The organism is Providencia sp. NPDC089933, assembly GCF_049545585.1.
GTDB lineage: Bacteria > Pseudomonadota > Gammaproteobacteria > Enterobacterales > Enterobacteriaceae > Providencia > Providencia huashanensis.
Genome location: NZ_JBMWDT010000012.1, coordinates 1 through 57671 on the forward strand (window position 1 = coordinate 1; position 57671 = coordinate 57671).

A 57671-nucleotide genomic window follows, 5' to 3' on the forward strand; every position below is an offset into this window, starting at 1 on the left:
TTGTTTCTTTTAGATGGTGGGTCGTGCAGGATTCGAACCTGCGACCAATTGATTAAAAGTCAACTGCTCTACCGACTGAGCTAACGACCCATCTAATTTCGTATTTTTAATGCGAGTAACAAATGAAGTGGTGGGCGATAGCGGGCTCGAACCACTGACCCCCTCCTTGTAAGGGAGGTGCTCTACCAACTGAGCTAATCGCCCACTTCATGACTTATTCCACATTTTCATAAATAATTGGTGGGCGATAGCGGGCTCGAACCACTGACCCCCTCCTTGTAAGGGAGGTGCTCTACCAACTGAGCTAATCGCCCAATTATTTATTTTCATCGTCAACGGTGGTGGGCGATAGCGGGCTCGAACCACTGACCCCCTCCTTGTAAGGGAGGTGCTCTACCAACTGAGCTAATCGCCCCGTCGTCGATGGAGGTGCATTATAGGGATACTGAGTTCTGAGTCAACGATTTTTCAATAGATTTTTTTCGTTCGTTGCAAAAATAATCAAGATGTTTCAATATTCGCCATAAAAGCTGCCTTTTTAATCAATTACCTATATATTTCACCCTTATTTTATCGCTCAAAAAAGTGAAAATTGTTTTCCTCCACATTTATTTTTATTTTTATCGGCAAAATAATCATTTTCTTTCCTTCTATTTTGATAACTTGATTGAGGAATCACTACAGGATGATAGAATAGAGTCACATTTTAGCAATGCTTATAAATATCACTAGCCAGAACGTCCTGCACAAACCCTATTTAATGATGTCTTGTTTCAGTTCTTCGATTGGCTAGCGAGCAAATAAGCAATTCAAAAACAATGTTTTGCAATTAAGGCAATCTCGATGAGTAAAATCAAAACCCGTTTTGCACCTAGCCCAACTGGCTATTTACACGTTGGTGGTGCTCGTACTGCTCTGTATTCCTGGTTATTTAGTCGCCACAATCAGGGCGAATTTGTCCTGCGTATTGAAGACACCGACTTAGAACGCTCAACTCAGGAAGCTATCGATGCCATTATGGACGGTATGAACTGGTTGAATTTAAATTGGGATGAGGGTCCTTATTATCAAACTAAGCGTTTCGACCGATACAATGCTGTCATTGACCAAATGTTAGATGCAGGTACTGCATATCGCTGTTACTGCTCAAAAGAGCGTTTAGAAGCGTTACGTGAACAGCAAATGGCAAACAATGAAAAACCTCGCTATGACGGTTGCTGCCGTGATCACGCTCATAACCACACTCCTGATGAACCTCACGTTGTTCGTTTCCGTAACCCACAAGAGGGTTCTGTAATTTTTGATGATAGGATTCGTGGGCCAATTGAATTTAGCAACCAAGAACTCGATGATTTAATCATTCGCCGTACAGATGGTTCACCAACTTATAACTTCTGTGTAGTTATTGATGACTGGGATATGGAAATCACTCACGTGATCCGCGGTGAAGACCATATCAATAACACGCCTCGCCAAATCAACATCCTAAAAGCATTAGGTGCACCAGTTCCAGAATATGCACACGTTTCAATGATTTTAGGTGATGACGGTAAAAAATTATCAAAACGCCATGGTGCAGTAAGTGTTATGCAATATCGTGATGATGGTTATTTACCTCAAGCACTATTAAATTACTTAGTTCGCCTAGGTTGGTCCCATGGGGATCAAGAAATTTTTACTGTTGATGAAATGAAAGAGTATTTTACTCTAGATGCGATCAGCAAATCAGCAAGTGCGTTTAATACAGATAAACTGCTGTGGTTAAACCATCACTATATCAACACACTACCTGCTGAAGAAGTAGCTACTTACCTTGCATGGCATATTGAACAACAAAATATCGACACGAGTACAGGTCCTCAGTTAGTTGATTTAATTAAGCTATTGGGTGAACGTTGCAAGACCCTAAAAGAAATGGCCGAATCTTGTCATTATTTCTATCAAGATTTTGAAGAGTTTGATGCTGATGCGGCGAAAAAACACCTACGCCCTGTCGCTCGTCAACCATTAGAAGTAGTTAAAGACAAACTGGCTGCAATCACCGACTGGAATGCTGAAAATGTCCATAAAGCGATTGAAGCTACCGCTGAGCAACTTGAAGTCGGTATGGGGAAAGTGGGAATGCCTTTACGTGTCGCTGTAACAGGTGCAGGCCAATCACCAGGCCTTGATGTTACTGTTCATGCAATTGGCCAAGCACGCTCTATCGCTCGTATTGACAAAGCACTCTCCTTTATTAGTGAACGCGAAGCAAGCGCACAATAATAAAAACTAAAGTTTAAAAGCTCCATGTTATTTATTAGGCATGGGGCTTTTATTTAGATATGTATTCATGTCATATAAAAAATGACTTAACCCACCCATACCAATCAATTTAATCTAGGTGCTCTACCATTACGCTCAAAGCTCTTAAATAAAAAATTAGCCTAGCGGAAATAAGGAAAAGCAGCCTATCTCATCAAGCGCTTTAAATCATAACTGCAACCTAACCGTGCCAATTAGCCACTTCAATCATTTGAATTAACTGATGTTTGCTTTATATTTAAGCAGTCAGTGTCAAAACACCATTATTTGATTGACACTCCCCCTAGCCTTGAATATCATCCCAACGTCCAAAAGAATTGTATTTGGGGCTATAGCTCAGCTGGGAGAGCGCTTGCATGGCATGCAAGAGGTCAGCGGTTCGATCCCGCTTAGCTCCACCATCTAATTCCCTGTTAGGTGGCATTAATACAACATCAAAATTATTCTATTGGGGCTATAGCTCAGCTGGGAGAGCGCTTGCATGGCATGCAAGAGGTCAGCGGTTCGATCCCGCTTAGCTCCACCAATAATTTCCTCTGATTACTCGTTTCTTCTTACTAACATCGCTTGTTTTTTCATTAATGTCGTAAAACATCAATTTACTTTTTACCTCATTTGCACTCCACTATATTTAATACTTACTACATTATTGTGCTGTATAACCGCCATCAATAGGAATAAATGCGCCTGTCATAAAGCTGCTTTCATCTGATAATAAAAAGGCGACCACATTAGCAATTTCTTCCCTTGTCGCCATCCTACCCATTGGGTGTGTTGAAGACATCCATTCCTGAGTTGCTTGCGGTAACCTCTCAATATTAGGCGTTTGTACATAACCTGGGCCAACAGCATTAATACGAATACCTTTTTGCGCATTCTCTAACGCCACAGAGCGCGTAAGCCCTAACACTGCATGTTTTGCCGCCGTATAAGGTGCAATCCCTGCGATCCCTGTCACCCCATTACAAGCAGATAAATTGACAATCGCTCCGCCTCCACTACGCAAAATACTAGGGATGCTATATTTTAAACCATGGAACGTCCCCGTGATATCTGTTGCAACCACATCATGCCAAGCCTTTAATGGGTAATCCTCTACATTGACACCATGTGGGCCAGTGATACCCGCATTATTCACCAGATAATGCAAAGCACCGTACTGCTGCTCAATTTTTTCAATCGTTGCTTTGAAATCTTGCGCATTTGCAACATCCATTTTGATAGTGCTGATGCGTTGACCCGTTGGATCTATTTCTTTCGCAGCTTGTGTTAATGTAAGCTGATTGCGCCCTGTTATAACAACAGTCGCTCCAAGGGAATGTAATTTCTGAGCAATACCAAAGCCAACGCCTGTTGATGCGCCCGTAATAAGCGCTATTCGGTCGTTAAATTTCCCCATGATGCACCTCAATTATGATTAACCAAAGTTAACTATAAACAATTAACTTTAGTTAATCAATGTATCGTTTTATCTAAAAAGTCAATGTATACTTGAGTGATTGAATATTAAGGAACATTTTTTATGTCAGATGCTCTTGAAGATGCGCTTTCATTATTACAATGTACATTAGTGGCTCGCAGAGCGAGTTTTACCCCCGAGCAAATAACTTGGGGCCAATATGATGTACTAGAAATATTAAGGCTTAAAGGTGATTTGACGCCGAGCCAATTAAGCCAATCCCTTGGACTTTCCCGCCAAAATTTATCGAAATTTCTTCGAGTCCTAAAATCCTATGATTTTGTTGAACAGTATCAATCTGAAGAAGATAAGCGGGAACTGATCACCCACTTAACAAGAAAAGGGCATGATTTCTTACAACGTGCAGCCACTGGCCGTGCTGAAAATGCCTTAAAGGTTAAAACAGTATTAACTCAACAAGAGCAAGAACTGTTTATTAATTTGAGTAAGAAAATTACTGATTCCCTAAGCCACAAATAGCCTTAGCTGCTTAACTGCGTTTAAGTGGCTTCACAAGGCCTTCAAGCCCTTCAATTTTTAACCCTAAGGTCATTTCCATTAATTGCCCTAAACGCCCCGCAGGGAACTCTCCTTTCTTATAGAACCAAAGTAAATATTCCTCTGGCAAATCTATTAGCACACGCCCCTTGTACTTACCAAACGGCATATAGGTATTTGCTATGTCGATGAGATCTTGTTTTTCCATTTGTTCTCTTACATTTTTAGTGTTGTGTCTTTGACTGCGTTTTATCTGTTCTTTTAACAGTTTTCTTTTTTATATGAAAGCAAAACGGCGCTCATTTGAACGCCGTTTTGCCAATTTAACACTTTTTTATTGATTACAAAACTAAGCCAACAACAGCTGCCGATAGGAAGCTCACTAATGTTGAACCGTATAATAGTTTCAAACCAAAGCGTGCTACTGTATTACCTTGTTTTTCATCTAACCCTTTAATTGCACCAGCAATAATACCGATAGATGAAAAGTTAGCAAAAGAGACTAAGAACACCGATAAGATACCGACAGAACGTTCTGATAAGCCACCAGCAATCGCTTGTAATCCATCCATTGCGACAAACTCATTCGTGACCATCTTAACTGCCATGATGCCGCCAACTTGTAAAGCTTCATCCGCAGGAATACCAAGAACCCAAGCAAATGGATAAAACACGTAACCTAACATCGTTTGGAAATCAACGCCGAATACTGCAGAGAAAATACCATTAACCATCGCAATTAGGGCAATAAAACCAATCAACATAGCTGATACTATAATTGCGACTTTAAACCCAGCAAGGATATATTCGCCTAACATTTCAAAAAAGCTTTGCCCTTCATGCAAATTGCTCATTTGGATGTCTTCTTCACCTTCTGGTGGGTACGGGTTAATTAATGATAAAACAACGAAAGTACCAAACATATTAAGCACTAATGCCGCGACCACAAAGCGAGGTTCCAACATGGTCATATAAGCACCAACGATAGACATTGATACAGTAGACATTGCGGTTGCCGCCATGGTGTACATTCTGCGCTCTGACATTCTATTGAGTTGGTCTTTATACGCGATAAAGTTCTCTGACTGCCCTAACAATAATGAGCTTACTGCGTTAAATGACTCTAATTTCCCCATACCGTTCACTTTCGATAATACAGTACCGATAATGCGGATCACGATAGGTAAAATTTTGACGTGTTGTAAAATACCAATTAATGCAGAAATAAAGATGATTGGACACAAGACTTGTAAGAAAAAGAACGCTAAATTGCCCTCAATCATGCCGCCAAAAATAAATTTCGTCCCTTCCGCTGCATAGCCTAGCAAGTGAGTAAACACCCCTGCTACACCCATTACAAAAGATTCGCCGATATTAGATTTTAAGAAAAGGTAAGCCAACGCAATTTGAATAACAAGGAGTTGAATAACATAGCGGGGGCGGATCGCGCTACGGTTACTACTTGCTAAAATTGCAAGAGCAGCAATTACTACTAAGGATAAAACGAAATGCAGGATCGAGGTCATATGCGACTCCAACAAATTTAAGAATCAGTCTATGTGCATATTCTATGTAATAGACAACATTTAAATGAGACGGTGGTCACATTAATATGAAAGCTTACTAGGTGTATTTTGCAAAAAGAAGAAGGCGGTCACGTTTCAACTATGACAAAACCCTGTAATCACTTTTTTTTGCACAGAAATCTTAATGAAAATTTAAGTTAAGGCTTACAACGACCTAAGTATTATTTTGTTGCTTACCACCTTGTAAGCAACAAAATTAGATTGAATATAGTTCACCATTAAATATTCAGCAAACGTATTAACTCATTTTCATCTATAACCTGAATACCCAATTCATTCGCTTTCACTAATTTAGAACCTGCCGCTTCCCCTGCAATCACCATATCCGTTTTCTTAGAAACACTTCCTGCCACCTTTGCACCTAAAGCGACCAGCTTGTCTTTTGCTTCATCGCGGGTTAATACACTCATTGACCCAGTTAATACCACTGTTTTGCCAGCAAATGGACTATCAATTTCAGCACTGTTCACGACCTTCACTTCTGGCCAGTGAATATTAGCCTTAGTAATCAGGTCGTTAATAACGGCTTGGTTATGTTCTTCGCGGAAGAAATTCACGACATGTTTCGCCACCACATGACCGATATCTTGAACAGTTTTCAGTGACTCTTCGTCTGCACACATTACCGCTTCTAATGTTGCATAATGCGCTGCAAGATTAGCCGCAGTAGCTTCTCCAACTTCGCGAATACCTAATGCATAAATAAAACGTGCCAGTGTTGTTTGTTTCGATTTTTCTAGTGCAGTGACTAAGTTTTGAGCTGATTTAGGCCCCATACGGTCTAAACCAGTTAAAATACCTGCACTCAATTGATAAAGGTCAGCTGGCGTTTTGACATATTCTTTTTCAACCAGTTGATCGATAATTTTATCCCCCATGCCATCAACATCCATGGCACGACGAGAAACAAAGTGTTTTAAAGCCTCTTTGCGCTGTGCGCCACAAATCAACCCCCCAGTACAACGCGCTACGGCTTCGCCTTCAATGCGTTCAATATCAGAGCCACAAACAGGGCAATGGGTTGGAAACACGATTTCACGGCTATTAACAGGACGTTTTTCAACCACGACACTGACAATTTGCGGGATCACATCCCCTGCACGGCGGATAATAACGGTATCACCAATGTGGACCCCAAGACGTTCAATTTCATCGGCATTATGTAGCGTCGCATTGCTCACGATCACCCCGGCAACTTGCACAGGTTCAAGACGCGCAACGGGCGTAATAGCCCCAGTACGCCCGACTTGGAACTCAACGTCTTTCAATTGAGTTATTTGTTCCTGAGCTGGAAATTTAAATGCCGTAGCCCAACGTGGCGCTCGTGAAACAAAGCCTAATTCCTCTTGAATAGCAATTGAGTTGACCTTGATAACGACGCCATCGATGTCAAAACCAAGACTTGGTCGAGCTTGTTCTATTTCGCGATAAAAATCTAATACAGCTTGCGAGCCAACACACAATTGAACATAGTCACTAACAGGCAAACCCCACGCTTTAAACTGCATCAAACGCCCATAATGGGTATCAGGTAATGTTTCTCCCTCAACAACCCCAACACCATAGCAATAGAAAGTTAATGGCCTTTTCGCTGTAATGCGTGGGTCAAGTTGACGTAAAGAGCCCGCTGCGGCATTACGCGGATTTGCGAATACTTTGCCATCTGTCCTACGCGCTTCTTCATTCAGTGCTTCAAACCCTTTTTGTGGCATAAAGACTTCACCACGGATCTCCACTCGATCTGGGATATTATCCCCAGTCAAACGCAAGGGGATAGCTCGGATGGTCCGTACGTTGGCAGTAATATTTTCACCAACCGTCCCATCTCCACGCGTCGCAGCCTGTACTAGCTCACCATTTTCATACAATAAACTAACTGCTAGCCCATCAAGCTTTAATTCGCAACAGAATGTAAGCTCTTCATGGTTTTTTAAGCGGTCTCTAACACGTTTATCAAAAGCTAAATAACTCGCTTCATCAAAAACATTATCTAATGACAGCATTGGAATTTCATGGCGAACCGTTTCAAACGCCGATAAAGGCGCAGCACCAACCCGCTGAGTTGGCGAATCACTCGTAATAAGCTCTGGATGCGCCTCTTCTATACTTTTCAGACGTTGCATAAGTTTATCGTATTCAACATCTGGAATTTCGGGTGCGTCTAATACATGGTACTGATATTCATGATGACGTAACTGTTTTTTTAATTGGTCTATTTCTTGCTTGGTAGTCATGATCACACTCATTAAAGATAAAAAACCCCCAGTTAAGGGGGCCTTTATAAAACGATTATTTAGTTTAACGTGCTTCTGATCCGCGCGTGGTACACCTCTATTTTTTGAGGTGTGAGCATCTTGCGCTCATCATCAAGCACAACACCACCCGCATCGGATGCGATACGCTGAGCGGCTTGTAACATCAATTTGAAATTCTGCCCTGCATCACCATAAGATGGCACCATCATAAACATGGAAACACCCGGAGTTGTGAAATCAGACATCGTTTCAGGATCAAAGGAACCTGGTTTAACCATATTGGCTAAACTAAATAATACAGGCCCAGTACCCGACGGGTTGACATGACGGTGGAATATTTTCATTTCACCAAACTGGAACCCTGCTTGAAGGATGCTTTGCAATAATACTTCACCTTGTAGCTCTTGCCCATGATGAGCTGCTACATGAAGTACCAAAACTGTCTCCTTGCTATTTGTTGTAGCAGAATCTTCCTGCGGCTCAGCTTTCGTTTCAGTGTTCGCCGTTGTTTGTTCATGTTGTATCGACTGTGGCTCTTCTTTCAGGTTATTTGAATCAATGTGTGGCTCAATCGCAGTAGGCCGCACAGGTTGGGTGCTAACTTGTGGCTCAGTAACTGACTCATCATTCATATTGATAGTCAATTGCTCTGGAGCATGAGAGGGTTCAGTGCGTACAGCCACCACAGGTTCTTCATTAGCCAGATGTTCAGAAGCCGCCGCCAATTTAGGTTCAGGCTCAACCGGAGCTACTGGCCGTATGTTTGGCTCAACTTGAGATTCATTTTTTGCTGAATCAAGTGGGTCTGCTACTGCGGGTTGAATCGCCCCCTGCTGAGTGGGTTTGTCCTCAGTAAATAATACAGAATCATCATACTCAGATGATTTATCCTGCGTTTCGCTTTTTCGACGTTTTACCGGTCTGTCGCGAAATAACGTTGACCGCTCTTTACGGCTGGTCCATAAACCATGCAGTAATAAAGCGACAATGGCTATCGCACCTACGACCACTAATATCAGACGCAAATCCTGCATCGCTGTTATCTCTAGTTGATGAATGATTATGCCAACACGGCGGAAACTACCTTAAGATTATTTCTCAATTGCTCTAAGTGCAACCCTCAGAACGATTTTCTTACAAGAAAGAGAATATTCCGCTTTCGTTTGCTGCTTTTTTAAGCAAATAATGGCTAGTCAGCCTAGTTTCATACCTATATGATACATAGTCAACCGAAAAGGAGAGAACAAGAAGTATGACCCAATCGACATTTTCGCCACAAAAAGACCATTCTGGCTTTTATTATTTTACACAAGGGTGGCGACTAGTTACACGTCCTGGTATTAAACGCTTTGTCATTTTGCCCTTATTAGCAAATATTATTTTCTTAGGAGGTGCTTTTTGGTGGTTATACACTAAGCTTGGCGGCTGGATAGACCAAGTGATGAGTTATATTCCGAGTTGGCTACAATGGCTTGATTATGTGTTTTTTCCATTAGCGGTGATTTCTATCTTATTAGTTTTTACCTATTTTTTCAGTACCATTGCAAATATTATTGCAGCCCCATTTAATGGTTGGTTATCTGAAAAACTAGAAGCCGAACTGACAGGGAAACCCGCTCCTGACACAGGAATGGCGGAACTACTAAAAGATGTTCCACGCATGATAAAACGTGAGTTTGTGCGTATTGGTTATTATTTACCCCGCGCACTTGGTTTATTGATTTTATTTTTTATTCCGGGTATTGGCCAAACCATAGCACCTGTTTTGTGGTTCCTATTTGGGGCTTGGATGATGTCAATTCAATATTGTGATTACCCATTTGATAACCATCGCGTTGGCTTTAGTGAAATGAAACAAGCGCTTGCGAAAGAACGCATGAGAAATATTCAATTTGGTGGCGTCATCAGTTTACTCATGATGCTACCTTTCGTAAATTTAGTCATCATGCCTGTTGCTGTCTGCGGCGCGACACTCATGTGGGTTGATAGGTATCGCGGACGTTACGCCCGTTACTAAGTATTTTCTAACCGATAAGCGCAGGCTTCATCGCCTGCGCATGCCAACACACACATTCACACCATCAATTTTTTGCTTTAATTTCATTCTTAGAACAATTAGATCTAAAATAGCATTTTGTTATAAGCTTATATTCAAATCATATTTGCATTAATTTGTTGTTCACGTATGTTGAATTCATATTATTTTTTGTCTTGACTGAGTGACACAGTTTTACTCGCTAACCGATTTTTAAGGATATCCCATGAGCAAAATCTATGAAGATAATTCGTTGACCATTGGACACACTCCTCTTGTGCGTTTAAAGCATTTTGGTAATGGTAATATTTTAGCAAAAGTGGAATCACGCAACCCAAGTTTCAGTGTAAAGTGCCGTATTGGCGCTAACATGATTTGGGATGCGGAGAAAAAAGGTATCCTAAATAAAGATAAAGAGTTAGTGGAACCAACGAGTGGTAATACTGGGATTGCTCTTGCTTATGTTGCCGCGGCTAGGGGGTATAAATTGACCCTTACAATGCCAGAAACCATGAGTATCGAGCGCCGTAAATTGCTCAAAGCCTTAGGGGCTAACCTTGTCCTTACTGAGGGTGCAAAAGGCATGAAAGGCGCCATTGCTAAAGCTGAAGAAATTGTCAATAGTAACCCTAAAAAGTACCTTTTACTTCAGCAATTTAACAACCCTGCCAACCCTGAAATTCACGAAAAAACAACCGGCCCTGAAATTTGGGAAGATACCGACGGTAATGTTGATGTCATCGTTGCGGGCGTCGGAACAGGCGGTACTATCACAGGGATTGCAAAGTATCTAAAAAATACCAAAGGCAAAGAAGTTACCATCGTTGCTGTTGAGCCTGAAACTTCCCCAGTTATCACCCAAGCATTGGCAGGTGAAGAAATTAAGCCAGGGCCTCATAAAATTCAAGGTATTGGTGCTGGTTTCATCCCCGGTAACTTAGACCTAAAACTACTCGATAAAGTCATTCAAATCAGTGATGATGAGGCAGTTAAAACAGCCCGTGAATTAATGGAAAAAGAAGGTATCCTTGCGGGTATTTCATCAGGCGCTGCCATCGCAGCCGCAACAAAAATTGCTGCAGACCCTGCATATAAAGGCAAAAATATAGTCGTAATTTTACCTTCATCAGGTGAGCGTTATTTATCAACTGTTCTGTTTGCTGACATTTCTGCTGACTAACATAATTTCGTTGCAAATTCGTTAAAAAAGCACCTTAAAGGTGCTTTTTTTGTGGTGCAGATCAAAGTTTAGCACGGAGGGAGATGATTTCTAATTCGGGGTTTAGTATTAAACATAGTAATTATTTTGCACCTCGAAATTAATCACTTTTTAGTCACCTCCACCGCAAACATCTGGTAGTTGCAAAGTGGCTAAAAAAACATAACTTCAGAGGCAAAAACTGAAAAAGGGTTGATACCGCACAAAGTAGGAAACCTTTTTGCAAGTTAATAATCTAACTATACGCAAACCTAGTCTATTTCATCTACAATAGGCTGGGTAATTAAAAAACTAAAGTTATTGAGGAAATACTATGTTCCAGCAAGAAGTCACTATTACGGCACCAAATGGTCTACATACTCGTCCTGCAGCTCAATTTGTGAAAGAAGCAAAAGCATTCTCTTCTGATATTTCTTTGATTTCTGGCGGCAAATCCGCTAGCGCAAAAAGCCTGTTCAAATTACAAACTTTGGGTTTAACTCAAGGTACAGTGGTCACCATTTCCGCTGAAGGTGAAGATGAGAAAGAAGCCGTTGAACATTTAGTTAAACTGATGGGCGAATTAGAATAATTTCGCACGCAAGAGAAACGCCTTACCGATCTCATTCGCTGTCCCTGAATGATATCATTCGGGGATATTTATATAATCGGTATAACCATAGCGGTCTCTGCAATATCAGAACTCCTAGCACTAGCAGCAGTAAGGTAATATTATGATTTCAGGAATTTTAGTATCCCCGGGTTTTGCTTTTGGTCAGGCTTTAATCCTCAAAGAAGATCCTATCGTTGTTAGCACAAAAAAGATTGCTGACGATCAGGCAGATAAAGAAATTGCACGCTTTATTGAGGGTCGTAACAAATCAGCCGAACAACTCACTTTAATTAAAGAGAAAGCCGAAAAAAATCTTGGAGCCGAAAAAGCTGAGATTTTTGAAGGTCATATTATGCTGCTAGAAGATGAAGAGCTTGAACAAGAAATAATCTCTTTGATTAAAGGCGACAAAAAAACGGCTGATGCTGCCGCCTATTCCGTTATTGAAGACCAAGCCCAAGCACTTGAGTCCCTAGATGATGAGTATCTGAAAGAACGTGCTGCCGATGTACGCGATATCGGTAAGCGCCTACTAAAAAATATTTTAAATATTCCAATTGTTGATTTAAGCGCTATCGACAAAGAAGTGATTTTGGTTGCTGCTGATTTAACGCCTTCCGAAACCGCACAACTGAACTTAGATAAAGTTCTGGGTTTTATCACCGATTTAGGTGGTCGTACATCACACACCTCAATTATGGCTCGTTCTCTTGAGTTGCCTGCTATTGTCGGCACGAGTGATGCAACCAGTAAAATTAAAAATGGTGATTTTATCGTATTAGATGGTGTAAATAACACTATCTACTTAAACCCATCAGAAGCTGAAGTTGATAAGTTAAAAGCTTTCCGTGATGAATATCTGCAAGAAAAAGAAGAGCTCGCAAAATTAAAAGATTTGCCAGCAATCACACTTGATGGACATCAAGTTGAAGTCTGTGCAAATATTGGTACTGTACGTGATGTCGCAGGGGCTGAACGTAATGGTGCAGAAGGTGTTGGCCTCTATCGTACCGAATTTTTATTTATGGATAGGGATTCATTCCCAAGCGAAGAAGAACAATTCCAAGCATATAAAGCCGTTGCAGAGTCAATGGGCAGCCAAGCTGTTATTGTTCGTACAATGGATATTGGTGGTGATAAAGACCTGCCGTATATGAATTTGCCAAAAGAAGAAAACCCTTTCCTTGGTTGGCGTGCAATTCGTATTTGTCTTGACCGCAAAGAAATTCTACACTCACAATTAAGAGCTATTTTAAGAGCGTCTAAATTTGGTAAACTGCGTATTATGTTCCCAATGGTCATTTCCGTTGAAGAAGTTCGTGAACTAAAAGCAGAACTTGAGATACTAAAAGCTCAATTACGCGAAGAAGGCAAAGCCTTTGATGAAGCAATTGAAGTTGGTGTTATGGTGGAAACACCAGCAGCAGCAGTTATTGCTCGTCATTTGGCAAAAGAAGTTGATTTCTTTAGTATTGGGACGAACGATCTAACTCAATACACTTTAGCGGTTGACCGTGGTAATGAACTGATTTCTCATCTTTACAACCCAATGTCACCAGCTGTCCTAAACTTAATTAAGCAAGTGATTGATGCATCACATGCAGAAGGTAAATGGACAGGGATGTGCGGGGAACTCGCAGGAGATGAGCGTGCAACCTTATTGCTACTTGGCATGGGGCTGGATGAATTTAGTATGAGCGCAATATCAATTCCACGTATCAAAAAATTAATTCGCAATGCGAACTTTGTTGATACTCAGGCTCTGGCTGAACAAGCACTTGCTCAACCAACAGCAGATGAATTGATGAAACTTGTAGATACCTTTATCCAAGAAAAAACGTTATGCTAGGAACAGCACATTAGTTCGGTCCCATATAAAACGATTAGGAGAAGGTCCATGGGTCTGTTTGACAAACTGAAATCACTCGTTTCGGAAGACAAAAGTAGCAGTGGTAGTATTGAAATTATCGCCCCTTTATCTGGTGAGATTGTCAATATTGAAGATGTTCCAGATGTTGTATTCGCAGAAAAGATTGTTGGTGATGGTATTGCGATTAAACCAGCAGGGAATAAAATTGTCGCTCCTGTAGATGGTACAATTGGTAAAATCTTTGAAACTAACCATGCATTTTCTATTGAATCAGATGATGGTATAGAGCTATTTGTTCACTTCGGAATTGATACAGTTGAACTCAAAGGCGAAGGTTTCAAACGTATCGCTGAAGAAGGCCAAACCGTCAAGAAAGGTGATTTAATCATCGAATTCGATTTAGCACTGCTAGAAGAAAAAGCCAAATCGGTTCTCACTCCTGTTGTTATTTCTAACATGGATGAAATTAAAGAACTGAATAAACTAACGGGTTCAGTGACCGTTGGTGAAACAGTTATCATGCGTATAAAGAAATAGCCTAGCTATCCGCTCTATTCGCTAGACAAAGCCGTCAGGCCCTTGCCTGATGGCTTTACTCGTTCTTAGCCTGAGTTAACCTTACTGGTTAAATACCCCAGTCGATAAATAACGGTCTCCTCGGTCACAAATTACCGCAACAATCACCGCACCTGGGTTCTCTTTTGCTACTTTTAAAGCCCCTGCTACTGCTCCACCAGAACTGACACCACAGAATATCCCCTCAATTTTTGCCAAAGCCCTCATGGTTTCTTCGGCTTCTTGTTGGTTGATATCTAATACACTGTCAACTAATGAATCATCAAAAATACCGGGAAGATACCCCGGCGACCAACGTCTGATCCCTGGGATTTGGCTTTTTTCTGCGGGCTGCAACCCAACAATCTGTACATCGGTTGATTGGGATTTTAAATAACGGCTGACCCCTGTGATAGTCCCTGTTGTTCCCATGCTAGAGACAAAATGGGTGACCCTCCCCTGTGTCTGCCGCCAAATTTCTGGGCCGGTTGTTTTAAAATGAGCTAATGGGTTATCTGGGTTATTAAATTGGTCTAATACAGTCCCTTCCCCCCTGAGCGCCATTTCTTTAGCGAGATCTCGAGCACCTTCCATTCCCACTGCGGTACTCACTAAAATAAGCTCCGCACCATACGCTTGCATAGATGCTTGGCGCTCTTTACTCATGTTATCTGGCATCAGTAATTTTAGTTTATAGCCTTTTAGTGCAGCTATCATCGCTAGTGCTATCCCTGTATTGCCGCTCGTCGCTTCAATAAGCGTATCCCCAGGTTTAATTTCCCCTCGTTCTTCAGCTTCTTTGATCATCGAATAGGCAGCCCTATCTTTCACTGAACCCGCAGGGTTATTACCTTCTAGCTTAACCCAAATTTCAGCATTAACCCCTTGAACCAAGCGCTGAAGTTTTACTAAAGGTGTATTACCGATAAACTGTTCCAGAGTTGACACTTTACCATCCTTATAATTTTTATTTATAGATAGGAGCAAATAGAAATAAGATATTACTCCAATATTAGCGCGTGAAAAATGAAATCTATTCACATTAATATTAGAAAAATAGATTATCTTTATTACCATTATTGATATAGCTAATTGATATAATATATTACTATAAGTTTATATGATTACCAGTTATATTTAACAGAAAAAATAAAATAATACACATAAATATCAATGAATTACAAGAAAAAACGACGTGATTGTTGGGCTAAATACTATTCATAAATAGCCCAACAACAGAAAAGAGAGATACTTAAGATGTCATAAAAATAAATAGCATTTATTATCTATTTATATAAATGCTATCAACAATAACAATTTATATTCATGCACTTTCCGCTAATTGAGGAAATAATAACTCCGTGTTTCCTTGGTAAATTTTAACCTGCTTGCTACCTAAAAAGTAACGTTCACCCCGTGTCGGTATTGTTGCTGCGGACTGCCAAACAACAGATATTGGGTCATTTCCCCACCCTAATGGTTGAACTGTTAATTGCCAAAAATGACCTCTTGGACCAGATTCTGTTACCCTAACAGGTAAACGGTGTTGTTCATCCACTTCAGGTTGTAATGATATTTCCCAAGGCCTAAGAAATACATCGACCTCTCCTTGATGAGCACTGCTATGATTAAGCGAAAATTCATAACCGCCGATATTGAGCATTGACCCCCTGATTTGTGCTGAGATTTGGTTAACTTCCCCCATAAACTCAAGAACAAAGCGAGTCTCAGGGCTCTGCCAAATAGCACTTGGCGTCCCAACCTGCTCAATATGCCCTTCACTCATAACGACGACCCTATCTGCCACTTCCATGGCTTCTTCCTGATCATGAGTGACAAACACACTAGTAAATTTTAACTCGTCATGTAATTGACGTAGCCAGCGGCGTAGCTCAACACGAACTTGCGCATCAAGAGCTCCAAAAGGCTCATCAAGCAATAAAATTTGCGGGTCAACCGCCAGTGCACGTGCTAAAGCTACACGTTGCTTTTGCCCACCAGAGAGCTGTGCAGGATAACGGGAAGCCAAGTGAGATAATTGCACCATCTCCAATAGTTGCATGGCTTTTTGTTTGATAGCTTGTGTGGATGGTCGCTGCTTACGCGGTAGAACTGTTAAGCCAAAAGCGACATTATCAAATACCGTCATATGACGAAATAATGCATAATGCTGAAAAACAAAACCTACATGCCTATCCTTTGCATGTATTTTACTGACATCTTGGCCGTGGAAACGCAAAGTACCGTAACTTTGTTGCTCAAGCCCTGCGATTATCCTTAATAGCGTTGTTTTACCTGAACCAGAAGGCCCCAATAGCGCCACCATCTCACCCGATGCAATATCCAGTGAAATACCGTTGAGTACTTGGGTTTTCCCAAATAACTTACCGATTTTTTCAATTTCAATACTCATGATCAATGGACTCCTGATTCAGACTGCTGACGATTTAAATGCCATTGCAATGCGCTTTTAAGGATTAATGTAATGATGGCCATTACAGCGAGGACCCCTGCGGCAGTAAATGCACCGACAGTATTATAATCCTGATGTAATAATTCAACTTGTAACGGTAAGGTATAGGTCTCACCACGAATAGCACCGGAAACCACGGATACCGCTCCAAATTCCCCAATCGCCCGAGCATTGGTCAGTACAACACCGTATAGCAACGCCCAACGGATATTCGGTAATGTCACCCGCCAAAACATTTTCCACCCTGAAGCCCCCAGCAATACCGCGGCTTCATCTTCTTGGCTGCCTTGGCTTAACATCAATGGTACCAATTCACGCACAACAAATGGGCAAGTCACAAAAATCGTCACTAAAGCCATTCCTGGCCATGAAAACATAACTTGAATATCAAACCCTTCAAGCCAACCACCAAACCAGCTATTAGAACCATAAAACAGCAAATACAATAAACCTGCGACGACGGGGGAAACCGCAAATGGGATATCAACTAATGTAAGCAGTAACTGCCGACCCGGAAAATGAAAACGCGTGACGAGCCATGCCATCATTGTGCCAAAAACCAAATTTACAGGTACGGTAATTAAGGCAATTAACACAGTTAGCCCAATCGCATGTAACATGTCAGGGTCTGCTAAATTCAGTAAAACGGTATCTAAGCCTTTTTGAAATGCTGTAATAAAAATCCAAATAATTGGGATAACCAATAGCAAAACTGAGAACAGAATACCAATGGCTATTAATAACCATTTCCCCCAGTTGATTTGGGAACGATTAGCAGCATGAATAGGTGTAACTTGTGCCATTACTTACCCCCTAATCGTTTACCAAAACGGCTTTGTACTAAGTTAACACTAAATAAAAGCAGCAATGAAACCGCCAAAATAACGGATGCGACAGCACTCGCCGCAGGGTAATCAAATTGCTGTAATTGACTGAAAATCATTAATGAAACTACTTCTGTTTGCCAAGCAATGTTACCTGCAATAAAGATAATGGCACCAAATTCCCCCAAACTACGAGTAAAAGACAACACTGTACCCGCTAAAAGAGCTGGGGAAAGTTCAGGTAATACGACTCGTCTAAATGTTTGCCAGCGGCTAGCACCGAGCGTTTGCGCCGCTTCTTCATATTCAGGCCCTAACTCTTCTAAAACAGGCTGCACGGTACGCACTACAAATGGGATACTGGTAAACGCCATTGCTACCGCAATTCCTAACCATGTATTCACAACTTTAATGTCGAACTGGTGAAGGTATTGACCATACCAACCAGAAGTTGCAAACAATGTCGCGAGTGTCAAACCAGCGACGGCGGTAGGTAATGCAAAAGGCAAATCAACTAAACCATCTAAAAACAGACGTCCAGGAAAGCGATAGCGAGTCAAAATCCAAGCTAATAATAGGCCAAAGACGGCATTAAATAGACTGGCAACCAGCGCTGACAACAAAGTTACTTTGTAGGCGGCAACCACTTGCGGGTAACTAATCACCGCCCAATATTGCTGCCATGTCATATCTGACAGTTGTATTACCAATGCACTCATGGGTAGCAGCAAAATCAAACAGGTATAAAATAAGCTGCTCCCTAATGTCAGCCCAAAGCCTGGTAGAAAGCGCTTTCCTGAACGGCTCATTAACGGCGCCCTTGAGCCATTAGTTCGTCAAACTCGCCACCTGTTGCAAAATGCACATCCATCACTTTTGGCCAGCTTTCAAATTGAGACTCAACTGTAAAAAGTTTTGTCTCTGGGAATTTAGCCTTATTCGCTTCCATTACGGCTTTATCATTCACGCGATAATTAAAGCTAGTAATAATTTCTTGGGCTTGAGGGCTATATAAATAATTCAAATAAGCTTTAGCGACATCTTCTGAACCATTTTTTTGTACATTTTTATCAACCCAAGTCACTGGAAATTCAGCCAAAATATCAACTGGTGGTACAATCACTTCATAATCAGACTCACCATATTGACTACGAATGTTGTTCACTTCTGATTCGAAGCTAATCAATACATCACCTAGCTCTCTTTCAATAAAAGAGGTAGTTGCACCACGGCCACCAGTGTCGAATACTTCGACATTTTTTAGGAATTGCTTCATTTGCTCACGTGTTTTTGCTTGGTCACCATTGTTTTCTTGGTTAAAAGCCCCCCATGCAGCAAGGTAGGTATAGCGGCCATTTCCAGATGTTTTTGGGTTTGGAAATATTAATTTTACGTCTTCACGTACCAAATCATCCCACGTCTTAATTCCCTTAGGGTTTCCTTTACGCACTAAAAACGCCATTGTGGAGTAATAAGGTGAACTATTATTTGGTAATCGAGCTTGCCAGTCAGCAGGGATCAATTTGCCTTTATCGTGCAAAATTTGCACATCTGTAACTTGATTATAAGTGACAACATCGGCTTTCAACCCCTGCAATATTGCTAGCGCTTGCTTCGATGAACCCGCGTGGGATTGTTTAATCGTTAATTTGTCGTCTGGATGTGCTTCATTCCACTGTTTTTCAAATGAAGGGTTTAATGCCACAAATAACTCACGGGCAATGTCATAAGAGCTATTAAGGAGTTCTGCGGCAATTAATGGCGTGCTGCCGAATAACGATGCCGTCGCTAAGCTTGCTAATGCTGTTTTTTTCAAAAATGATTTTTTCATTCCACACCCATTCATAACTAAACCAAAACGACTAAGATTAAAAACACTGTATCTGTTTTGGTTATAACTGTGTAGCTATCAATCACCTTTTGATATATCAAATTAGAATAACAAAGAAAATATCGACATAAGAGTAAAAATACTGTTTTATTTTAATGAGTTAAGAAATGAATAGTTTTCATGAATAAACCAAATCGACAAATCTATATACCGTATTTACGGTTGTTGATGGCTTAATTCGTTTGGGGTGAGAAAAGATTGATATTCACTTAGGCAGGGCATCAGCATATTCATGATAACAAAAGAGCGCCGCATCCATGCGGCAAACAGTCATTTATAATGCGAGTAGTTTCTCAAGAGAAGGCGCATAGTAATAACTACCTGAAACGGCTTTCGTCATACGCAGTAAATCATCGTATTTACCGTCTTTTTCACCAAACATACTAAGCAATTGTTGTTCAATATTGTGTAGCCTTGCACAATAGGCGACAAAGAATAAACCATGTTTACCACTTGCTGTGCCATACGGCAGGCTGTGACGCATGATGGATAGCTCTTCACCCTCTTCTTCTACCACGACTCGTGAAACATGCGAAGTCACATTACGCACATCTTCATCAAGCTCAACGCTATCATGTTTAGTACGGCCAATCATTTTTTCCTGTTCATGTTCAGTAAAACGATCCCATTTACTTAAGTCGTGTTCATAGCGTTGAACTAAAACATAACTACCACCCTTGTCATCGCCTTGTTCGACTAATGTCACTTCCGCAATTTCTTCACCTTGCGGATTTTCTGTACCATCAATAAAACCGCTTAAGTCCCTATCATCTACCCAGCGGAAACCATGAATTTCCTCAACAACATGAATAGATTTACCAAACACTTTTAGTGCCGCTTGCGCTAAAGAGAAATTAATATCGTGGCGAAGAGATTGAATATGAATAAACATATCTCTTTGTGTGGCAGGCGCAAGCCCCTTACCTAATGTATGGAATGGTTTCAATTCAGGTGCGCACTGAGCATGCCCCAATTGCTGCCAAATATCAGAGCCAAACGCAATTACTGCACCAAGACGGTCATCAGGATATTGCGCCTGTAATTTGGTCAAAGCATCGACAAAGCCTTTACATCCAGATTTAACTTCATCCAGAGATCCTTCTTGCACTTGTGCTTCAATAAAAATACCAAAACGGCTATGTTCTTTCAAAATACCACTTTGAGAATGAGACATACGGTAAACCTCGTAAAATGAGTATGTTATATAACCTATTTTTTATATAAAACGATATGATTATCCTATCTTATCGTGATGTTTTTCACCTTGTTTTAACGCAAGGGTTTATAGGTTTCGATGCCTATTATAGGAAAGAAAATTTAAGAAAGGGGAAATTTATTTGTGTACAATAACGAGGTTCGATAAAAGAGGGGATCGCCAGTATAACTAAACCTGACGATATACCTTAAAATCAGCTTACTTATGCCAAATTATCTGCGATATTGTCCATGATTGAAGGTCATCATCCGAAGGCATCATCCCTTCTGGCCCTTGCCATTTACCCGTAAAACGGTAAATAACTTTTGTTGATTGTGGCGAATTACATTCAATGCTTGGTACATCATTGATTCGCTCACCAAGGCTACATACACCAAATGCTTTTTGGTATATTTCACTAAATTCAGTGCCAACTTTTGGCCCCCACTCGGTAACAATATCAGGGTCATTGACTGTAATGCGCGACACATAGCCATGCTCAGGCCCCATTATCTCTAATTTTACCTCGTCATCATTAATGCCTTGGAAAATAGCGACCACATTACCATTGTCCATTTGCATTCCGCTACGGATGTTATAACGGTCATTAAGCTGCGTTTTAATAGTATCAGCTTGCATCGGGGTAAAATTGGTTACTTGACCAACCCCTGAGCTAGAGATCACTAGTGGGCTACTAAACCAAGTCGATGGCGAAAAAATTTTCGTGCCAGCACAACCTGACAATAGTGTTATTCCGCATAGCAGAGTAATTTTCAACAATGGCGTTAAGCCGCTATTGTTATTAAAAGTTGCATGTTGGGACATATCATCCTCTTTAATCCGTCGCATAATGCATATTGTGACAACCTATTTGCCAAAACATTCACATGAATGATTAAACAAATAGTCAATTAACCTAAAAATCCGTTTCGTGAGTTAATTTTTTCGAATAAATCAAACGTTCAGACTGTTCTTCTTCATAAAGCATTTTTTCAAACATACAAATAGCGGCATCTGATTCTTCGCTCACTAAAAGTTCAATTCTTCCACACCCTCTGGCAATTAGTTTTTTCTCTAGCCGGCTGACTAAAGCATTTGCTATACCGCGCGCACGATATTCAGGATGTACAGCAAGGTAAACGGCTGTGCCGCGGATACCATCGTACCCGCCCATAATGGTACCAACAACCTCACCTGCGACCTCAGCGACTAAGAATAAGTCTGCACCGCATTGTAATTTACGTTCGATGTCGAGTTCAGGGTCCCCCGAAAACTCATTGAGAGAACAACGTTCCCATAACGTCAGTACATCTTCATAATCACTTTGGCGAAAGATGCGTATTTCCATAACATTTGCCCGTTTAAACTAATCTTTCTGTCATTATCACTGCTTTTGCCACACAATCAATATTCAATATGCCTTTTTTACGACAAAAGGGTATACTTTGGTTATTATTTTTCATCTATGGTTCTATTAGAAAACAATGAATTACCCAGATATCGGTCGTGTAAAAGCTTTCTTGCAAAGCTTACAAGATACTATTTGTCAAAAAATCACTGAGCTAGATGGTAAGGAAACTTTTCTAGAACAAACATGGGAACGTTCTGAAGGTGGTGGGGGCCGTAGCCGAGTATTAACTAATGGGGCTATATTCGAACAAGCAGGGGTCAACTTCTCCCATATTCAGGGGGAAAAATTACCTGCATCTGCCACAGCACACCGCCCTGAACTCGCAGGTCGTAGCTACCAAGCAATGGGCGTCTCTCTGGTTATCCATCCACTCAACCCATATATCCCAACTACCCACGCGAATGTGCGCTTTTTTATCGCCGAAAAAGAGGGAGAAGCCCCTGTTTGGTGGTTTGGTGGTGGGTTTGATCTAACCCCCTTTTATGCCTTTAACGAAGACGTCATTCACTGGCACACTGTAGCTCGCGATTTATGCTTACCTTATGGCGATGATGTTTATCCTAAATATAAACATTGGTGTGACGAATACTTCTTTTTAAAACATCGTAATGAGCCTCGGGGTGTCGGTGGCCTGTTCTTTGATGACCTCAATCAATGGGGTTTCGATAACTGTTTTAACTTCACACAAGCCGTTGGACATGGTTTTTTACACGCTTATGTACCCATTGTTGAAAAACGCTGTGGCCATTCGTGGGGAGAACGCGAACGACAGTTTCAATTATATCGTCGTGGTCGCTATGTCGAGTTTAACTTAGTTTGGGATAGAGGCACCTTATTTGGTTTACAAAGCGGTGGACGAACTGAGTCTATTTTAATGTCAATGCCACCACTGGTGCGTTGGGAATATGACTATCATCCTGAGCCTAATAGCCCAGAAGCGACTCTCTATAGTGAATTTTTAATCCTCGGTAAAGACTGGTTAACCCAATAATTACTGTTACAAACTTATTCATTAAGGTAGAAATATTCCATTTCTACCTTTCTAATAAAATATAACAAAATCTAACTAAATTCGTTAAATATCAAAAGGTTACATAAAACAAAAAAACAATTATGATTCCATTTCATCCAATAGAATGGAGTTATAATATGAGTCAAATTTTAGGTCGTTCCTTATTATCGCCTTGTCTAATATCAAGTTTAATCTCCGAAACTGGAGTGACTAAGCTCAACCCTACACTCATTCATATCAATGATGTCATGAGCAGAATCTATTCAGATGAAGATGCACAATTACATCGTAATAGCCTATCTGCTTGTTCTATTGATCCTGTTAAAAATTACAGCCGCTTTATTCGAGATGCTCAGCGCCCTGTTCCCTATAAGATCCATCGACACTCAGATTTACCGATTTGCCAGCGTGACCAACTTTCCCTTAATGAGCATATGCCACATGATGATTATACTGTGATCATGAGTGAAGGTGATGATAAAGCCCCTTCAGCACCGGCAGGCTATGTCTTCGATTATATTGGGAAAGTACGTGCTTTCTTTAAGGAGAAATTAGATATTGACCAGATGTTTGGCTGTTCTGCAGACATCAATGCGGTTATTCATTATGGAACAAACTACGCTAATGCCTTTTGGAATTCTCAGGCTATTTTCTTTGGTGACGGAGATGGTAAAGTCTTTGGCCCCTTTTACAATGACATTGACATAATTGCCCATGAATTAGCCCATGGTTTCATTAGTTCAAAAGCTAACTTTAGATATGCATTTCAATCTGGTGCGCTAAATGAATCCGTTGCTGATGTTTTAGGCATTATGGTCAAACAATTTGTACAAAATGAGACAGCTTGTGAATCCAATTGGCTTATTGGTGAAAATTTATTTATCGACCAAATTAATGCCCCAGCCTTACGTTCCATGAGTGCCCCAGGCACTGCTTATGCATTGAATAACAAAAATGTTGACCCACAAGTTGGTCATATGTCTCAATATCGAGATTTACCTATGCGGATTGATAATGGTGGTGTCCATATTAATTCAGGTATCCCGAATAAAGCCTTTCATTTATTAGCAACTAGCCTTGGAGGATATACATGGGATGTTGCTGGTAAAATATGGATAGCGGCAGTATCAGACCCTATTGTTACCTCAATGGCGGATTTCAAGCAATTTGCCACAGCAACAGTGAGTAACGCCCAAAAATTATTTGGTGAACAAATCGCATCACAAACACAAAAAAGCTGGGAAAAAGTTGGATTAGTATTCGATAAACACTAATCTTGTATCATATGGCGACATCACCATGCCAAATAGCTGTTCTTAGTAGCTAGTCATTTTCATCTATAAAGGCCGATGTTAAGCAATTCAAATGCCTAATCATTCAGCCTTATAAGCAAAGGATTTTTAACTAAACCCGCACGTTAACGTTTTTTCTTTTTACGACCCGGTTGGGTAAATTTTTTACGTGTAGGGTTTTCAGGTTTCGCCTTTGGCTTATTCCCTGTATTTTGTTTGGCTCCACCACCATTTTTACTGGTTGCTTGGGTCTTTGCCTGTTTTTTCGGTTTAATATCCGATTCTGATTTTTCCATCATATCAAATAATTCAATCAGTTCGTCTGCTGTTAAGTCACGCCACTCTCCAACTGGAAGCCCTGTTAACCGAACATTCATAATACGAATACGTTCAAGCTTAGTCACTTCAAAACCAAAGTGCTCACACATCCGCCTAATTTGACGATTCAGACCTTGCACCAAGGTAATACGGAACACAAAAGGCGCTTCTTTTTTCACCTTACATTTCTTAGTCATCGTACCTAAGATGGGGACTCCGGCTCCCATGCCTCGAATAAAATCATCTGTAACGGGTTTATTCACCGTAACTAAATATTCTTTCTCGTGAGAATTCCCGGCACGTAAAATTTTATTAACCAGATCACCGTGATTAGTCAAAAAAATCAGCCCTTGAGAGTCTTTATCTAGACGCCCAATAGGGAAAATTCGCGTGCTATGGTTAACATAGTCAACAATATTGTCTTTTTCGCCGCTTTCCGTGGTACTGACAATCCCCACTGGTTTATTCAACGCAATTAATACTAAATCATCTTCATTACGCGGTTCAATCAATTGACCATTAACTTTAACCACATCACCTGCAAAAACTTGGTCACCGATGGCTGCACGTTTACCATTAATAAAGACATTGCCTTGCTCAATATAACGATCAGCTTCACGTCGTGAACAAATACCACTTTCACTAATATATTTGTTTAGACGTGTAGAAGAACGAGTGTCCATAATTTACCTCAATCATTTGTGCCCCACCGCGCCATCGTTGTTAGTTTTGGTTGTGTGAAAGCAACGTTTAATTATTAAACTATTTAAATCGATAATATAATAAAAAGCCGTAACACAATAATTTTGTTACGGCTTTTTATTCACTAAGGTTAGTAAACCCTTAGCTGATACTTTGACCCACTAACGTTTTTTAAGATGTTGCATCAAACGCTTACGTTTACGTAATTGGGTTGCAGTTAGTTTATTTTTCTTATCTGCATATGGGTTTTCACCCTCTTTAAACAGAATACGAATTGGCGTCCCCATCACTTGCAGTGAGCGACGGAAATAATTCATTAGGTAGCGTTTATAGCTATCAGGCAAATCCGACACTTGGTTACCATGGATCACCACTATCGGTGGGTTATGCCCCCCTGCGTGTGCATATTTCATTTTAACTCGACGGCCACGAATCAACGGCGGCTGGTGTTCGTCTTCCGCCATATTCATAATTCGAGTTAACAATGCCGTTCCCACACGACGCGTAGCGGATTCATAAGCCTCTTGCACCGATTCAAATAAATTACCTACACCGCTACCATGCAACGCTGAAATAAAGTGAATACGTGCAAAGTCAACAAAACCAAGACGTAACTCTAGCATGTCTTTTACATGTTCACGGTCTTCTGGTTTCATGCCATCCCATTTGTTAACCGCAATCACCAGTGAACGCCCAGCATTTAAAATAAAGCCAAGTAACGATAAATCTTGGTCTGAGATACCTTCTCTTGCGTCAATCACTAGCAACACAACGTTTGCATCTTCGATTGCTTGCAGTGTTTTAATTACAGAGAATTTTTCTACTGTTTCCGTTACTTTCCCACGTTTACGCACGCCCGCAGTATCAATCAGAATGTACTCACGGTCATCGCGTTCCATTGGAATATAAATACTGTCACGGGTTGTACCCGGCATATCAAACACAACAACGCGATCTTCACCTAGGATACGATTTGTGAGTGTTGATTTACCCACATTTGGGCGACCCACAATCGCTAATTTGATGGGTAATGTGGTTGGGTCAAAATCGTCTTCTTCATCTTCAGCAAGTTGGCCTTCTGCTTCTAACTCAGCCCAGTAAGCCGCATTTGCTTCTTCTTCCGTTAACTCAACTTGCTCTTCTTCTTCACCAATAAACGGTTTCAAAGATTGTTCAATTAATTGTGTTACACCACGACCGTGGGAGGCAGCAATGGGGTGTATTTCCCCTAACCCAAGCGAATAAAAATCACCAACTGCGGTATTTACATCAATACCATCAGTTTTATTTGCCACTAAGTAAGTTTTTTTCTTGCGGCTACGAAGATGTTTGGCAATTCCTTCATCTGCTGGCATCAACCCGGCTCTCGCATCGACCATGAACAATACAATGTCAGCTTCTTCAATGGCTTGTAAGGACTGTGCGGCCATATGCGTTTCTACGCCTTCCTCAGTCCCATCGATACCACCCGTGTCAATAATAATAAACTCATGCCCTTCCACTTCGGCACGACCATATTTGCGATCACGAGTCAGACCGGGAAAGTCCGCTACTAATGCGTCACGGGTACGGGTTAAACGGTTAAATAACGTGGATTTTCCTACGTTTGGACGCCCTACCAGCGCTACGACGGGTATCATTCTTAGATGCCTCACAACTTTTATTAACTAAAGGAATTCTGAAGCTTTCACTCAGAAAACAAAAAACGAACGGCTCCTGTCATCAGGAACCGTTGATTTTATCGATAAATTGTCGGTTTGTCAGAAAATTAACGCGTTAACAGATAAACTGTTCCGTTTTTCGTCTGAACCATTAGTTTATCACTTGCAACAACAGGGCGACTGTGAATACCGGAGCTGTTTAATTTATTTTGAGCAACAAACTCACCCGTATTCATATCTAACCAATGTAAGTAGCCTTCTTTGTCACCGACAACAATATAACCATTAAACATTTCAGGTGCTGACAAACCACGGTTTAGTAAGTCTTCTTGTGTCCACAATGTCACACCATCACTTTTACGGACGGACAACACGCGGTCATTTTGGTCAACGAGATACAGGTTTTCACCTGACATCACCATATCATTAATTGAACCTAGTTCGCGTTTCCATAAAATTTGGCCTGAGCGCATATCAAGTGATGCTAATGTGCCATTATAAGCAATCGCATAGACTTTGCCGTCATCAATAATCGGTGTCATATCGACATCATTCAAACGGCCGATCTCAGTTGAACTAGTGACTTGAGAAATGCGTTGTTGCCAAATCAGTTGCCCTTGTGATAATAAAACGGCGTTTACACGCCCGTTATCACCACCAACAATTGCGGCCCCAAATGCGACCGCTGGTGCAGATTCACCACGTAAAGACAGTGATGGCGTGTCCATGTTAACAGTCCACTTGATTTCACCACTATTTACATCTAACGCTTGCAATTGGCCATTGCTAGTATGAATAACGACTAAATCGTTACTAACAACCGGTTTAGAAAGGGCTTCACCAGCAACTTCAACATCCCAAATAACTTGACCATCTTCTTTGTTTAAGGCAATAACGGTACCACGCTCAGTACCAATAAAGATTTTATCGCCATCAACAGTTAAACCACCTGATAATAACGCGGATAAATTCGCAGAAAGGAAACCGGTACGCTTGGACAAGTCAACAGACCAAATCTCTTTACCACTGTCTAGCTCAAATGCTTTCACTAAACCTTTACGGTCTGCCGCATAAACAGCTGAGCCATCCCAAGCAGGCGATAACTCGGAGTAAAATTGTTCAACGCCATTACCAACAGATTTATCCCAAACAATTGATGGAGTAAATTGATTCTCAACCTGCGGAAGTGGCGCCATAATGATAGAATCAGTTTCGCTGGAACAACCGGCAAGTAAAGCTGAAGCGACTAGGCCAACCAAAAGAGTTTTGCGCAACTGCATGTTTGTCGTTTCCTTTCTTCTTATGAATTAGATACGTTGTTCAATTTCAGAGTTAAAATACCTCTAAGAGATTGAGAACCTTCACTTTCTAGCCCCTGAGTGTATGCGGCTTTTGCACCAGCTTTATCACCCTTATGGAGTAAAGCATCACCACGGACATCCTGTGCCGTCGCTTGCCATGACTTACCTTTGATATTCGTAATAGATGCTATCGCACCATCAGCATTACCTTGAGCCAATTGTACGCGAGCCAAACGCAAGTTAATTAAATCTTGCATATCAACCGTTTTTGCTTTAGCTAATGCATTAGTTAGCGCAGTTTGTGCATTCGCTAAGTCGCCTTTATCAACGGCGATTTGCGCTAACTCTAGCCCCATCATTGCGCTGTAAACATCATCAGTTTCAGCAGCAAATTTTTGCGCGGCAACGATACTTTGTTCTGAGCCTGAACGCAGTTGGGTACTCACTGTTTCAAATTTTTGGGCGCTTTCTTGCAATATATCGGTTTTATGTGACTGCCAGTAATTCCAACCAAATACACCACCAACACCAATAACAAGGCCAACAACTAATGCAACACCGTTGTTAGCAAAAAAGCGTTTGATCGCATCAACTTGATCATTTTCGTTTGTATAGACTTCCACTTGTCTCTCCTTAACCTAATAGCTCAGCGATGCGAGATGCCATTAGTTGCTGTGAAATAGTTTCTTGTGCGCCTGTGCGCAAATCTTTCAAGGTTACTTGACCATTAGTCATTTCGTCTTCCCCCAAGATCAAAGCAATTTTAGCGCCTTGTTTATCTGCTCTTGCTAACTGTTTCTTGAAGTTCCCACCGCCGTGGTTAGCCATTAATCTCAAAGTAGGTAATTCATCACGTACTTTTTCAGCAACCAATAAGGCAGCTTGTTGGCAATTTTCACCAAAAGACGCTAAATACACGTCAGCCACTGAAGTGTCTGCGGTAAATGCTGGATTCACTTCTTGGACTAGCAACACCATGCGTTCCATACCCATGGCAAAACCAACAGCTGGGGTAGCTCTGCCGCCTAATTGCTCGACAAGGCCATCGTAGCGGCCACCGGCACAGACTGTACCTTGAGAGCCTAGTGCCGTTGTAACCCATTCAAATACAGTACGGTTATAGTAATCAAGACCACGAACTAAACGCTGATTAACACGATATTTGATACCCGCAGTATCTAATAGTTTACACAAACCATCGAAGTGTTCACGTGATTCGACATCAAGGTAATCAAACAGTTCAGGTGCATCATTCAATAACGTTTGCACCCCTTGATTTTTAGAGTCCAAAACGCGAAGTGGGTTAGTGTACATCCGGCGTTTACAGTCCTCATCCAGCTTATCTTTATGTTGCTCTAAAAATGCAACCAAAGCCTCACGATAATTTGCACGCGCGTCTAACGAACCAATTGAGTTTAGTTCTAGCGTCACATGTTCGCTTATACCTAATGCTTTCCACCAACGCGCTGTCATTAGGATCATTTCGGCATCGATGTCTGGCCCACTCAAACCAAATACCTCTGCACCTAATTGGTGAAACTGGCGGTAACGCCCCTTTTGAGGGCGTTCATAGCGAAACATTGGCCCTAAATACCACAAACGTTGTTCCTGATTGTACAGCAAACCATGCTCAATACCTGCGCGGACACAGCCTGCGGTATTTTCTGGGCGTAATGTCAGACTTTCTTCATTACGGTCATTGAAGGTATACATTTCTTTTTCAACGACATCCGTCACTTCACCAATCGCTCTACGAAATAGCGGGGTCTGCTCTACAATCGGGGTACGTATTTCACTAAAACCATAACCCTGTAAAATATTTTTCAATGTTGCTTCGATTTTTTGCCATACACGCGTGTCAGCTGGTAAGTAATCATTCATGCCGCGAATGGCTTGGATATTTTTTCCCACTTTATTTCTCTATTTTCAGAATTACATAAGTTTGATTATAAGAGCGAAATATCATCAGGTTCAATCAACAAACACCAATTACTGATACGAATCGGGAATTATCTGTTTATTTGCCCGATGAGTGTTCGATTTTAGAAAAAAACACGGATAATTAACACCATTAATAGCCTGATAAATGTAAAAACTGGCTCTATACGAGCCAGTTTATTTACCTAATTAATTTTTTAGGTTAATTTCGATCCGGTTACTCTCATCCATCATCGCCGCTTTAGCACGGATTTTCGCTTCAAGTTGGTCAATAATATTATCATTATCAAAGCGTTCTTTTTGCCGCTTACCATCTTCATAGAAACCGCTTTTAGTTTTCGCCCCTGCAACACCAAGTGTTGAAACTTCGGCTTCACCTGGGCCATTAACCACACAACCGATGATCGAGACATCCATTGGCGTAATAATGTCTTCTAGACGTTGTTCTAAAGCATTAACGGTCCCAATGACGTCAAACTCTTGACGTGAACAGGTTGGGCAAGCAATAAAGTTGATACCGCGAGAGCGAATTCGTAATGATTTTAGAATATCAAAACCGACTTTTACTTCTTCAATTGGGTCTGCGGCTAATGAAATTCGCAAGGTATCACCAATACCTTCCGACAATAACATACCTAAGCCAATTGCAGATTTAACCGAGCCTGAACGTGCGCCACCAGCTTCGGTGATCCCCAAATGTAAGGGTTGATCAATTTTATTTGCCAATAAGCGATAAGACCCCACGGCTAAAAAGACATCAGAGGCTTTCACGCTGATTTTGAACTGATCAAAGTTCAGTCTATCCAAAATATCCACATGGCGCATCGCTGATTCGACTAGCGCTTCTGGTGTAGGCTCGCCGTATTTTTCTTGAATGTCTTTCTCAAGGGAACCACCATTAACACCGATTCGAATGGGGATATTGTAGTGACGTGCACAATCAACAACTTGGCGTATTCTTTCTTCGCTACCAATATTACCTGGATTAATGCGCAAGCAATCAACGCCGTATTCTGCAACTTTAAGGGCAATGCGATAATCAAAATGAATATCTGCCACTAATGGCACATTGACCTGCTGCTTAATCAATTTAAATGCTTCAGCTGCATCCATAGTGGGGACTGAAACACGAACAATATCTACGCCAACGCGTTCAAGGGATTTAATTTGCTGTACCGTTGCATCAACATCCGTTGTGCGGGTATTCGTCATTGATTGAACTGCGATGGGTGCGCCATCGCCTATAGGCACATTGCCTACGTTAATTCGAGTGGATTTACGTCTTTTTATCGGTGATTCATTATGCATTTTTCTTTAATTCTCCGAACGTCCATGTGCTCTTTTATACCGTGTTATAGTGTTAACAATTTCGTCTTACTGGTTTCACTATACACAAGAAAGCAAACTATAAACTATCATAAAAGATGTTTTCGGATATAGTTTGCCTCTTTTTATTCGTCATACTTTAAGCTTCAGGTAATTTCAATTTAGCAGGGCGTTTCGCTTTGATGAAACGGCTTAAATCCACCGCATTACCTTGGAATTGTACTGTGACATTCGCAGGGGCACCAATATTTAAGCGATAAGGCTGTGCGCCATCGAGTTCGAGCTTATCACCATTATTTTTAGTACCACTAAATAAGATTTTATTATTCGCATCACGAATCTCTAACCAGCACTGCCCCGTGAAATTTAACACTAGCGCACTACTGCTAACAGGTGCAATTTCTGTATTTTCAGCCGAATGCGTTCGGTCTAACGCATTCGTTGTTTGGGCCGCATTCGGTAGTGGAATAGTCTTCACTGGCGCATTTTCTTCCACTGGATTAACCGATGAAGGAGCCGCCGTCGACGGTTGCTGAGCCAATGTTTCTGGGGTATTTTCTAATATTGCAGCCCCGATAGGTGCTTCACCTGTAGGACTTGGTAAGTCAACAGGGGTTGTATTGTTATCTTGCTGAGACAATATCAAATCGTTCTGACTCGCCATCGAGACTAACTCGTCTTTTTGCGCGTTGTGATCTTGCCACCACCAGATACCGACCATCGCAATCAGTACAATTACGATTAACCAAGTCAGTTTCATTAACCAGCCTTCACGTTTTTTACGTCGTTTGCCTAGTGAGTAGCTTTGCATTGGAGAAACTTTTGCTAACGGAACAGGCTCTTCCGTTTTCATTAAGTCTTTAATTTCGCTTTCAGCCACACCCACCATACGTGCGTATAGACGAATATAACCGCGTAAAAATGTAGGTTCCACGCCAGCGGGGGGAATATCTTGTTCTATCTCATTTACCGTACTTACTTTGAGACATAATCGTTCTGCGACAATATCTTGTGTTAACCCCATGCGCTCACGAGCTTGCACCAATAATTGTCCTACAGTCACAGTGGTTTGTTCGGTATTATTTTCGATAGTCATTTGCTGGCAACACTATTTCCAAGTTAAAAAAATATAAAGCAACTATTCAGTAGCTTTATTCGTCAGAATTTATCATAGTTTTGAAACAACAGTTAAATTTATCATATTGCTTCAACTATTGTAGGTGAACAAAGACGTTTTGCCTAACTGTAAAACGCCTCGAAACATAACCTAACTCACTGATTAGATAATATCTATAAATCAGACTGTTTTTACCTTGATAGGTTCCCCTGCTATACGTTTTTTCAAAGTCCTTTTTGTCCTATCGATCACATCACCCGCTAACTGGCCACATGCTGCGTCAATATCATCACCACGAGTCTTACGGACTATCGTTGTAAAACCATATTCCATCAGCACCTTAGAGAAACGGTCTATCCGGCTATTTGAGCTGCGACCATATGGTGCACCAGGGAATGGGTTCCATGGGATCAAGTTGATTTTACTTGGTGTGTTTTTTAAACATTCCGCCAGTTGATGTGCTTGTTCAACACTGTCATTAACGTGATCTAACATCACATACTCAACCGTAACCCGCCCAGCATTTGCATTCGATTTTGTTAAATAGCGGTTTACACTGTTGAGGAATGTTTCAATGTTATATTTCTTATTAATTGGAACAATATCATCACGAATATCGTCTGTCGGAGCATGTAATGAGATGGCTAAGGCAACATCTATCATATCGCCTAGTTTATCCAAAGCAGGTACAACACCCGATGTTGAAATCGTAACTCGGCGCTTAGATAAACCAAAACCGAAATCATCTAACATAATTTCCATGGCTGGGACCACATTGTTCAGATTCAGTAATGGCTCGCCCATTCCCATCATAACAACGTTAGTGATTGGACGACGACCACTGGATTTCAACGAACCAATAATTTTCGCCGCTCGCCATACTTGACCAATGATTTCTGAAACACGCAAGTTACGGTTGAACCCTTGCTGTGCCGTAGAACAAAATTTACATTCCAGCGCACAACCAACTTGTGAAGAAACACACAACGTTGCACGGTCTGCTTCTGGGATATAAACCGTCTCAACCAACTGATCTCCTACTTTTATCGCCCATTTAATGGTGCCATCAGATGAACGTTGTTCCTCAGATACTTCAGGAGCACGGATTTCCGCGACTTCTTTCAGTTTTGCTCTCAGGACTTTATTAATATCGGTCATTTGATCGAAATCATCATAGCAATAGTGATAAATCCACTTCATGACCTGATCCGCACGGAAAGGTTTCTCACCCATCTGTGCAAAAAATTCACGCATCTGTTTGCGATTTAAATCAAGTAAATTCGTTTTTGGGTTCGTTTTTTCTGGTGTGACAGAAATAGCGGAAGAAGTTGCACATTGTGCAGCTGTCGTCATATCAGACATGATGTATTGCCTCGTTATTACACTTTCGGCAGTGCTAACATTTATTATAGCACGACGTAATTTTGCAGTCTTAAAAAGATAATCGCCCCGCTAATAATAGCAGGGCGTCGCATTGTACAAACTTTACAACAATAATGCTAATGCATTATGTAAAGCGTATTAGCGTGGGCAAATTTCGTCAGCAGTGAAGAAATACGCGATTTCACGTGCAGCAGATTCTTCAGAGTCTGAACCGTGAGTTGCGTTTTCAGTGAAGCTGTCAGCGTAGTCTGCACGTAAAGTCCCCGCTAATGCGTTATCTGGGTTAGTTGCGCCCATCAGGTCACGGTGACGTTGAATTGCATTTTCGCCTTCTAACACTTGCAGCATGATTGGGCCTGAAGTCATAAATTCAACCAGACCTTCAAAGAAAGGACGACCTTTGTGTTCAGCGTAGAAGCCTTCAGCTTGCTCACGAGTTAAATGCATCATTTTAGCAGCAACGATAGAAAAACCTGCGCTTTCGAAACGGTTGTAGATAGCACCGATGACGTTTTTCTTCACAGCGTTTGGTTTAATAATAGAAAATGTACGTTGAACAGTCATAAATAACCTCTTAGCGATTTATTAGGCCTTTATTCTTTGCTCTTCCCTGTAAGTTAGGATTCAAGAACGTGAAATAGGGGCATGTTGTAGTTTTTTATATTATTTCTATTTCTGATATTAGGTTTTTAGGCTTTAAAATTAAGCACACCTAGGAAAAAGAAAAATAAGGCGATGATTATAGGGGCTCTGATTACAATTTCCTACAGTCACATCAACATTTTGTTAAACTTTTTATAGCAAAAAACACTATTTTTTCGGGTAAGTCACGTTTTTCAACTATTATCGAACTCTAAAGTTAATTGCCGCCACTTGACCGCTTAGATCTAATACAGAAACTTGGTAGCTCCCTGCTTTATCAAGTGTCAGCAAAATTGAACCATTTTGCTCTGTCGTGTTAACTTGCTCGCCATTTAGGAACCACCATTTTTCACCCTGCCCACCTTGAGTGACGAGACGTAAATCCAAGCTCGTTTTCCCGGGTAAACGTTGTAAAACTTCGCTATCTCGCACGCCTGAAATTAATAAGGGTGGCATTTCCAATTTGAGGGGTGGGCAAGTTAGGTCTACTTTTGGTAAACGATTAACTCGTTTCTCACTTGCTGGTAACCATGACTCTACCGTAATGGGCCATAAGTGGACTTCTTTTTCTTGCGCATTCGGGCAATCGGCTGCGACTTGTAACCCTTTGTCATTAACCCAGACTTTTTGTCTTAAACCTAATAACGATTCTTGGTCCCTCGCCATCAAGGTTGGCGGGATGGTATTATCCAAAATCCAACTTAACCGCCGTTGACGGCAATTACTGTCGTCTTTCAATAATGATGTCCCTCCCGGCCAACAAATCACAGCTTGGCTGACACTGGCGGGTTTAATATCTTTTGGCAACGGCTGATGGGATGAATATATTTTACTCAGCAACATGGCATTTACTTGGTTCATTATCGGAATCGCAGTCGCAAAACCCAACTGCCCCGCCACGGGTGTCGCATCAGGACGCCCAACCCAAACACCGATAGTATAACGTGGATTAACCCCTATCGCCCATGCATCACGATAGCCATAGCTAGTCCCTGTTTTCCAAGCTAAATTCAATTGCCCTGATAAATTCTCATCAGGCACTGGGCGTGCTTCTCCCCCCATAATGCGTCGCACTATCCATGCCGCCCCCGGTGACATTAGTACCCTATCTCGGATTTTATCTGACGGTTTAAACCGCAAAGGTGAGACATGACCTTTGCGGGCAAATGCACTATACGCAGAGACTAAATCTTCCATGCGAGTTGCAGTTCCGCCTAAAATCAACGATAAGTTAGGTTCGCTTCCCAATGGGAAACGTAACTCAGTTCCAACATTACGTAATTGCGCTGTAAAACGTTTACTACCGTAGATATCCAATAACTGAACTACCGGTAAATTTAAGGAACGAACCAGCGCATCACTCACACTGACTGGGCCATTAAAACCACTGTCAAAATTTCCCGGTCGATAATCATTAAACCGCCTTGGAACATCTTGTAAGAGTGATTCTGCGTGAATTAAGCCTTCGTCCATCGCTAACCCATATAAAAAAGGTTTCAGCGTAGACCCCGGTGAACGCCATGCACTAATCATATCGACGTGACCAAAACGGCTATCATCTAAGAAATCGATTGACCCAATATAGGCTTTTACACTCATATCAGTATGATCAACCACCAAAATCCCCAGCGAAGTTTGCTTGGGCAATTGGTTTTTCCAATTCATAGCCATATCTTCCAATTGCCTTTGCAAACTGGCATCAATGGTAGTTTCAATAATTGGTTCTTGGGTGTCTTTAGTGACTCGTCGAGCCAATAGAGGAGCCAAATGCGGATTTTTCCGCGGTGCTAACCAAATTTGTTCTTGTTTAATATCAGCAACTTTTTCCGCACTCCACACTTGGTATTCTTCTAGCCTATCCAGCACTTTATCACGAGCAGCTTGCGCTCTTTCTGGGTATCTGTCTGGTCGTAAACGGCTTGGAGCCTGAGGTAAAACCGCAAATAATGCAGCTTCACTTGCCGTTAATTTGGCAGGGGCTTTGTTTAAATAGACCCAGCTAGCAGCCCCAATACCTTCTATCGTCCCACCGTATGGTGCGCGATTTAAATACATCTCAAGAATTTCGTCTTTAGAATAATGATATTCAAGTTGAGCGGTACGCCAGAGTTGTTTTAATTTTCCGCCAAGCGTTCTTTCGTGAGGGTCGATTAGCCTAGCAACCTGCATGGAGATAGTACTCCCACCGGACACGATACGACCTGAACTCACCAACTGCCCCGCTGCTCTTACTAATGAAAACGGGTTTACCCCAGGGTGACGATAAAAATAACGGTCTTCATAGGTTAACAATGCTTCGATAAAATCCGGCGAAACCTCTTCCAACTGGACAGGAAAACGCCAAATCCCTTCTTTATCCGCAAAGCGCCATAAAGGCGTTCCGTCCGCCGCCACGACTGTTCGTGCCATTTCTATTTTTTTAATTGGCAAAGGCCAAATCTTGTCTGCAATAAAAAATAGTAATGGCAGAAAAATAACTAACAGTAACAGTGTAAAGGTGGTGCGACGTAACCATTTTTTCATTGATGGATGTACCAAGATGATGAAATAAAAAAGCCCTTATATCTTAACTCCAATATAAGGGCTTTAGGTGACAATTAACGAACGATTTCTAGTTGGCCATCAGAATAACCTGTCGCACGCCATTCAGGTACATACATTGATTCAACCTGTGGCACAGGGATGCTATACACACCCGGTGTCACTGCGCGCGCTAAATACACCAATGTTGTCGGCCGATATTTCTGAACTTCAACGGCAGCAACAAAGCGATCATCACGGTATTCCATATGACGGATTTGTGATTGTTGCATATCATCAATTAATTCTTGAAGATTTGGTGCTGATTCACTTAAGTTAGCGCTGCTGTTTGCTAAGTTTTGGTTTTCCAATTCTAAGCCTGCTGGCAGTAAGTCAACCACCAACGCATCAGGCACACTTTGTGACGCTTGAACTTCAAGTTTAACCACCACCATTTCACCACTTCTGAGTCTATCTAATGAAATACGGTTACCTTTCATGTCGTAGTAACTGCGAGAGATACCTAACACATTTGAGCTTGGTTTTGGTGACTGCTGCGGATAACCCACTACATTTAAACGCGTATATAGGGTGTTAGTGCCACTATTTTCAATGCTATAACCAGTCTGTAGCTGATCTTTGCTCAAGAACTCACTTACGGGTTTATCTGAAACCATTGGTGGTTCCTGACCATTGACCGTCGCTTTCCACGGAGATTCGCTTTCATTTAAGTAGAAACGCCCTGCTAAATACAATGCATTGCTTTCTTGAGTTGAGAAGTAACGCTGAGATATCAGATTATTAGATAAAACCTGCAATTTTTGATCGCGTGATTTTGGCATTAAATTATATTCATTTAATAACGCAACAATCATCGCATCATCGCGGATCACCGAACCATAATCACCAACATAACTATAACGGCTACGCTGTTTTTTCAACCCATCAATAACAGCGCTTTCGCCTCGTGCTTTATCGCCCATTAGATTCAAAGCAACACCAAGCTGAACTAACGGTAAACCACTTGCAGCATGGCTACTTTGGTTATAAAACTGACGTAATGCGCCTAAAGGTGCTTTTTGTTGCGATGCCAACACTAAACCTGCGTAGGCCTGGGTCGCAAAACGAGCTCCCGCTTGATTCTCTGTATATGGGTAATTGATTTGATTACCATCTTGCAAATAACTTAACAAACGCGTATTAGCATTACTTAATGCTTCTTGAGGTACGGTAAACCCGCGCTGATTGGCTTTATTTAAGAAATCTGCAGCATAGGCCGTCAACCAATACTCTTCACGCCCATTTCTATCCCACAGTGAGAAACCGCCGTCATTACGTTGCATACTCAATAAGTGTGGAATACCAATTTCAATCGCTTTATGGCGGTCGGCATCGGTTTGTGTTTTGATCCCTAACTTATTCAATTCAGCTTGAGTTGAGAACAACGATGGATATAACCCACTAATCGTTTGTTCCAAACAGCCGTATGGATAAGCAAATAATTCCCTGATATAGCGGGAAATATCTAATGGAGGACGGCTGGTTAACAAGACTTGCCCTTCAATCGTATCCGGCTGTAGGCCTGCGATTTGGTTAGTCGGTAACGACCATACATTCCCCGGTTCAATCGATGTCGCGAAGGAAATAGTTTCAGCTGGCTGTGCTGGACGTACCCCCACTTTCCAACTATTGCTATATTCTTTATTGGCTTCACCATCAATCGTCATGCCATTGATGGTCATAGAAACCTCACCCTCACCAAAACCATAGTCAGCTTTTACTGGTAACGTTAGTGTTGTACGTTTCCCTTTAGGAAGTTGCAATTCACGGCTACTAGCACCATCAAGTTTCACCATTCCTGATGCCTTGAAATTGACCGTCACGTTTTGCGTGTTGTCAGTCATATTCGTCAAATCAAGGGCAAAGTAAGACTTATCGCCTCCGGCCATAAAGCGTGGCATCGACATCTGTGTCACTAAAGGCGCTGCAACCGTGACTTTACTATCTGCGTGCCCGAAATCCTTTTCATTCCACGCTTGCGCCATCACACGTAATTCACCGTTAAAATCAGGGATAGCCAAACTCACTTCCCCTTCTCCGTTTTTATCTAGGGTCACAGGTGTTGCTTGCTCAGCAATGATTTGTACTTCGGTTAGTGGCTTCATCCCACCGCGCTCTATCGCAGCGTCTTCGCTATCCCCACCAAAACGTAGGTTGGCAATTTTACCTTGCCCTTCAATCAAGTGGCCATAAACATCGTATTGGTCCACGCTATAACGTTTACGACCAAAAAAAGCATCGTATGGGTCTGGCGTTTTAAAATCAGTGATATTTAATACACCCGTATCAACCGCAGATAGCAACACATTCACTTTTTCAGGTAATGGCTTGCCGTCTTGTGCTGTCGCTTTGATTTTTACCGTTAAATCTTGATTTGGGCGCATTTTATTTGGTGCACTTAGTGCCAATGCAATCTTACGGTTTTCATCTGCAATAGGGAGATGAAGCACGCCTACCGCACGTTTCACGGTTGCTTCTTTAGAATCATCCCCAGGGCGCACGACAACCGCGGAGACATATAAATCATGGCGAGCCCACTCTTTATTGACTGGAATTTCAATATCTAAACCTTTTTCAGGCACGTCAATTTCTTGCCACCATAATGGGCCGTTGCTCGACTCCAACAATACATAGCCTTTCCCGGCTTTTGGTGATTCGATGCGCACTTTCGCCTTTTCACCCGGTAAATAAGCTGGTTTATTCAGGCTTAGCTTCACTTGGTCAGGTCGAACGGAACCACTGCCGCCAGTGTTATCTTGCCATGAGTAACCGGCCCAAAACTGAAGGCTAGTGACCAATTTATTTTCTGGGTTAACGACTTCTAAACGGAAAGCACCCCAATCCACTGGAAATGATACTTTTGCAGTACCATCTTTAGCTATCGTGATGTTTTCATTCGCCATCACTAAATCTTTTTGATCATAATTTGATGACCAGCCACCACTTTCAGACCAACTCCAATAATAATCACGGCGCTCATACACTAAACGAGCTGTTAAGTTTTCTGCAGCCAATTTATTACCCGCCGCATCTGCCATGACTAATTCGAATTCTGCTAATGAGTTTTCATCCACATTATGGCGTTTTACATAGCGGTCAGTGCGGTAATCGTAAATTTCTTTTTTAGCAAATAATGGGCGTATACCCACCAGCTTGTCTGCTGGCCAAATAGCCTGCTCAGCGCGGCGCGTTACTGGGCGGCCACCCGCTTCTAATAAGCTGGCTTGTAAAACAGCTGAAATCGGTGAACGAATTGAACTCCAATTACTGTTTGGAATTGAGATGACCGTTTCCCCATTGCTATCGAGTGTCAGGTCAAACTCATCCAGTTTACGCGGTAAACCTTCCTCATTGACGGCACCAAATTCAAAACCGGGGAGTTTAGCTACAGCTTCGCGATCCGCTTTTAATACAATTTGCCCTTGCAGTTGGTTATCTGCCGCTGGCGCACCGTATAAATAACGCCCTTGAATATCAAAATCTACTGACTGATCCGTTAAACGAGGAACATCACTACCTTCGATTTCTAATGCCATCCGTTCAGGCATAAAATCTTCAACATTGAATTTATAATAGCGTTGCGGTGAACCATCTCCTAAATCAAAGCGTAATGACCAACCACCTGTTTCTGCATTTTTAGGGATTTCAAATTGGTACTGATATAAGCCATTTTGCTTTTCATCCGGTTGCCAAACAAAGCTTCTTACAACTTGCCCATCCGTTTTTAATACGTCCACCTTGACGGGTTGGCTTTTAACGGGATTACCATCCCCATCACGTAATAACCCATTGACTAATAATAGTTCGCCTGGGCGGTATAAATCACGAGGTCCAAAGGTGAAAAATTGCTTTGCGTAGCCCTCTGGCCCTGAAATGTCGAATTCCGATAAATCAAGCGCAGGTTGTGTTAAATCAATCATACTGGTTTGCCCATCATGGGTTGCCAGTAATAATTTCCCACCCGCCAATTTATCTAATTGCGCATGACCATCTCCATCCGTTGTCCCTTTTGTGACTAACTGGCCTTTGTCATCCAAAATACGTAACTCTACGCCTTTAATTGCAGAGCCTTTCGCTAATGATTGAGTGAAGATATCCACACGGTCTTGGTAGCTGTGTAATGACACTCCAATATCACTTAATGTGAATACCGTAGCTGGGAATTGGTAACTGTAGCTCCCCGCTTTTTGCATGATGGCTAAATAAACGCCATCTTGCTGTAGTTCTTTGATGTCTTTTAACGGCAATAAAATCGTTTGTCGTGTATTTTTATCCGGGTTTAAATCAAACCGACCGGTGTAAGCCAGTTCAACTTTGTCAAGAAACTCTTCTGAATACCAATATTCATAATTACTGCGGTATTGCCACTTCGCCAAAAATTGCGGTAGTTGTTTTTCGTCTACACGGAAAAAATTCACATCAACTTTATCAACATTCAATGCAATAACTGGCAAGCCTTGAGCAACCTTACTTGGCAATAAAGAACCTTTGCTCGCAAAGCCAACGGTTGGAATGATCTGGGCAGTTGTCAGCTTTTTATTAAAACTCTCAGAGAGTGTGCGTTCGTTAACCGCTTTAATACCTGGGTTAATCGATAAATTTAATTCTTTTGAAGGTGGAAGATGGCGAAAACGTAATTCCATCTGGTTATCAGATAGTTCCCAAGCACCATCCAGCTTACCTGTTTTCACATCAATTAAGTTTAAATACTGACCAAAGTCTTGGTCTGCTTGTAATGGTACAGAAAAAGTCACCACCATGGCGCTAGCACCATCAAGCTGTAATTCAGATGCATCCAACACTGTTAAGTCTTTCCCTGCGTATTTTTTTACCATTTCTTCAGTAGAAAGCTTTGGTGCTGACTTTTTTTGTTCTGCAACAGGTGCTGTTTTGGTTTGGTTTTCTGGTGCCGTAGATGACACATTTTGCTCATTTTTAGTGGTGTCTTCTGTATTATCGCACCCCACTAACGCCATGACTGATGCTAATGCTATTGCAAGATAACGTTTTTTCGTTTTTAGACCCGCCAATGAAGCCCAACCTGATTGTTGTTTCATTACCGCCCGCCCTTTAATAAGTTAATTTTTTCTGTTTTTTTATGGTTTTAACAGGAAGTTAAAACCCACTAGATACTAGGAAATGACTAAATTTATGTATTAGTGATGTTTTCCAATAATTATTTCTTTCATCAATATAATTTAACAGAGTGTTATAAAAACACCTATCAGACAAAACGGAAAAAACCATTAGGAAAAAATACCGTAAGAATGTGGAATGTTTATCAATAGAAAGCAGAAAAAAGTTTATTCAAGACTATTTTTTATTTATGAGTGAGAAAAAACTACTTTCCCACTCAGATATTATTTATCAGGTATTTTTGACAGGGATAGTATCTCGTAGAAAACTGCCTAAACGGCGTTGATAAAATGGCTGGACATGCTGCGTAATAAAATGACTAACCCCTTTTTCATGTTCATTAACGATACAAAAATCAATCGATTCGTTATCTGCTAAGAAATCACACGCTAATGTCCCAGCATCATGAATAATTGCATCAATATTTTCAGCACCCGCGGTAAATTCCAATGCAACCAACAAAATTGGGTTTTCTTCGCTAGCTTCATCCTCAACTGCCGATACTATAAACCCACGTCTTACGACTTTGTGTTGTTTAAAAAACTCAGATAGTGCATCGACAATTGCTTGTGGCTGTTCTTCTAAAGCACTTAGCTTAAGTGATGAGCCTTTTGGTACGGTTAACTCAGTATATTGGATCTCAGTTTCTTGGATAGAACTGTTATTATTCGATTGCTGCGACATTGCCATCCCCTGCTATTAAAAATAATTGCTGATTATACTCGCACTTTCATTGAGGTAAAAATCGCTTAGGTAAAAAATAGGCACGAAAAGTATTCTTCTCGTGCCCATTGTCAACCCGTGGGGGTTATTTTGATTTACTGATTAACAAGTTTGCCAGTGTTCTCACACCAATACCTGTTGCGCCTTCTGCCCATAAACTAACAGGAGACTTACGGTAAGTTGCCGAGCAATCAATATGTACCCAGTTTTGGCGATAGTTTTCAACAAAATGGGATAAAAATGCCGCCGCTGTACTTGCCCCAGCAGTATGAGATGGCGCAGCAATATTGTTGAGATCAGCAAAACCTGACGGTAGCTGCTGACGATGAAATTCAGCTAATGGTAAACGCCAAAATAATTCAAATTCCTCATTTGAAGCACTCATTAAATCAGCGACTAACTTGTCATCGAAACTTAAAACTGAATGGTAATCCCCACCTACTGCCATTTTTGCTGCACCAGTTAAGGTTGCTGCATCAATAATCAGTGTCGGGTTTTCTTTGCTCGCATCAATTAAGCCATCAGCTAACACTAAACGCCCTTCAGCATCTGTATTCATGATTTCTACGGATTTGCCATTACGGTAACGGATAATATCGCCTAACTTAAATGCGTTGCCACTCACCATGTTATCTGCAATACACAGGAACATTTTCACACGTTTTTGCAAACCGCGTGAAATCGCTAGAGCCAATGAACCTGCTAAAGTGGCAGCCCCGCCCATGTCCGCTTTCATTGAGTTCATCGAAGCAGATGGCTTGATACTATAGCCCCCCGAATCGAAGGTAATACCCTTACCAACTAGAGCTGCAAAAACTGGCGCGTTAGGGTTTGCACCTGGGTTGTAATCTAAAGCTAAGAATACTGGTGGGCGACTTGAGCCACGGCCAACAGTATGAATACCCGTATAACCTTGAGCTAATAAGTCATCACCTTTGATAATGCGATAGCTAATATCTTGAGCGCCCACGGTGCAAAGTAGGTCAATAGCGCGTTTTGCTAATTGCTCTGGCCCTAATTCTTCAGCCGGAGCATTAATGACGTCACGTACCCAATCAACAGTACGAATACGGTTTTCTAATTCTTTACGGTCTTCTTCTGGTAACACAGGCCATTCAATAGTTCTAGCCCCTTTCGGTGCACGAAAACCTTGCCAAAATGCCCAACTTTTTTCTAAGTCCCAGCCCTCACCGGTTAAGGCAACATTGCGAATACCTTGCCCATCTAATTTACGGCCAGCACTTTGCACAGCACATAATTTCCCAGCGTGTTTCAGGTGGATTGTCATGCCGTTATCGCTAGAGCTTAACAATGCGCCTTCACCCCAACATGGTGCTGCTGGCTCACAAGAAATCATTACTGGCATAATTTGTTTTGTCATCGTTTTTCTCACTTTGTCTATTTTTGCGGACAGCAAAAGCCCAATAGATTGCCCGCACTTACTGTTACCTTAACTGATAAATAATACTAGGGATATCATTATAGTGCTGATGCAAAATAAAAAAACCGAGCACTATTCTTAATAGCCACTCGGTTTTTAGATGAAAAAACCACTTATTCGAATTCATCCAGCCAAACTAACAAAATCGCTTCTAAAATTTTCTCATTCGATTTTTGCGGGTCATCATCAAACTCTTCTAAGTCGCAAATCCACTGGTGCATATCCGTAAAGCGCACGGTTTTCGGATCAACGTCAGGAAATGCATCATATAATGCTTCACCGATTTCACGGCTATTTGACCATTTTAAGCTCATACTCCCTCACTAATTTGATTATCAAGCTTTCATCTACACTTCAATGTGCAAAATAATTCGCTCGCTCTGCTACCTGTGATTGAAAGCATCAATACCGCGACAGCATGAAATATTAACAAATAGTCCAATGCTCTAAATAGTTCGCGTTGTCGCTAGGCGGCAATTGAAAGTATCTCGGAGAGCATACACAGGTATGTGACCCGAATACTTGAAAGAAGCCAACACCGCGACAGCGCGAAATATGACGAGCATTAGTGTTCACGGGCATGGTTGATCGTATATTTTGGAATCTCGACCACTAAATCTTCATCAGTCACCAGCGCCTGACAACTCAGTCGGCTCTCAGGTTCTAAGCCCCATGCTTTATCTAGCATATCGTCTTCTAACTCACTGCTTTCTTCCAATGAATCAAAACCTTCACGAACAATGCAATGGCAAGTCGTACAAGCACAGGATTTCTCACAGGCATGTTCGAGTTCGATACCACTGCGTAATGCAACATTTAAAATAGACTCGCCTTCTTGTGCTTCAACAACCGCACCGTCTGGGCATAAATCACTATGAGGTAAAAAAACTATTTTAGGCATAATTATATCTCATCCACAGAATGGCCTGACAGCGCTTGGCGTATAGAGCTATCCATACGACGCGCAGCAAAATCCTGCGATTGCTTATCCAGTTGTTTAATGGCATTTTCAATTACGGCCGGGTCAGTCCCCTCGACCGCTTTAATTAACTCATTGACTGCATTATCAATTTCCGACTCTTCTGTTGGCGTCAGTAAATTGGCATCTTGCGCTAATGCACTCGTTAAACTTTCAAGCACTCTTGCCGCTTCAACTTTTTGCTCCGCTAAGCGGCGCGCATTAAGATCATCTTGCGCGTTTGACATTGAATCTTTAATCATGCTTGAAATTTCATTATCCGTTAACCCATAAGATGGCTTAACTTGAATAGAAGCTTCTACACCCGTGGATTTTTCCATCGCACTGACACTTAATAACCCATCCGCGTCAACTTGGAAAGTTACCCGAATATGTGCGCCCCCCGCAGCCATTGCTGGGATATCACGCAAGGTAAAACGCGCTAATGAACGGCAATCGGCAACCATTTCACGCTCACCTTGTACTACGTGCACGCTCATTGCCGTTTGGCCATCTTTAAATGTAGTAAATTCTTGGGCACGAGCGACTGGGATAGTGGTATTGCGCGGAATCACTTTTTCTACAAGCCCCCCCATGGTTTCTAAACCAAGGGACAGGGGAATAACATCTAGCAATAACATATCACTGTCAGGCTTATTCCCAACTAGAATATCGGCTTGGATAGCCGCGCCAATGGCCACAACCTTGTCAGGGTCGATTGAGGTCAGTGGTTCTTTTCCAAAAAAATCACCCACTTTCTGGCGAACTAATGGCACACGCGTTGAGCCCCCAACCATCACCACATTCAACACTTCTTCTGCCTCAACTCCCGCATCTTTCAATGCTCGACGGCAGGCTAACAATGTCCGTTTAACATGATTTTCAATCAATGCATTAAATTGCTCACGGTGAATTTCACCATGCCAATTAGCAACATCAATGGTCGCAGTATTTGCATCACTCAACGCAATTTTTGTTTTGGTCGCAATATTCAATAATTGACGATTTAAATGATGATCACCTTGCAGTGAAACGCCAGCTTGATTGGCAATCCACTCGGCAAGAAGTTGGTCAAAATCATCACCGCCGAGCGCTGTATCACCACCAGTCGCTAATACTTCAAACACACCACGACTTAAGCGCAAGATAGACACATCAAATGTACCACCGCCGAGGTCATAAACCGCTATTACCCCTTCTTGCCCAGAGTCTAACCCATAAGCAATCGCCGCAGCCGTCGGCTCATTGAGTAAACGTAGCACATGTAAACCAGCAAGACGTGCGGCATCTTTGGTACCTTGACGCTGTGCATCATCGAAATAGGCAGGAACGGTGATCACGATGCCATCCATTTCACCACCGAGAGTTTCTTGTGCGCGTTTAGCGAGTGTTTTTAAAATATCAGCAGAAACTTGGATTGGGTCAACTTGGCCCGCAGCAGTTTGAATAAATGGTAAACCATTTTCACTGGCACTCAATTGATAAGGTAAATCAGGATAGCGTTTTTGAATATCTGCTAATGACCGCCCTATCATACGTTTTACTGAAATAACCGTATTCACCGGGTCCTGCTCAGCTAGTTGTTTAGCTTCCCAACCAACTTGTTTGCTATTTGCTTGATAATTCACAATAGAAGGCAATAAAAAACGCCCTTGGTTGTCAGGTAATGCGGCGGCTTCACCACTTCGTACCGTTGCAATTAAAGAGTGAGTGGTTCCTAGGTCAATCCCCGCTGCTAATTTACGTTGGTGTGGAGCAGCAGTCATTCCCGGTTCACTGATTTGTAATAAAGCCATAGTCGTTTTCTCTTAAAATTCGCCTAGTAACCGTTCTTCGAGTTGCTCAGCCTGTTGCTGTAGCTTATCGAGAAAACGCAATTTACGTACGGTATCAGCGGCTTTTTCCCACTGCATGGCATCCAGTTCGGTTACCATCAACACACTTCTTGTTTGTTGCATTTGCTTGACGTTTTTCATAAACGTGCTCAGTAGTTCAAGTGCATCAGCATTATTTTCGATATTGTCTAATTCTTCACGTAATTCAAGCTGCTCCATCAAAAATGCAGTGTCATGCATGGTATGTTGTTCATTATTAATATCGAAACCATGCAATGAAAGCATATATTCCGCGCGCTTAAGCGGGTGACGAAGGGCTTGATAAGCCGCATTAATCGTTGCAGCCTTTTGAAGTGCTTGCATCTTTTCCTGTTCGGAACAAGTTGCAAAACGGTCAGGATGGTATTGACGCTGTAAATCTTGAAAGCGCTGCGTTAGCTGTTCGCTATCAATAGCGTAAACGGGAGTTAACCCGAAAAGAGTAAAATAATCCATAAGTGCTCAGTTTCTCGAACCGGTAACCAATGCCGCCAGTATTAGCAACATCGGTCGAAAATCATGCTTATATGAAGGAATTATACGTGAAAACTTTCACCGCATCCGCATTCACTGTTGACGTTAGGGTTATTAAATTTAAACCCTTCGTTTAAGCCTTCTTTTACAAAATCCAGCTCGGTACCATCAAGATAAACAATGCTTTTACCATCGACGATAACTTTAACACCTTTGTCTTCAAAAACCGTGTCTTCTTCATTGATTATATCAGCAAACTCAAGGACATAAGCCATTCCTGAACAACCAGAAGTTCTTACACCTAAACGCAAGCCTTCACCTTTCCCTCGGTTTTGTAGGAAAGATTGAATTCGCTGCGCCGCACTTTCTGTAAGAGAAATAGACATTGCAAACCTCACTTTAGAAACAAATAAGGCAGATGCTACCGATTAGTCGCATCCGCCTTCAAATTATTTTATATCCGTCATCATTGAGCTGATGAGTGTTAACTTCCCTCAGCGATATTCACCCCAAATGATTACGGATAATCTGTCAGATATAGGACGATAACTTTTGTTATTTATTAATATTGGTTGCCCTATACACTAACATTTATACCTATTTGCTTTGGCGTTTGCTTTTGTAATCAGCAATAGCAGCTTTAATGGCATCTTCAGCTAGAATTGAGCAGTGAATTTTCACTGGCGGTAATTCTAACTCTTCTGCGATTGCTGTATTTTTGATTGACTCAGCTTCATCCAAGCTTTTGCCTTTCATCCACTCTGTAACCAATGAACTTGAAGCAATAGCTGAACCGCAACCATACGTTTTAAAGCGTGCATCTTCAATAATGCCGTCATCATTTACTTTAATCTGTAATTTCATGACATCACCACATGCAGGTGCACCTACCATACCACTGCCTACGCTTGGGTCGCTGTTGTCAAATGAACCAACGTTGCGTGGATTTTCATAATGATCGATAACTTTTTCACTGTAAGCCATTTTTTATACTCCTGAAACCGTCTGATTAATGGTGAGACCATTCGATGCTGTTAAGATCTACGCCGTCTTTAAACATTTCCCATAAAGGAGACAGCTCGCGTAAGTGGCCAATTGCGCCATGAATCATTTTGATTGCATAGTCAATTTCTTCTTCTGTCGTGAAACGACCTAAAGAGAAACGGATTGAGCTGTGTGCTAGCTCATCATTCATCCCTAAAGCACGTAGTACATAAGAAGGTTCTAGGCTTGCAGATGTACATGCAGAACCTGAAGAAACAGCCAAATCTTTCAAGGACATCATCAGTGATTCACCTTCAACATAGTTGAAGCTGACGTTCAGAATGTGCGGCGCACCGTGTTCTAAATCACCGTTGAGGTAAACTTCTTCGATATCTTTAATGCCATTCCATAAACGTAAGCGTAACCCGCGTAAACGCTCGGACTCAGATGCCATCTCTTCTTTTGCAATACGATACGCTTCGCCCATACCGACAATTTGGTGAACCGCTAATGTACCAGAACGCATACCACGCTCATGACCGCCACCGTGTTGTTGTGCCTCAAGACGCACACGCGGTTTACGACGAACGTATAGTGCACCGATGCCCATTGGGCCATACAGTTTGTGAGCAGAGAATGACATTAAATCGACTTTTAATGCGTTCAAGTCGATAGGTAATTTACCTACACTTTGAGTCGCATCAACGTGGAAGATAATCCCTTTGCTACGGCATAATTCACCGATTGCTTCGATATCTTGAATAACACCAATTTCATTATTAACATGCATAATTGAAATTAAAATTGTGTCTTCACGGATAGCATCTTTGAGATCTTGCATGGCAATTAAACCGTTGCTTTGTGGTGACAAATAAGTCACTTCAAAACCTTCTCGTTCTAATTGACGGCAAGTGTCTAAAACGGCTTTGTGTTCCGTTTTACACGTAATAATGTGATTACCTTTCTTTTTATAGAAATTGGCAGCGCCTTTAATCGCTAAGTTATCAGACTCTGTTGCACCTGATGTAAAGACGATTTCACGTGGGTCAGCACCCACTAATTCAGCTATTTGATTACGAGCAATATCAACCGCTTCCTCGGCTTGCCAGCCAAAACGGTGAGAACGGGATGCTGGATTACCGAAGTTCCCATCCATTGTTAAACATTGCATCATTTTTTCAGCAACACGTGGATCGACGGGTGTTGTTGCTGAATAGTCAAGATAAATTGGTAATTTCATTGCTCACATACTCCAAAGGTCAATATAGCTTGCCTTTAATTTTTAAAGGTACAAATAGCGGGTGCTAGCTCTTCGTCTAAAACCTCACCAAAATGTACCGACTGCAATTTTTAATATATTTTTTAAGCACGTACATTGATAATAGATTCAGGTGTTATTCCATTTGGCATGGTTTTACGCTGTTCATTATCTTGTCTATCAGCAACAACCATGACTTCTTGGTTTTTAACCAATTCGTCAAGACTAATGCTGCTAAGGAAACTTGTGATTCTATCGCTTAAGTCACGCCACAATGCGTGGGTTAAGCAGCGGTCACCATTTTGGCAACCTTCTTTATTACCTTGACAACGAGTCGCGTCAACAGATTCATCAACCGCAGCAATGACTTCAGCAACAAAAATTTGGTCTGCGTCTCTGCCAAGCAAATAACCACCACCCGGACCGCGGACGCTGGAAACTAGCTCGTTTTTGCGTAAACGAGAGAAAAGTTGCTCAAGATAAGAGAGGGAAATTCCCTGACGTTCAGAGATATCAGCTAAAGGTACTGGACCTGACTGAGAATGTAACGCGACATCTAACATCGCTGTTACCGCGTAACGCCCTTTGGAAGTGAGTCTCATAACATATTACTCCGTGGTAAATTATAGCAAGATTGTGACATTCCTGACTAATTTAGTCAACTATTTACCTGACTATTTTACTCAAGTATTATTCACCTACTTTTACCACGAGTTTAGCCTCACTTTTTCGCCCATTTTTCCATCGACGTTAGGATACCCCTTAAGATATGTAACTCTTGAGTTTCAATGTGCGCACGGGTGAACAAGCGACGTAATTTATTCATAATTAAGCCTGGATGTGCCTTACGAATAAAACCTGACTCATGTAGTACACTCTCAAGATGGACATAAAAACGCTCAACATCTTCTGATGGCGGGTATTCTACCTCATCATCCGGCGATATTACCGCATTTTTTTCATCCATAGCCAGATAAGCCATACGAATTTCATAACTCACCAACTGAACAGCCATCGCTAAATTTAATGACCCATATTCAGGATTGGTGGGAATATATAAGTGATATTGGCATTTTTGTAGCTCTTCGTTAGTCAAGCCAACACGTTCACGACCAAAAACAATCGCCACTGGCGACTCTTTTGATTGGTTTACTGATTTTACACCACACTCACGAGGCTCAACCATTGGCCACGACAATGTACGAGAGCGAGCACTAGTACCAATGACTAATTTACACCCTTCTAAGGCTTCATCGAGCGTTTTGACGATCGTGGCATTACCGATAACATCACTTGCCCCTGCGGAAAGTGCGATTGAGTGTGAATCAGGCTCAACAAGAGGATTAACAAGATAAAGATTTGAAAGCCCCATGGTTTTCATTGCACGGGCAGTCGAGCCCATATTACCAGTGTGTGAGGTCTCAACAAGAACAATACGGATATTATCTAACATGGTTTATACGTTTAATGAAAAAATTATCGGCACAGTTTAACACAAAATTGCTTATTGTGACGAACATCTATATAATTCGGCTCTCTTGTTTTTCGTTCTTTAACATTCCAGTGGAAAAAGCCCATGCATCCGATGCTTAACATCGCCATACGTGCCGCACGTAAGGCCGGTAATCACATAGCTAAAAACTATGAAATGCCTAGTAATATCAAAGTGACTCAAAAAGGCGCTAACGATTTTGTCACTAACGTTGATCAAGAATCTGAGCAGTTGATTATTGAAATCATCCGTAAGTCATATCCTGATCATACTATTATCACTGAAGAAAGCGGTGAGTTATTAGGTAAAGATAACGATATTCAATGGGTAATCGATCCACTGGATGGCACGACTAACTTCACAAAACGCCTTCCCCATTTTTCTGTTTCTATCGCTGTGCGCGTTAAAGGCCGTACTGAGGTTGCCGTTGTTTATGACCCAATGCGTAATGAACTGTTCAGCGCAGTTCGTGGTCAAGGCGCGCAACTTAATGGTTACCGCATTCGTATCGATGAAAAACGTGGCCTTGACGGAGCTATTGTCGCAACTGGCTTCCCTTTCAAACAAAAGCAACATGCTCCTGCCTATATGAAAATTATGACGGCTATGTTTGATAAATGTGCTGATTTTCGCCGCACAGGCTCCGCAGCGTTAGATTTATGCTATGTCGCATCAGGCCGTGTTGATGCATTCTTCGAAATTGGTTTAAAACCTTGGGATTTCTTAGGTGGCAAGCTGATCATGCGTGAAGCAGGCGGTATTGTGACTGATTTTGTCGGTGGCCATAACTATTTAGCTTCAGGTAACTTGGTTGCTGGTAGCCCACGAGTGGTTAAAGATATATTATCCGTTATGAAAGACGAATTATCAGAAGCCCTTAAACGCTAATTACCCCCCGTTTGAAAAAAGCCCACAACAAGTTACAGTTCAAGCTGTCTTAAGTGGGCATTTTTTTGCATGTAATTTAACGAATGTGACTTAAAATAAAATAACCCCTTTAATTAACTCACGATTATTAATAACATCTTTCTCATAGCGCTCACCAATGGTATTAAAATCAAATTGATGAGTTAACATCATCTCACTTGTTAGCTTACCTTCCGACATCAACTTCGCTACTTTATTGAAATCTTCAAGCGTTGCATTACGGCTTCCCATCATTGTGGTTTCTTTCTTATGAAAATCGGGATCTGAAAAAGATAAATTGCCTTTAAACAAGCCAACAAATACCACTATCCCACCGTGGCGAATTAAATTAACGGCGCTATTCATCGCATGCGGGTTCCCCGTCGCATCAATGACTTTTTCTGCTAACTGCCCTTGGAAATTTTCTTCAATGATAGATAAATACATTTCATCCGCTGGGTCACAGGTTGTGACTCCCAGCACCTTTTCTACGTGCTGGCGCCTTGCTGCACTGGTATCTGCAACTAACACGTTAGCACCATCTGCTTTAGCAATAGCAGCAACACCTAAACCAATTGGCCCTGCGCCCACGACCAAAACCGTATCTTGAGATTTCACTTGCGCACGCCTTACCGCGTGAGCACTAATAGAAAATGGCTCAATTAACGCCCCATCAATATCACTAACAGTATCGGCGATTGCCAATACATTATTCTCTGGGACATTTAAATACTCACAAAACCCCCCATCTTCATGTACACCTATAACTGAGATTTTTTCGCAGCAATTCGTTTTACCACTTTTACAAGCTCCACATTCGTAGCAAGCAACATAAGGCATTACCGCAACACGTTGCCCTACTTTCCACTGAGTTACATCAGAAGCGACTTCACAAATGGTCCCCGAAATCTCATGCCCTAATACGCGAGGATATTGGAAAAAAGGTTGATTTCCTCCCCATGCATGAATATCTGTGCCACAAATTCCAATAGCATGGATTTTAATTTTTACCTGACCGGCTTTGACCACTGGCTCTTCAACTTGCTGATAGACTAGCTTTTTAGGTTCCTGACAAATCAATTGCTTCATATCATCCTCCATCAATTTATCTGTCTTTTTTAATTTAAAAAACATAATCTAGATATTAAACAAGCAGGTTTTGTGATTAAATGTTTTAAAATCGGTTTTAAATCGGTTTTTTAAGAATAAAAATCAATTAGAGGGATCTCAAAATGGTGAGAAGTAAAAATTTGCGCTACGCTTCTATTAATGAATTTTTAGATGCTATTCATAAAAATTTGTTAACTTCGCCTTTTCCTTCTCAATCTTCCTTAGCGGAAATGTTTAATATCAGTCGTACAACTGTCAGGCACACGATTGAATATTTACTAGAGAAAAAAATTGTTGAAAAACAAGGTAATGAATATCACGTTATTCGATACCCAAACAAAACTGATTTCTTCCCAGTTGAATCAAGCCTGCCAGATCAGCAAATTGTGTTATTCGAAAAAGCGTTTTACCAAATGATTAAACGCAAAGAACTGATGCCTGGGGATACTTTTACAGAGTTACAACTCGCCAAGAAAAGCCATGTTAACTCCAGTGTGGTTAGGGAATTTTTGGTTGAATTTTCTCGATATGGGTTAATTAAAAATACCCATAGAGGCAACTGGCATATAATGAAATTTTCTCGCGAATATGCAGAGAAACTCTTTGAATTTAGGGAGTTGCTTGAAACAAATGCACTTACGCATTTTTTAAATTTACCCGCGGATGACCACCGTTGGATTTTAGCCAAAGAATTATTACTTAAACATAGGGCATTGCGCGAAACAGTCACGATTAATTATCGTGATTTTTCCCAGTTAGACTATGAATTACATAGCCTTATTTTATCGGGAGCCAACAATCCCTTTTTTAACCAATCACTTGAAATTATTACTGTTATATTCCACTTCCAATACCAGTGGGATGAGTCAGACTTAAAAGAAAGAAACGTCCTTGCTATCGAAGAACACATGACTATTTTAAGTGCTTTAATTAGCCGTAATGATATTGTCGCGATGAATGAACTTCGTCACCATTTAGATACTGCTAAACGGACTATGATCAATTCGATACAACAGACATATGAATAACCCTATTCAATCCAAGCGCTTGATTAAAAACTAATTGAGCGCCCTATGACTTACTATTATTATTCCCTCCTCCACGTTTAACCTGAATTTTTCACTAAAAAAACAATAGAATCATAAAAAACCAATCATCCTCACTTACCCAAAAAATAATATATTTCTTAATTATCATATAATTATATAAAAAATAATAATAATCACCATTTTAACAAAGATAAAAACCATGTTTTTAATTGATAAAAAACACATTAAAAACACCAAAAAGCCATTGACCCCACAAAATTGATGCAATTAATAGTCCGTAAAAAAAAATACTTCTAGTCTGAACCCACACCAGATGAATAATACACATAATAACTCGAGGAATAGTCATGGATAATTACCTGAATCGGCAATCAATGGCTAATAAGCAGTACCCAGAAAAAATTCTTCAGTTTGGGGAAGGTAACTTTTTACGGGCATTTATTGACTGGATGGTTGATCAACTGAATGAAAAAACAGACTTTAATAGCGGCATAACAATTGTCAGGCCGATTGATTCAACACACCCGTCAATCAATGAGCAAGATGGTTTATATACCGCCATCACCAGGGGAATCAACGAACAACAACAAAGTGTTTCAAATGTCAGGATCATCAATTCCGTTAATCGCGAAATTCTTATTTATTCTGAATATGATAAATTTTTAAGTTGTGCGGAAAACCCAGACTTACAGTGGGTTTTTTCCAATACGACCGAAGCGGGTATTGTTTATAAACAAGATGTTTGCTTGGACGATAGGCCTGCAAGTAGTTTTCCTGCAAAATTGACTCAATTTCTTTTCCACCGTTATCAGCATTTCAATGGTGATAAAAGCAAAGGATTGATAATCATCCCTTGTGAATTAATCGATTATAATGGTGAAAAATTAAAAGAATTTATCAATAAACACGCAGAGGACTGGAATCTACCTAATGATTTCATCATGTGGCTGAATAACCACAATACCTTTTGCTCTACGTTAGTTGATAGAATAGTGACAGGTTATCCTAAAAATGAAATCGGTAAATTAGAAAAAGAGTTAGGTTATAAAGATAAGTTTTTAGTTACCGCTGAATATTTTTATCTATTTGTTATTCAAGGACCAAAAGAATTAGAGAAAAAACTGAAATTAAATGAATTGCCATTAAACATAAAGATTGTCGATGACATTAAACCTTACAAAGAGCGTAAAGTCGCTATCTTGAATGGCGCACATACCTCAATGGTACCTGTCGCTTATTTAGCAGGAATTAAAACTGTACGTGAGGCCACATCTAACCCCATTTTATTATCCTTCACCAAGGATTTAATCGGTAACGAAGTGATCCCTGTGTTATCTCAAGACCCTACGGAGTTAAATGCTTTCGCATCCGCAGTTATCGACCGTTTTAACAACCCATTTATAGAGCATGAATTACTCTCTATCGCTCTTAATTCATTAACCAAGTTTAAAACTCGGCTATTACCTCAATTAATCTCTTATTCTAACCAATACAATCAAATCCCTTATTGCATTGCATTCTCACTCGCGGCATTGATTGTTTTTTATCGCGGGCAGTTTAATCAATTATCAATCCCATTGAATGATGATGATTATTTGCTCAAACGTTTTAAAGAATGGGATAGCCTCTATGATTCGGATACAAGGCAGTTAACCCAAAATGTCTTAGCAATGTCTGATTTATGGGGCTTAAATCTCAATGAAATTCCACAATTACAGGAAGATGTTTGCCAAAAAATAAATGCTATTCTGCATAATGGCACTGAATCCACTTTACGTGAAAGATATAAAAAAACTATTTAAAACAATAAATCCCCCTACAGGAGATACTTTTATGAAACTGAGCACATTGAACGGGAAGAAAATTCTTAGCTTAACACTCAGCACTATGATTTTAATGGGCAGTATGGCTGGTTCAGCTTTTGCTGATGCTAAATATAAATTAAAAGTTGCCTACGAAAATAATCCAGGCGAACCTTTTGACTTAGCAATCCATGAATGGGCAAAAAAATTCAATGAAAAAACAAATGGTGAAGGTGAATTAATCCCTTACCCAAGTTCACAATTAGGTTCTAAGAAAGATGTCATAGAACAAATGAAATTAGGTAGCCCATTAATTACTCTCGCTGATGGCGCTTTCTTCTCTGACTATGTCCCTGACTACGGTATTATGTTTGGTCCTTATTTAGGCCTTTCCTATCAAGATATTTTTAAATTAAATGCTTCACCTTGGTATGGCAATTTAGAACAGCAGTTGGATAAAAAAGGCCTGCATGTTGTATCTAAAGATTGGTTATATGGGTCACGTCATATTCTCGCGAATAAAATGATAAAAACGCCGGATGACTTAAAAGGTTTAAAAATCCGTGTACCAAATAATAAAATCCAAATTAAAGGCTTAGAAGCGATGGGAGCAACTCCAACACCATTACCTTTAGCTGAAGTTTATACCGCACTTAACCTTAAAATTATTGACGGTGCAGAAAACCCAATTCCTGTTTTATATGGCCAAAAACACCATGAAGCAGCGAAATTTCTTATCCTAACGGGCCATGTAGAAAACGTCACTAACTTAGTCATGGGAAGCAAAACCTACAGTAAATTACCTGAAAATATTCAACAAGCTTTGGTTGAATCAGGAAATGAAGCAGGCCAATATTTAACTGAATTAGTTCTAAAAGAAGAAAAAGAAATTATTGAAAAAATGAAGAATGAAGGGGTTACCGTCGTTGAAGTTGACCGTGAGCTTTTCAAAGAAAAATCTAAGCCATTCTATAATGAATTCCCAGAGTGGTCTGCAAATTTATACCAGCAAACACAAGATATTA

The 57671-nt window shown here is 41.1% G+C and carries 49 protein-coding genes and 6 tRNA genes (1 of these 55 running past the window's edge); 15 read left to right on the forward strand and 40 right to left on the reverse strand.

Annotated elements, in window-relative coordinates; genetic code table 11:
- Nucleotides 1-14 precede the first annotated feature (14 nt).
- The 4 genes from ACPEH5_RS16275 to ACPEH5_RS16290 form a co-directional block, all read right to left on the reverse strand.
- Nucleotides 15-90, reverse strand: a tRNA-Lys gene (locus ACPEH5_RS16275).
- Nucleotides 91-128: 38 nt separating this feature from the next.
- Nucleotides 129-204: transfer RNA gene (locus ACPEH5_RS16280), tRNA-Val, on the reverse strand.
- A 34-nt stretch (nt 205-238) separates the two neighbouring features.
- Nucleotides 239-314 (reverse strand) — tRNA-Val (locus tag ACPEH5_RS16285).
- 25 nt (nt 315-339) lie between these two features.
- A tRNA-Val gene (locus ACPEH5_RS16290) sits at nt 340-415 on the reverse strand.
- A 428-nt stretch (nt 416-843) separates the two neighbouring features.
- On the opposite strand from ACPEH5_RS16290, the gene gltX reads away from it, so the two are divergent.
- From gltX to ACPEH5_RS16305, 3 genes are all read left to right on the forward strand, one after another.
- Nucleotides 844-2265 (forward strand): glutamate--tRNA ligase, encoded by a 1422-nt coding sequence (gltX, locus tag ACPEH5_RS16295; RefSeq protein ID WP_042844589.1) that lies wholly within the window; start codon nt 844-846, stop codon nt 2263-2265.
- Between the two features lie 364 nt (nt 2266-2629).
- Nucleotides 2630-2705, forward strand: a tRNA-Ala gene (locus ACPEH5_RS16300).
- Between the two features lie 49 nt (nt 2706-2754).
- Nucleotides 2755-2830 (forward strand) — tRNA-Ala (locus ACPEH5_RS16305).
- A 120-nt stretch (nt 2831-2950) separates the two neighbouring features.
- Here the strand turns inward: ACPEH5_RS16305 and ACPEH5_RS16310 are convergent.
- The gene (locus ACPEH5_RS16310) at nt 2951-3703 is read right to left on the reverse strand and encodes an SDR family NAD(P)-dependent oxidoreductase (RefSeq protein ID WP_129466120.1); all 753 of its coding nucleotides are present in this window, start codon (nt 3701-3703) and stop codon (nt 2951-2953) included.
- A gap of 123 nt (nt 3704-3826) precedes the next feature.
- On the opposite strand from ACPEH5_RS16310, the gene ACPEH5_RS16315 reads away from it, so the two are divergent.
- Nucleotides 3827-4243: a MarR family winged helix-turn-helix transcriptional regulator gene (locus ACPEH5_RS16315; RefSeq protein ID WP_042844593.1), complete on the forward strand. Its 417-nt coding sequence runs from the start codon at nt 3827-3829 to the stop codon at nt 4241-4243.
- A gap of 10 nt (nt 4244-4253) precedes the next feature.
- Here ACPEH5_RS16315 and ACPEH5_RS16320 read toward each other — a convergent pair whose 3' ends face one another.
- The 4 genes from ACPEH5_RS16320 to zipA all read right to left on the reverse strand — a co-directional run bounded on the left by ACPEH5_RS16320 (nt 4254) and on the right by zipA (nt 9136).
- Nucleotides 4254-4469 carry a DUF3820 family protein gene (locus ACPEH5_RS16320; protein ID WP_042844595.1) on the reverse strand — a complete coding sequence of 72 codons (216 nt, stop codon included), beginning with the start codon at nt 4467-4469 and terminating at the stop codon, nt 4254-4256.
- Between the two features lie 133 nt (nt 4470-4602).
- The gene (locus tag ACPEH5_RS16325; protein ID WP_042844596.1) at nt 4603-5787 is read right to left on the reverse strand and encodes a NupC/NupG family nucleoside CNT transporter; all 1185 of its coding nucleotides are present in this window, start codon (nt 5785-5787) and stop codon (nt 4603-4605) included.
- A gap of 278 nt (nt 5788-6065) precedes the next feature.
- Nucleotides 6066-8081 carry an NAD-dependent DNA ligase LigA gene (gene ligA / locus ACPEH5_RS16330; protein ID WP_048607826.1) on the reverse strand — a complete coding sequence of 672 codons (2016 nt, stop codon included), beginning with the start codon at nt 8079-8081 and terminating at the stop codon, nt 6066-6068.
- A 59-nt stretch (nt 8082-8140) separates the two neighbouring features.
- Nucleotides 8141-9136 carry a cell division protein ZipA gene (gene zipA, locus ACPEH5_RS16335; RefSeq protein ID WP_048607828.1) on the reverse strand — a complete coding sequence of 332 codons (996 nt, stop codon included), beginning with the start codon at nt 9134-9136 and terminating at the stop codon, nt 8141-8143.
- A 218-nt stretch (nt 9137-9354) separates the two neighbouring features.
- On the opposite strand from zipA, the gene cysZ reads away from it, so the two are divergent.
- The 5 genes from cysZ (at nt 9355) to crr (ending at nt 14355) form a co-directional block, all read left to right on the forward strand.
- Nucleotides 9355-10119: a sulfate transporter CysZ gene (gene cysZ / locus ACPEH5_RS16340; RefSeq protein ID WP_042844599.1), complete on the forward strand. Its 765-nt coding sequence runs from the start codon at nt 9355-9357 to the stop codon at nt 10117-10119.
- A gap of 244 nt (nt 10120-10363) precedes the next feature.
- Nucleotides 10364-11317, forward strand: a complete 954-nt coding sequence (gene cysK, locus ACPEH5_RS16345) for a cysteine synthase A (RefSeq protein ID WP_281111133.1) — start codon at nt 10364-10366, stop codon at nt 11315-11317.
- Nucleotides 11318-11669: 352 nt separating this feature from the next.
- The gene (ptsH, locus tag ACPEH5_RS16350; protein ID WP_004264876.1) at nt 11670-11927 is read left to right on the forward strand and encodes a phosphocarrier protein Hpr; all 258 of its coding nucleotides are present in this window, start codon (nt 11670-11672) and stop codon (nt 11925-11927) included.
- A 142-nt stretch (nt 11928-12069) separates the two neighbouring features.
- The gene (gene ptsI / locus ACPEH5_RS16355) at nt 12070-13797 is read left to right on the forward strand and encodes a phosphoenolpyruvate-protein phosphotransferase PtsI (protein WP_042844601.1); all 1728 of its coding nucleotides are present in this window, start codon (nt 12070-12072) and stop codon (nt 13795-13797) included.
- Between the two features lie 48 nt (nt 13798-13845).
- On the forward strand, nt 13846-14355 hold the full coding sequence (gene crr, locus ACPEH5_RS16360; protein ID WP_004264878.1) for a PTS glucose transporter subunit IIA: 510 nt from the start codon (nt 13846-13848) through the stop codon (nt 14353-14355).
- A gap of 81 nt (nt 14356-14436) precedes the next feature.
- Here crr and cysM read toward each other — a convergent pair whose 3' ends face one another.
- The 8 genes from cysM to ACPEH5_RS16400 form a co-directional block, all read right to left on the reverse strand.
- Nucleotides 14437-15321, reverse strand: a complete 885-nt coding sequence (gene cysM / locus ACPEH5_RS16365) for a cysteine synthase CysM (RefSeq protein WP_042844602.1) — start codon at nt 15319-15321, stop codon at nt 14437-14439.
- Nucleotides 15322-15697: 376 nt separating this feature from the next.
- Complete coding sequence (cysA, locus tag ACPEH5_RS16370) at nt 15698-16786, reverse strand: sulfate/thiosulfate ABC transporter ATP-binding protein CysA (RefSeq protein ID WP_042844604.1); 1089 nt, start codon at nt 16784-16786, stop codon at nt 15698-15700.
- Nucleotides 16787-16788: 2 nt separating this feature from the next.
- Nucleotides 16789-17649, reverse strand: coding sequence for a sulfate/thiosulfate ABC transporter permease CysW (cysW, locus tag ACPEH5_RS16375; RefSeq protein WP_042844605.1), 861 nt, complete (start codon nt 17647-17649; stop codon nt 16789-16791).
- Nucleotides 17649-18479 (reverse strand): sulfate/thiosulfate ABC transporter permease CysT, encoded by an 831-nt coding sequence (cysT, locus tag ACPEH5_RS16380; RefSeq protein WP_042844606.1) that lies wholly within the window; start codon nt 18477-18479, stop codon nt 17649-17651. Before cysT ends, cysW begins: the two co-directional genes overlap by 1 nt.
- The gene (locus tag ACPEH5_RS16385; protein ID WP_042844607.1) at nt 18479-19501 is read right to left on the reverse strand and encodes a sulfate ABC transporter substrate-binding protein; all 1023 of its coding nucleotides are present in this window, start codon (nt 19499-19501) and stop codon (nt 18479-18481) included. Before ACPEH5_RS16385 ends, cysT begins: the two co-directional genes overlap by 1 nt.
- Nucleotides 19502-19835: 334 nt before the next feature.
- A complete protein-coding gene (locus ACPEH5_RS16390) occupies nt 19836-20735 on the reverse strand; it encodes a Dyp-type peroxidase (protein WP_166686810.1) in 900 nt (299 codons plus the stop codon).
- A gap of 240 nt (nt 20736-20975) precedes the next feature.
- Complete coding sequence (locus ACPEH5_RS16395) at nt 20976-21581, reverse strand: RpoE-regulated lipoprotein (RefSeq protein ID WP_281111132.1); 606 nt, start codon at nt 21579-21581, stop codon at nt 20976-20978.
- A 91-nt stretch (nt 21582-21672) separates the two neighbouring features.
- Nucleotides 21673-22104: a GNAT family acetyltransferase gene (locus ACPEH5_RS16400; RefSeq protein WP_042844611.1), complete on the reverse strand. Its 432-nt coding sequence runs from the start codon at nt 22102-22104 to the stop codon at nt 21673-21675.
- Between the two features lie 136 nt (nt 22105-22240).
- Between ACPEH5_RS16400 and hemF the strand changes: the two genes are divergently transcribed.
- Together hemF and ACPEH5_RS16410 are read left to right on the forward strand one after the other, a co-directional pair.
- Nucleotides 22241-23158: an oxygen-dependent coproporphyrinogen oxidase gene (gene hemF, locus ACPEH5_RS16405; protein ID WP_166686812.1), complete on the forward strand. Its 918-nt coding sequence runs from the start codon at nt 22241-22243 to the stop codon at nt 23156-23158.
- A gap of 158 nt (nt 23159-23316) precedes the next feature.
- Complete coding sequence (locus tag ACPEH5_RS16410; protein ID WP_071548205.1) at nt 23317-24453, forward strand: M4 family metallopeptidase; 1137 nt, start codon at nt 23317-23319, stop codon at nt 24451-24453.
- A gap of 143 nt (nt 24454-24596) precedes the next feature.
- Here ACPEH5_RS16410 and rluF read toward each other — a convergent pair whose 3' ends face one another.
- From rluF to trmJ, 22 genes are all read right to left on the reverse strand, one after another.
- Entirely contained in the window at nt 24597-25472 is an 876-nt protein-coding gene (rluF, locus tag ACPEH5_RS16415) for a 23S rRNA pseudouridine(2604) synthase RluF (RefSeq protein WP_048607837.1), read from the reverse strand.
- 180 nt (nt 25473-25652) lie between these two features.
- A complete protein-coding gene (gene der / locus ACPEH5_RS16420) occupies nt 25653-27131 on the reverse strand; it encodes a ribosome biogenesis GTPase Der (RefSeq protein ID WP_042844616.1) in 1479 nt (492 codons plus the stop codon).
- Nucleotides 27132-27259: 128 nt separating this feature from the next.
- Nucleotides 27260-28432, reverse strand: coding sequence for an outer membrane protein assembly factor BamB (bamB, locus tag ACPEH5_RS16425; RefSeq protein WP_042844617.1), 1173 nt, complete (start codon nt 28430-28432; stop codon nt 27260-27262).
- Between the two features lie 20 nt (nt 28433-28452).
- Nucleotides 28453-29076 (reverse strand): YfgM family protein, encoded by a 624-nt coding sequence (locus ACPEH5_RS16430; protein ID WP_281111131.1) that lies wholly within the window; start codon nt 29074-29076, stop codon nt 28453-28455.
- A 10-nt stretch (nt 29077-29086) separates the two neighbouring features.
- A complete protein-coding gene (gene hisS, locus ACPEH5_RS16435) occupies nt 29087-30364 on the reverse strand; it encodes a histidine--tRNA ligase (protein ID WP_042844621.1) in 1278 nt (425 codons plus the stop codon).
- Between the two features lie 216 nt (nt 30365-30580).
- Nucleotides 30581-31699 (reverse strand): flavodoxin-dependent (E)-4-hydroxy-3-methylbut-2-enyl-diphosphate synthase, encoded by a 1119-nt coding sequence (gene ispG / locus ACPEH5_RS16440; RefSeq protein WP_042844622.1) that lies wholly within the window; start codon nt 31697-31699, stop codon nt 30581-30583.
- A 157-nt stretch (nt 31700-31856) separates the two neighbouring features.
- Complete coding sequence (rodZ, locus tag ACPEH5_RS16445) at nt 31857-32813, reverse strand: cytoskeleton protein RodZ (RefSeq protein WP_042844624.1); 957 nt, start codon at nt 32811-32813, stop codon at nt 31857-31859.
- Between the two features lie 201 nt (nt 32814-33014).
- A complete protein-coding gene (locus tag ACPEH5_RS16450; RefSeq protein ID WP_042844625.1) occupies nt 33015-34196 on the reverse strand; it encodes a bifunctional tRNA (adenosine(37)-C2)-methyltransferase TrmG/ribosomal RNA large subunit methyltransferase RlmN in 1182 nt (393 codons plus the stop codon).
- Between the two features lie 159 nt (nt 34197-34355).
- Nucleotides 34356-34781: a nucleoside-diphosphate kinase gene (ndk, locus tag ACPEH5_RS16455; RefSeq protein WP_042844627.1), complete on the reverse strand. Its 426-nt coding sequence runs from the start codon at nt 34779-34781 to the stop codon at nt 34356-34358.
- 279 nt (nt 34782-35060) lie between these two features.
- A complete protein-coding gene (pbpC, locus tag ACPEH5_RS16460; RefSeq protein WP_210786777.1) occupies nt 35061-37382 on the reverse strand; it encodes a peptidoglycan glycosyltransferase PbpC in 2322 nt (773 codons plus the stop codon).
- Nucleotides 37383-37456: 74 nt separating this feature from the next.
- Nucleotides 37457-42496 (reverse strand): alpha-2-macroglobulin family protein, encoded by a 5040-nt coding sequence (locus tag ACPEH5_RS16465; RefSeq protein WP_281111130.1) that lies wholly within the window; start codon nt 42494-42496, stop codon nt 37457-37459.
- Between the two features lie 310 nt (nt 42497-42806).
- Nucleotides 42807-43259 carry an enhanced serine sensitivity protein SseB C-terminal domain-containing protein gene (locus ACPEH5_RS16470; RefSeq protein ID WP_042844633.1) on the reverse strand — a complete coding sequence of 151 codons (453 nt, stop codon included), beginning with the start codon at nt 43257-43259 and terminating at the stop codon, nt 42807-42809.
- A 124-nt stretch (nt 43260-43383) separates the two neighbouring features.
- On the reverse strand, nt 43384-44679 hold the full coding sequence (gene pepB / locus ACPEH5_RS16475) for an aminopeptidase PepB (RefSeq protein WP_042844635.1): 1296 nt from the start codon (nt 44677-44679) through the stop codon (nt 43384-43386).
- 173 nt (nt 44680-44852) lie between these two features.
- The gene (gene iscX / locus ACPEH5_RS16480; RefSeq protein WP_004912658.1) at nt 44853-45053 is read right to left on the reverse strand and encodes a Fe-S cluster assembly protein IscX; all 201 of its coding nucleotides are present in this window, start codon (nt 45051-45053) and stop codon (nt 44853-44855) included.
- Between the two features lie 251 nt (nt 45054-45304).
- On the reverse strand, nt 45305-45640 hold the full coding sequence (fdx, locus tag ACPEH5_RS16485) for an ISC system 2Fe-2S type ferredoxin (protein ID WP_042844637.1): 336 nt from the start codon (nt 45638-45640) through the stop codon (nt 45305-45307).
- A gap of 2 nt (nt 45641-45642) precedes the next feature.
- Entirely contained in the window at nt 45643-47493 is a 1851-nt protein-coding gene (hscA, locus tag ACPEH5_RS16490; RefSeq protein WP_166686814.1) for a Fe-S protein assembly chaperone HscA, read from the reverse strand.
- Nucleotides 47494-47505: 12 nt separating this feature from the next.
- Nucleotides 47506-48027, reverse strand: coding sequence for a co-chaperone HscB (gene hscB / locus ACPEH5_RS16495; protein WP_042844640.1), 522 nt, complete (start codon nt 48025-48027; stop codon nt 47506-47508).
- 80 nt (nt 48028-48107) lie between these two features.
- Complete coding sequence (gene iscA / locus ACPEH5_RS16500; RefSeq protein ID WP_004264913.1) at nt 48108-48431, reverse strand: iron-sulfur cluster assembly protein IscA; 324 nt, start codon at nt 48429-48431, stop codon at nt 48108-48110.
- 211 nt (nt 48432-48642) lie between these two features.
- Entirely contained in the window at nt 48643-49029 is a 387-nt protein-coding gene (gene iscU, locus ACPEH5_RS16505; protein WP_004264914.1) for a Fe-S cluster assembly scaffold IscU, read from the reverse strand.
- 25 nt (nt 49030-49054) lie between these two features.
- Nucleotides 49055-50269: an IscS subfamily cysteine desulfurase gene (locus ACPEH5_RS16510; RefSeq protein WP_042844645.1), complete on the reverse strand. Its 1215-nt coding sequence runs from the start codon at nt 50267-50269 to the stop codon at nt 49055-49057.
- Between the two features lie 122 nt (nt 50270-50391).
- Nucleotides 50392-50889, reverse strand: a complete 498-nt coding sequence (iscR, locus tag ACPEH5_RS16515; RefSeq protein ID WP_004264917.1) for a Fe-S cluster assembly transcriptional regulator IscR — start codon at nt 50887-50889, stop codon at nt 50392-50394.
- A gap of 119 nt (nt 50890-51008) precedes the next feature.
- Complete coding sequence (trmJ, locus tag ACPEH5_RS16520; protein WP_042844647.1) at nt 51009-51740, reverse strand: tRNA (cytosine(32)/uridine(32)-2'-O)-methyltransferase TrmJ; 732 nt, start codon at nt 51738-51740, stop codon at nt 51009-51011.
- A 123-nt stretch (nt 51741-51863) separates the two neighbouring features.
- On the opposite strand from trmJ, the gene suhB reads away from it, so the two are divergent.
- Nucleotides 51864-52667 carry an inositol-1-monophosphatase gene (suhB, locus tag ACPEH5_RS16525; RefSeq protein WP_042844648.1) on the forward strand — a complete coding sequence of 268 codons (804 nt, stop codon included), beginning with the start codon at nt 51864-51866 and terminating at the stop codon, nt 52665-52667.
- Between the two features lie 90 nt (nt 52668-52757).
- Here the strand turns inward: suhB and ACPEH5_RS16530 are convergent, their stop codons facing one another.
- On the reverse strand, nt 52758-53774 hold the full coding sequence (locus tag ACPEH5_RS16530; RefSeq protein WP_281111129.1) for a zinc-binding alcohol dehydrogenase family protein: 1017 nt from the start codon (nt 53772-53774) through the stop codon (nt 52758-52760).
- Nucleotides 53775-53917: 143 nt separating this feature from the next.
- Between ACPEH5_RS16530 and ACPEH5_RS16535 the strand changes: the two genes are divergently transcribed.
- The 3 genes from ACPEH5_RS16535 to ACPEH5_RS16545 all read left to right on the forward strand — a co-directional run.
- On the forward strand, nt 53918-54823 hold the full coding sequence (locus tag ACPEH5_RS16535) for a GntR family transcriptional regulator (protein WP_281111128.1): 906 nt from the start codon (nt 53918-53920) through the stop codon (nt 54821-54823).
- A 368-nt stretch (nt 54824-55191) separates the two neighbouring features.
- A complete protein-coding gene (locus ACPEH5_RS16540) occupies nt 55192-56646 on the forward strand; it encodes a tagaturonate reductase (RefSeq protein WP_048607853.1) in 1455 nt (484 codons plus the stop codon).
- A gap of 31 nt (nt 56647-56677) precedes the next feature.
- Nucleotides 56678-57671, forward strand: the 5' portion of a protein-coding gene (locus tag ACPEH5_RS16545; RefSeq protein WP_071548209.1) for a C4-dicarboxylate TRAP transporter substrate-binding protein. The gene runs 11 nt beyond the window's last position; 994 of the gene's 1005 nt are visible here — the first part of the coding sequence; the start codon lies at nt 56678-56680; its stop codon lies beyond the right edge, outside the window.

Excerpts from the sequence above, each read along its gene's own strand:
- gltX (WP_042844589.1), top strand. The coding sequence starts at position 844 with ATGAGTAAAATCAAAACCCGTTTTGCACCTAGCCCAACTGGCTATTTA.
- hemF (WP_166686812.1), top strand. The coding sequence starts at position 22,241 with ATGAATTACCCAGATATCGGTCGTGTAAAAGCTTTCTTGCAAAGCTTA.
- rodZ (WP_042844624.1), bottom strand. The coding sequence starts at position 32,813 with ATGACTATCGAAAATAATACCGAACAAACCACTGTGACTGTAGGACAA.
- ACPEH5_RS16385 (WP_042844607.1), bottom strand. The coding sequence starts at position 19,501 with ATGAAAAAATCATTTTTGAAAAAAACAGCATTAGCAAGCTTAGCGACG.
- ACPEH5_RS16310 (WP_129466120.1), bottom strand. The coding sequence starts at position 3,703 with ATGGGGAAATTTAACGACCGAATAGCGCTTATTACGGGCGCATCAACA.
- ACPEH5_RS16400 (WP_042844611.1), bottom strand. The coding sequence starts at position 22,104 with ATGGAAATACGCATCTTTCGCCAAAGTGATTATGAAGATGTACTGACG.
- ACPEH5_RS16320 (WP_042844595.1), bottom strand. The coding sequence starts at position 4,469 with ATGGAAAAACAAGATCTCATCGACATAGCAAATACCTATATGCCGTTT.
- ACPEH5_RS16535 (WP_281111128.1), top strand. The coding sequence starts at position 53,918 with ATGGTGAGAAGTAAAAATTTGCGCTACGCTTCTATTAATGAATTTTTA.
- hscB (WP_042844640.1), bottom strand. The coding sequence starts at position 48,027 with ATGGATTATTTTACTCTTTTCGGGTTAACTCCCGTTTACGCTATTGAT.
- iscA (WP_004264913.1), bottom strand. The coding sequence starts at position 48,431 with ATGTCTATTTCTCTTACAGAAAGTGCGGCGCAGCGAATTCAATCTTTC.
- iscX (WP_004912658.1), bottom strand. The coding sequence starts at position 45,053 with ATGAGCTTAAAATGGTCAAATAGCCGTGAAATCGGTGAAGCATTATAT.
- suhB (WP_042844648.1), top strand. The coding sequence starts at position 51,864 with ATGCATCCGATGCTTAACATCGCCATACGTGCCGCACGTAAGGCCGGT.
- cysK (WP_281111133.1), top strand. The coding sequence starts at position 10,364 with ATGAGCAAAATCTATGAAGATAATTCGTTGACCATTGGACACACTCCT.
- ACPEH5_RS16470 (WP_042844633.1), bottom strand. The coding sequence starts at position 43,259 with ATGTCGCAGCAATCGAATAATAACAGTTCTATCCAAGAAACTGAGATC.
- ACPEH5_RS16410 (WP_071548205.1), top strand. The coding sequence starts at position 23,317 with ATGAGTCAAATTTTAGGTCGTTCCTTATTATCGCCTTGTCTAATATCA.
- ACPEH5_RS16325 (WP_042844596.1), bottom strand. The coding sequence starts at position 5,787 with ATGACCTCGATCCTGCATTTCGTTTTATCCTTAGTAGTAATTGCTGCT.
- cysT (WP_042844606.1), bottom strand. The coding sequence starts at position 18,479 with ATGAGCCGTTCAGGAAAGCGCTTTCTACCAGGCTTTGGGCTGACATTA.
- der (WP_042844616.1), bottom strand. The coding sequence starts at position 27,131 with ATGATACCCGTCGTAGCGCTGGTAGGGCGTCCAAACGTAGGAAAATCC.
- ACPEH5_RS16465 (WP_281111130.1), bottom strand. The coding sequence starts at position 42,496 with ATGAAACAACAATCAGGTTGGGCTTCATTGGCGGGTCTAAAAACGAAA.
- ACPEH5_RS16315 (WP_042844593.1), top strand. The coding sequence starts at position 3,827 with ATGTCAGATGCTCTTGAAGATGCGCTTTCATTATTACAATGTACATTA.
- crr (WP_004264878.1), top strand. The coding sequence starts at position 13,846 with ATGGGTCTGTTTGACAAACTGAAATCACTCGTTTCGGAAGACAAAAGT.
- hscA (WP_166686814.1), bottom strand. The coding sequence starts at position 47,493 with ATGGCTTTATTACAAATCAGTGAACCGGGAATGACTGCTGCTCCACAC.
- cysZ (WP_042844599.1), top strand. The coding sequence starts at position 9,355 with ATGACCCAATCGACATTTTCGCCACAAAAAGACCATTCTGGCTTTTAT.
- iscR (WP_004264917.1), bottom strand. The coding sequence starts at position 50,889 with ATGAGACTCACTTCCAAAGGGCGTTACGCGGTAACAGCGATGTTAGAT.
- pepB (WP_042844635.1), bottom strand. The coding sequence starts at position 44,679 with ATGACAAAACAAATTATGCCAGTAATGATTTCTTGTGAGCCAGCAGCA.
- ACPEH5_RS16450 (WP_042844625.1), bottom strand. The coding sequence starts at position 34,196 with ATGTCTGATATGACGACAGCTGCACAATGTGCAACTTCTTCCGCTATT.
- zipA (WP_048607828.1), bottom strand. The coding sequence starts at position 9,136 with ATGCAGGATTTGCGTCTGATATTAGTGGTCGTAGGTGCGATAGCCATT.
- fdx (WP_042844637.1), bottom strand. The coding sequence starts at position 45,640 with ATGCCTAAAATAGTTTTTTTACCTCATAGTGATTTATGCCCAGACGGT.
- ACPEH5_RS16540 (WP_048607853.1), top strand. The coding sequence starts at position 55,192 with ATGGATAATTACCTGAATCGGCAATCAATGGCTAATAAGCAGTACCCA.
- ptsI (WP_042844601.1), top strand. The coding sequence starts at position 12,070 with ATGATTTCAGGAATTTTAGTATCCCCGGGTTTTGCTTTTGGTCAGGCT.
- ndk (WP_042844627.1), bottom strand. The coding sequence starts at position 34,781 with ATGACTGTTCAACGTACATTTTCTATTATTAAACCAAACGCTGTGAAG.
- iscU (WP_004264914.1), bottom strand. The coding sequence starts at position 49,029 with ATGGCTTACAGTGAAAAAGTTATCGATCATTATGAAAATCCACGCAAC.
- cysA (WP_042844604.1), bottom strand. The coding sequence starts at position 16,786 with ATGAGTATTGAAATTGAAAAAATCGGTAAGTTATTTGGGAAAACCCAA.
- bamB (WP_042844617.1), bottom strand. The coding sequence starts at position 28,432 with ATGCAGTTGCGCAAAACTCTTTTGGTTGGCCTAGTCGCTTCAGCTTTA.
- ispG (WP_042844622.1), bottom strand. The coding sequence starts at position 31,699 with ATGCATAATGAATCACCGATAAAAAGACGTAAATCCACTCGAATTAAC.
- rluF (WP_048607837.1), bottom strand. The coding sequence starts at position 25,472 with ATGGACACTCGTTCTTCTACACGTCTAAACAAATATATTAGTGAAAGT.
- ptsH (WP_004264876.1), top strand. The coding sequence starts at position 11,670 with ATGTTCCAGCAAGAAGTCACTATTACGGCACCAAATGGTCTACATACT.
- ACPEH5_RS16510 (WP_042844645.1), bottom strand. The coding sequence starts at position 50,269 with ATGAAATTACCAATTTATCTTGACTATTCAGCAACAACACCCGTCGAT.
- pbpC (WP_210786777.1), bottom strand. The coding sequence starts at position 37,382 with ATGAAAAAATGGTTACGTCGCACCACCTTTACACTGTTACTGTTAGTT.
- cysW (WP_042844605.1), bottom strand. The coding sequence starts at position 17,649 with ATGGCACAAGTTACACCTATTCATGCTGCTAATCGTTCCCAAATCAAC.
- ACPEH5_RS16390 (WP_166686810.1), bottom strand. The coding sequence starts at position 20,735 with ATGTCTCATTCTCAAAGTGGTATTTTGAAAGAACATAGCCGTTTTGGT.
- ACPEH5_RS16530 (WP_281111129.1), bottom strand. The coding sequence starts at position 53,774 with ATGAAGCAATTGATTTGTCAGGAACCTAAAAAGCTAGTCTATCAGCAA.
- ACPEH5_RS16395 (WP_281111132.1), bottom strand. The coding sequence starts at position 21,581 with ATGTCCCAACATGCAACTTTTAATAACAATAGCGGCTTAACGCCATTG.
- ligA (WP_048607826.1), bottom strand. The coding sequence starts at position 8,081 with ATGACTACCAAGCAAGAAATAGACCAATTAAAAAAACAGTTACGTCAT.
- trmJ (WP_042844647.1), bottom strand. The coding sequence starts at position 51,740 with ATGTTAGATAATATCCGTATTGTTCTTGTTGAGACCTCACACACTGGT.